This window comes from Variovorax atrisoli 110B, assembly GCF_000382045.1.
Classification (GTDB): domain Bacteria; phylum Pseudomonadota; class Gammaproteobacteria; order Burkholderiales; family Burkholderiaceae_C; genus Variovorax; species Variovorax atrisoli.
In genome coordinates, this window is the sequence record NZ_KB907459.1 from 113,252 (window position 1) to 170,045 (window position 56,794).

The window sequence follows — 56,794 nt, forward strand, 5'->3', positions numbered from 1 at the left end:
GGTACGCGGCGCCTGCAGTTCCTGGCGCGTGGCTGCGCGGTAGAGCACGTCCATCACGCCGCCGTGCGCCACCAGCACCACAAGTTCGCCCGGATGGCGCGCCGCCAGTTCGGCCGCCACGCCCGTGACGCGGTCGCGGAAGGTCAGGAGGCTCTCGCCGCCCTCGGGTTCGAACTCGGGGTCGCGCTCGCGCCAGCGCCTGGCTTCCACCGGCAGCGTAGCCTCGATCTCGGCGAAGCTCATGCCCTCGAACTTGCCGAAGGCGCGCTCGCGCAGGCGCGGCTCGGGCTGCACGGCCAGGCCGTGGGGCTCGGCGATGGCCTGCGCGGTCTGCCAGGCGCGCGAGAGGTCGCTGGCATAGACGACGCCGATGGGCTCGTCGGCCAGCGCCGCGCCCGCGCGCTGCGCCTGCCAGACGCCGGTGGCGTTGAGCCCGATGTCGAGCTGGCCCTGGATGCGGGTGTCGACGTTCCAGGCGGTCTCGCCGTGGCGAACTGCGATCAGGCGGGTGGGTTCTTCCATCCGGGGAATTCTAGAAGCCGCTATTTCCTGGCCTGCTGGGCCGTCGGCAGTTCGATGTTGACCCGGCGTTCGCCCTGCGGCGGGTTCGGGAAGCCCTGCAGCGCCGCCTGGAACATCACCGGCAGGATCGCAGCGCTGGAGGTGTAGGGGCCGTCGTTGCGGGCGCGGGTCTCGTAGACCACCCGATTGGTGCCGGCCTCGCGCAGCACGATGCTCACCTCGCGCTCGTACCAGGGATTGGCAGGCGGCGCGAACGCCGGGCCGCCATACCAGCCGCCGCCGTACCAGCGCCGGCCGTAGTAGCCATAGCCTCCCCAACCGTAGCCCCAGGGGCCGTTGTAGAGCCATGGATCGGCCCAGGGCGAGAGGCCGGCCGTCACGCGCGCGCCGATCTGTGCGGTGTACTGGGCCTTGGCGTCGTCGCGGCGCAGGCCGACCTGATCGAGCGCCGCGCCGGCCATGGCTTCGAGCGATTCCTGCCGCGCGCCGTCGGCCTGCTGCGAGGGCAGGCGGTCGAAGCGGTAGGTGGCGCCTGGCGCGATGGCGCCGGGGGAGGCGAAGCTCTTCACGTCGCTGTCGACCACCCAGGAGGTGGCGCAGCCCGTCAGGCTTGCGGCGAGAAGAAGAGCCGAGAACGCAGATTTCATGAGGGTCTCCGGGCACCGGGTGCCCCAAATTCCCCTGGGTTGCCCGTTCAGCCCTGGACGATGCGCAGGGCGGCAGGTGCCTGGGAGAGCAGATCGAAGGAAGGCGGATCGAAGGCCTTGTCGCCCTCGTCGTCCGCCACGCCGGTCGCCTTCAGACCCTTGAAGTCGTGCTGCGTTCCGTCGAGCAGGTGCGAAGGCACCACGTTCTGCAGCGCGGTGAACATGTTCTCCACGCGGCCAGGGTACTTCTTGTCCCACTCGCGCAGCATTTCGCCCACCTGCTTGCGCTGCAGGTTCTCCTGGCTGCCGCACAGCGTGCACGGAATGATCGGGAATTCGCGGTGCTGGGCCCAGCGGATGGTGTCCTTCTCGGACACGTAGGCCAGCGGGCGGATCACGACGTGCCTGCCGTCGTCGCTCACCAGCTTGGGCGGCATGCTCTTGAGCTTGCCGGCGAAGAACATGTTGAGGAAGAAGGTCTGCAGCATGTCGTCGCGGTGGTGGCCCAGCGCGACCTTGGTGGCGCCCAGCTCGTCGGCCACGCGGTAGAGGATGCCCCGGCGCAGCCGGCTGCACAGGCCGCAGGTGGTCTTGCCCTCGGGGATCACGCGCTTGACGATGCTGTAGGTGTCCTGGTTCTCGATGTGGAAGTCCACGCCCAGCTCACTCAGGTACCTGGGCAGCACCTCCTCGGGAAAGCCGGGCTGCTTCTGGTCGAGGTTGACCGCGACGATGTCGAAGTGGATGGGCGCGCGCGCCTTCAGCTTGAGCAGGATGTCGAGCAGCGCGTAGCTGTCCTTGCCGCCCGAGACGCACACCATGACCTTGTCGCCCTCCTCGATCATGTTGTAGTCGACGATCGCCTGCCCGACCTGGCGGCACAGGCGCTTCTCGAGCTTGTGCGTCTCGCGCTCGATCTTCATGGAATTGGCGGGAGAGGAGGCGGTGGCGTCGGCGGTGGCGGGCGCCTCGTCGATCCAGACGGCGTTCATGGGCAGGCTGCTTCGGGGAGTCGGGGGAAGGGGGTGATTGTCCCCGATCCCCACTTCATCTGCCATGTCACCCGTCATCTCGCCTGTCATCCGGCCCATTTCCCGGGGCTCCCGCCGCGGGGATCGGGCTTTCCGGAAAGGCCTGCCGCATCGCCTCCACGAAGAGCCGCAGCCTCGCCGGATAGAAGCGCGCATACGGATACACGATGTACACCGGCGCCGGCACACCGCGCCACCGGGGCGCCAGGTGCACCAGCCGGCCCGCCTCCAGCTCCTCGGTCAGCATCCAGGCCGACGACACCCCGACGCCCGCGCCCAGCACGGCCGCGCTGCGCAGGGCGTAGAGGCTGTCGGTGATCATGCGAGGGCGTATCGGCACCCGGTACACCTCGCCCGTGCCCTCGTGCGTGAACACCACCTCGGTCCGGTAGAAATTGCGCGCCGCCAGCCAGGGCAGGGCTTCGAGCTCGCCGGGATGCGCCGGCACCGGCGTGCCGGCCCCGAAGAGCGACGGCGCCCCGACCGCGATGCGAGGAACGTCGAAGAGGCGGATCGCCACGGCATTGGGGTCCGTCACCTCGCCCACGCGGATCGCGCAGTCGACGCCCTCGGCGATGAAATCGGGCGTGTCGTCGTGCGGGCTGTCGTGCAGCAGCCATTCGACCGCCACCTGCGGATGGCGCTTCAGATAGGAGGCCAGCGGCCCGACCAGCAGCTGCTGCCCGAAGGCATGCGGCACCACCACGCGCAGCCGCCCCTCGGGCTGGTCGCCCACGCCGCGCAGCTCGGCCTCGAAGGCGCCCCAGCTCAGGATCAGCTCCTTGGCGCGGTCGAAGCAGCGCTCGCCGTCTTCCGTGAGCTTCATCGCATGGGTGGATCGCTGCAGCAGCCGCACGCCCAGCGAGCGTTCGAGCGCCTGCAGGCGGCGGCTCACGGTGGGCTGAGTGGTGCCCATCTGGGCCGCGGCGGCCGACAGGCTGCCGGCCTCGACGATGCGCACGAAGGTCTGCATCAGCTCGATGCGGTCGGCCGGAGGCGGGGGAGGCAGAAGCGTGGCCATGCGTCGAGCGTATATCAATTGTTCGGCCCGCAGGGCTACCTTCAGAGGGGGATGGCCCGCAAACTCCAGCCCTTGCTTCTCGAAACCAAGGGTTTACACCATGTCTTCCATTCAAAAAGCGCATGAAAAGCTGCCGGGATCGCTGATCCTGCTGCTGGCTGCCAGCGCCGGCTTCGGCGTCGCGGCGCTCTACTACAGCCAGCCCATGCTGGGCGTGCTCGGCCCCGACATCGGCGCCTCCGCCCGCTCCGTGGGCTTCGTGCCCACGCTCACGCAACTGGGCTATGCGCTGGGCATCCTGCTGCTCGCGCCGCTGGGCGACCGCTTCGACCGGCGCCGCATCATCCTCGCCAAGGCCTCGGTGCTGGTGCTCGCACTGCTGGGCGCGGCCTTCTCGCCCTCGGTCGCGCCGCTGCTGGCGGCGAGCCTCGTCATCGGGCTCTCTGCCACGCTGGCCCAGGACGTGGTGCCGGCCGCCGCCACACTGGCCCCCGAGGCGCATCGCGGCCGCATCGTCGGCACCGTGATGACCGGGCTGCTGCTGGGCATCCTGCTGTCACGCGTGCTCGCCGGCTTCGTGGCCGAGCACTTCGGCTGGCGCACGATGTTCGTCGTCGCGGCCGTGAGCATCGCGTTCATCGGCGCCGCCGCGGCGCGCGGCCTTCCGCGCCTGCGCCCGACCACGCACCTGGGCTACGGCGCGCTGCTGGGTTCGCTGGCCGGCCTGTGGAAGCGCCATGGCGCGCTGCGCCGCGCGACCTTCGCGCAGGCCCTGCTGTCGGTGGGCTTCAGCGCCTTCTGGTCGACGCTGGCCGTGATGCTGCATGGCGCGCCGTTCCACCTGGGCAGTGCGGCGGCCGGTGCCTTCGGCCTGGCCGGTGCTGCGGGCGCGCTGGCCGCGCCCATCGCCGGGCGCCTTGCCGACCGCCGCGGTCCCGAGCTGGTGATCCGCATGGGCGCCGTGCTGGTCGCCGTGTCGTTCGCCGCGATGCTGTTCGCACCGCTGCTGGCGACGCCCGCCGCGCGGCTGGGGCTGATCGTGGTCGCCGCCATCGGCTTCGACTTCGGGCTGCAGGCCGCGCTGATCGCGCACCAGACGGTGGTCTACGGCATCGACCCCGGTGCACGCAGCCGGCTCAACGCGGTGTTCTTCACGGGTGTGTTCGTCGGCATGGCCACGGGCTCGGCGCTGGGTGCTCTGGTGCTGGCGCAGTGGGGATGGCCGGGCGTGGCGGCGATGGCCTCGGTGTCGGCGCTCGGGGCGCTGGCAGTGCGCATGTGGCCTGCCGCCTCGAAGAAGAAGGCAGCCGTTGCCTGCGGCTCGGCCGCCTGAAATGCAGGACGTCCGGCTAGCTCACCACTGGCCGGCTTCCATGCGGATCGCCACCTCGCAGTCGTCGAAGATCTCGAGCTTGGCGATCTTCACGCGCACGCCCAGCACGCCGGGCAGCTGCAGCAGCCGCTGCGCCAGCTTGCCGATCAGGCTCTCCAGCAGGTTGACGTGCTCGGCGGTGCACTCGTCGATGATGATGCGGCGCACCTTGCGGTAGTCGAGCACGTGGAAGATGTCGTCGTCCTGCGGCAGCAGCGGCTGGGGGCCGAGATTGAGTTCGGCGTCGACCAGGATCGGCTGGGGCGCCGTCTTCTCCTGCTCGAGGATGCCCAGGTTGGCGTCGAAGCGCAGGCCCTGGAGTGTGAGTGTCTGGTGGCCGTGCGAGGGAGTGGACATGGTGGGTGGGCTCACATGAGCGAGAAATCGCGCTCGAATTTCATCAGGTGCTGGCCGCCGTCCACCAGCAGCGTGGTGCCGGTGATGGAGCGGTTCTCCAGCGCGAACTTCACCGTGGCGGCCACGTCCCCGGGCGTGGAGGAGCGGCCCAGCGGCGAGAGCTTGTGCAGTTGCGCGAACTTGTCGTCGTCGAGCATGTGGCTCGCCAGCGTGAGGCCGGGCGCCACGCCCACCACGCGCACCCTTGGCGCGAGGGCCAGCGCCAGCAGCGGCGTCGCCGCTTCGAGGGCCGCCTTCGACAGCGTGTAGCTCAGGAAGTCGGGGTTCGGGTTCCAGAGCTTCTGGTCGAGCAGGTGCACGACGGCGCCGTGGGCATCGCGCGCGTCCAGGTGCTCGTGCAGCGCATTCGCCAGCAGGATGGCCGCGCCGGTGTTGCTGCGCGCATGGCGCTCCATGAGCGCATAGCCGAAGGTGGAAGCCTCGTCGTGCTCGAAGAGGGCGGCGCTGTGCACCACGGCATCGACGCTGCGAAAGCGCGCCACCACGCGGGGCAGCAGGGCGCGGGTGGCCTGCTCGTCGTCGAGGTCGGCTGCGAACAGGGCCGAGTCGCCCGAGAGCGCGGCGCAGTCGGCGACCGTCTGCTCGGCTTCGGCGCGCGAGCTCCGGTAGTGCACCGCCACCTGCCATCCGCCCGCGGCGAGCGCGAGCGCGATCTCGCGGCCGAGCCGGCGGCCCGCGCCCGTGACGAGTACCGTGCGGGGGGAGTTGGATGCTGGGGAGGCGGGGCTCATGCGGGGAGAGGGAGAATGGCGCTGTGACGACAAAGACGACCCCCAGCAGTTTACCTACCGCCCTCGACCACCTCATCGCGCGTTCCATCGAACGCGCGGGCGGCTGGATCGGCTTCGACCGCTTCATGGCCCTCGCGCTCTATGCGCCCGGCCTCGGCTACTACGCCAACACCCTGGCCAAGTTCGGCCACATGCCCTCTTCAGGCAGCGACTTCGTGACCGCGCCCGAACTCACGCCCATGTTCGGCCAGGCCCTGGCCGCGCAGGTGGCCGAGGCGCTGGAAAAGACAGGCACCGACACCGTGTGGGAATTCGGCGCCGGCTCCGGTGCGCTGGCCGTGCAGTTGCTGCATGCGCTCGACGGCATGGGACGTGGCGACGTGCGCTATCGCATCGTCGACCTGTCGGGCACCTTGCGCGAGCGGCAGCAGCAGGCGCTCGCCGCACATGCGGGCCGCGTCGAATGGCTCGACGAGCTGCCCGAGGCTATGGAAGGCGTGGTCGTCGGCAACGAAGTGCTCGATGCGATGCCGGTGCAACTGCTGGCCCGGGTCGGCGGGCAGTGGTTCGAGCGCGGGGTGGTGCGCAACGCCGCCGACGATGGCTGGGCCTGGGCCGACCGCGAGACCGAACTTCGGCCGCCGGTCGATGTGCCTGGAGAGCATGACTACCTCACCGAGATCCACCCGCAGGCCAGGGCCTTCGTCGCGACCCTGGCCGATCGCTTGAAGAAGGGAGCTGCGTTCTTCATCGACTACGGCTTTCCCGAGGCCGAGTACTACCACCCGCAGAGGCACATGGGGACCGTGATGTGCCATCGGGGGCACAAGGCCGATGGGGACCCGCTGTCGGACGTCGGGTTGAAGGACATCACGGCGCACGTCGACTTCACCGGGATTGCGCTGGCTGGGCAGGATGCGGGGCTTGCCGTGCTGGGCTATACGAGCCAGGCGCGGTTTCTGCTGAACTGCGGGTTGCTTTCCCTGATGGAGCAGGGCTCTGTTGCCGAGCGGGGGATGGCGGCTCGGCTCATTCATGAGCATGAGATGGGGGAGTTGTTCAAGGTGGTGGGGTTTGCTGTGGGGGGGGATTGGGAGGCGATGGGGTTTGGTGAGGGGGATCGGAGTCATACGCTCTGATCTCTCTTTGGCTTTTTGGTCGGTGGCGGGGTGGTTGTTTCCCGGGGCCGGGACTCGCCCCGGCGGGCGACCTACTTTCTTTTGCTTCGCCAAAAGAAAGTAGGCAAAGAAAAGGCGACCCCGCTGTCTGCGACCCTTCGCTTCGCTGCGGGCAACCTGCGGTGCTCGCGTTTCGCGGGGTCTCGCCCAAACTCGCTTCGCTCAGACAAGGGCGAGCCCTGATCCGCGAAACGCTGCGCTCCTCGGCGCAGCCAGAGGGGAGGGGGAACCCTCGGGCCTTTGCTGCGCTCGGCCTGGCTCCCTCTCCCTCTCCCGCTTGCGGGAGAGGGCTGGGGTGAGGGCTGCAGCGCCTATGTGCCGTGCTTTCTCGTTCTTTCAGATCATCGGCGTGACCGCACCATCCATCGCCACGATCGCGCCGGTCACATAGCTCGCCTTCGGCGATGCGAGGAACAGCACGGTGTTCGCCACTTCTTCCGGCGTCGCGATGCGGCCCAGCGGCAGTCTGGACTTGGCACGCTCCAGTGCTTCGTCGGTGCCGATGCCCTGCAGCTTCGCGTCGGCCTTCATGCCTTCCTGCAGGCGCTCGGTGAGGGTGAGGCCGGGGTTCACGGCGTTCACGCGCACGCCCTTGGCGGCGTAGGCGGCGGCCATGCCGGCGCTCACGAGCATGAGGGCTGCGTTGGCTGCGCCGCCGGCCATGTGGACGGGGCTGGCGACTTTGCCGCCCTGGCCGATGACGTTGACGATGGCGCCGCGGCCGCGACGGCCCATCCGCTTGACCACCGGGTCGATCATGTGGATGTAGGTGAAGTACTTGGCGTCCATGGCGTCGTGCCACGACGCGGCGGTGAGGTCGTCGGGCGGGGTGCGGCGGGCGGCGCCTGCGGAATTGACGAGGACGTCGACGGGACCGAATGCCTTTTCGGCGGCGTCGAGGGCGGCAACGGCGCCGGCGGGGTCCTTGAGGTCGGCGGCGTGGATGGAGACGCGGCCTTCGGCCTGCGCGAACGATTCGAGCAGGGTCTTGCGGCCCTGTTCCAGGTTGGCGAGGTCGCGCGAGACGAGGCTCACGCGCGCGCCTTCGCGCAGGAAGCCGAGAGCGCAGGCCAGGCCGATGCCCTTGCTGCCGCCGGTGACGAGTACGTGCTGGTCCTGGAGTTGGAGGTCCATGAATCGGGTCCTTGTTGGAGATTGCAGGATGGGTGCGGCGATTCAATCACCACCGCGAAACCCCTGCACGCGCCCGGACGGATGGACCGCGGGCTCTCAGCGCTTGTTCTTCGTGGTCTCGGGTTCGAGGGCCGCCGGCGTGGTGTCGATGGCTTCGCGCAGGTGGCCGTCGTTGTCGTGGTGCACCAGCAGCTGGCGCGTGCGCTGCCAGGACGACAGGCGCGAGGGCGGCACCTCGATGTAGGTGGCCAGGGCGGAGAGGGAGGATTTCTCCTTCACCGGCGCCGGCTCGCGGCGGTGCTGCCGGCGGCGCCAGGGTGCGATCACCAGCATCGACAGCAGGATGCCGCAGATCACCAGCCCGTAGAGGCTCAGCAGGTGCATCACCTCGGGCTGGGAGCGCGCGCCCAGCACGTAGGGCCACGCGTACCAGATGGCGCAGAACCAGATCGCGACGGTGACGGCGGGGCGCAGCAGGCGCAGCCACAGGTACATGGCCAGCGCACGCTGCGGCGAGCGGCTGCTGCCGAAGGCGTGCAGCGGAATGCGCGCGGCGTCGATGATGGGCTCCTCCACCGCCGGTTGCCCCCACGAGCGGCGGCGGCTCGGGGGCGCCGTGTCGTTGTGCATGTCGGGCGGGTAGCTGGAGGGGAACACGGACTCATGGGACATCGGAAACTCCTCTATCGGGACTTGTCCACACCGCTCGTTTGCCCCGGCGGCGTATCAGGGCTTTGGGAAAGGCGATCACGGTGGTGGCCATCGTGATGGTCCAGAAGGCGATCGGATACCAGATCGTTCCGGCGAAGTAGCGCATCAGGTCCCGGTCGTAGCGACGGTCGATCCACAGGCTCAGCAGCATCTGCAGGATGCAGGTCATGGCCAGCAGCGTGCCCTGCCAGTGCGGCAGCAGGGCCGAGTGCCACGACGAGTCGGAAGGCAGGAAGGGCCGCACCAGGCTGACGACGAGCACCAGCGCCATCGCATAGGCCCAGAAGACGCTGGTCATGTACTCGATGTAGATGGGCCACATGCGCCAGTGGCGCGGCCGCAGGATGTGCGAGCTGCAGCGCAGCATGGTCTGGATGCCGCCGATGGCCCAGCGCAGGCGCTGCTTCCAGAGGCCGCGCAAGGTCTCGGGCATCAGGATCCAGCACAGCGCGCGCGGCTCGAAGCGCAGCTTCCAGCCGGCGATCTGCAGCTTCCAGCTCATGTCGATGTCCTCGGTGAGCACGTCGGGGCTCCAGAAGCCCACGTCGATCACCGCGCGGCGGCGGAACATGGCGATCACGCCCGACACCGTGAAGAGCGTTCCCACCAGCTGCTGCGAGCGCTTGATGAGGCCGATGATCGAGGAGAACTCGCCCACCTGCATGCGCCCGAGCAGCGTCGTGCGCGTGCGGATGCGCGGGTTGCCGGTGACCGCGCCGATGCGCTCCGAAGCCAGCATGGGCAGCAGCATCCAGGCGATGGCGTCCTCGTCGATCAGTGCGTCGCCGTCGATGCCCAGGATGTACTCGCCGCGCGCGAGCTGGCAGGCAGTGTTCAGGCCCACGGCCTTGCCCTGGTTGCTGGCGTTGTGGATCACGCGCAGGCGGCCGTATTCCTTCGTCATCTCGTCCAGCAGCTCGCCGGTGCCGTCGGTGCTGCCGTCGTTCACCGCGATGACTTCGCAGTAGGGGTAGCGCGTTCGCATCAGCTGCTCGATCACCTCGCGCAGGTGCGGCGCCTCGTTGAAGCAGGGCACCACCACCGTGACCAGCGGGCGGGAGGGCAGCAGGTCGAGCGGATTGACGTCCACGTCGCGCTTGCGCTCGAACACCATCGCATGCGAGAGGCCGCCGGCCATCCAGACGTAGGCCATGAAGAACGGGTAGTAGAAGACGAAGCCGAACAGCAGCGAGGGCAGCGTCTGCGCGAGGAACTGCGTCGTGGGGCTCATGGCGCACGTCCTCCCTGCGCCGCGGGCGACGGGCCTTCGGGCTGGGCCGGCGTGCGCAGCGCACGCGGCAGCAGTGTGCGCACCGAGATCGCGCGGCGCACGGTGTCAAGCCCCGGCTGGTCGTTGAGGAAGTCGTCGGGGTAGTAGCCGAGGTGGCGCACACCGGCGCGCTGCAGCAGCGTCCACTGGCGCGCGAGTTCGGCGTCGGGCACGGGCTTGCCGGTGCGCCAGTCGCGCGCCTGCAGCTCGAACACCGTGCCGTCGAGGCCGCGCGGCGTATCGGCGGCGCGCCTGGCCAGCCGCGCGAGCCAGCCTTCCGCGTCGGCCTCGCGCTCCATGCGCGGCATGGCCATCAGCGCGACGTAGTCGTAGGCCGCGAGCGAGGCCTCGTAGTTCTGCGCGAACCACTGCTCGGCCTGCGGCTCGAGCACCGGCCGGGCGTAGAGGTTGCGCGCGGTCTCCAGCGCGGGCCGCCACGCGCCGGTGCGTGCGGCAAGCTCCTGCGTGAACTCGATCAGGTGGCGCGTCTTGGCCGCGGTCCAGCGCGCCGCCAGTTCGGGGTTCGCCCGGATCGCGGCGATGTCGGCCGGCAGGCCCCACTTCGCGTAGGTTTCCAGCGCGGCAGGGCTCGCGTCCTCGTCGTCGGACAGCATCGCGTCGTCGTGGAACAGCAGGCCCTCGAAGAAGGCGTGGCGGCCCAGGTCCTCGTAGATGTCGCCGACCAGCGCCCGCACCGCGGGGTCGAAAGGCGTGAGGCGGTGGTAGCGGTCGGCGTGCACCGCACCGTCCTGCGCCGTCACAGTGTGCGTGGCGAGCGGGTTCGACGCCGGCAGCCTGAAGGCCGTGACCGGCATCCACGCGTAGACCTTCACGCCGGCGCGGCTGTGCAGTTGCCAGGCCGCGCGGCCGAACAGGTCGGCGCGCACCGGCAGGTGGCGGTTGGGAAAGTACAGCGCGTCGGCCACGCCGTCGCCGTCGGGGTCGGCGTACGCCTGCAGGAACACCGCGCGCGGATGCACCGCGGCCACGCGGTCGATCAACATCGAGAGGTTGCGCTCCTGCTGGGCCGGATCGGGGTCGTACACGTAGTCGAGGTCCACGTGCATCACCCGGTTGACCGGCCGCACCTCGCCGCCCACGGGGCTGCGCAGCATGCGGTCGAAGGCGGGCGCCTCGTTGTCGTAGGCGGCCAGCGCGCGGCGGATGCGCGCGAGCGGCACCTCGGGCGCGTTGGGCCCGTCGTCGAGCGTGAAGGTGATGGGCATGCCCGCGCGCTTCGAGGCCTCGACCGCGGCGCTGTTGTAGGCGCCGTAGGGCCACACCATCGAGCGCACCTTCGCGCCGGTGCGCCGCTCGATGATCTCGCGGCTGCGGCGCAGGTCGGCCTCGACGCGCCGCACATAGGTGTCGTCGTCCTCGTAGCGGCCGGTCTTCGGGTCGTAGCGGTGCGTGGCCGCGGCCGGCAGCAGGTTGCCCTGCGGGTTGGCGAGGATGCCGGTGTGCAACGCGTCGCTGTGGCTCGCGAACTCGACCAGGCCCGAGCGCGCCATCTCGGCCGCCTCGCTCCACGAGAGGAAGTTCTCGCGCGGCGCGGGCCTGTCGCCCCAGTGCACCTGCCGGCCCTCGGGCACCTCGAGCCAGCTCGTGACCAGCGCCATCAGCGCCGGGTAGTTGTAGCGCTTGAGCAGCGGGAAGACCTTGGTGTAGGCGCTGCGGTAGCCGTCGTCGAAGGTCAGCAGCACCGGCTTAGGCGGCAGCGGCTTGCCGCCCGCGCGAGCGTCGACGATCTGCTGCAGGCTCACCGGGTGGTAGCCGTTGTACTGCAGCCAGGCGAGGGTGTCGGCGAAGGTGCGCTCGTCCACCGCGGTCTCGTCGGGCGATGCCTCGAAGCTCTGGCGCACGTTGGCGCGCACGTCGTGGAACGCGATCACGCGAAAGCTCAGGCCGTCGTCCGGGTCTGCGGGCGGCAGCGGCTGCGCGGGCACCGGCAGCGCGCAGGCCGCGAGCAGCGCCAGCAGCAGCCACGGCAAGGTCGAGCGCCAGAAGGCGAGGGGATGGGGCTTGGTTTTTCTTCTCATCACGGCAGCGGGGTCGAGAGGTTCAGGAAGACGCCGCGCTGTCGCTCGCGCACGCCGTCGTAGGGATGGCCGGAGAAGACCAGGCCGTAGCGCAGCTTGAGCTTCGGGCCGAGGTTCCAGCGGTGCTCGTAGCGCAGGCTCCACATCGGGCCGCTTCCGAAGCCGGCCTGCCGGTAGCTGCCGCCGCCGAGCTCCAGCACCTGGAAGAACTGCCGGTCGTCGCGCTTCCAGTTGAGCCACTGCGCGCGCACGCTGAACTGCACGCTGGAGTCGCTCGACGGGTTGAAGTAGGGCGCATCGACCGCGCGGCCGCGGCTCGCGTCGGCGCCAAGGCGCGTCTCGAGCTGGAAGGCCGGCGTGCTGATCCAGCGCTCGCGCCAGCCGATGTCGATGCCTTCGCGCCGGTTGCCGTCGCTGAAATCGAGCTGCTGCCACTTGAGATCGAAGCGGCGCGATTCGTCGACCACGTAGCCCGCGCCCGCGCCGAACTCGTGTGCGCCGATGCCCGCCGCGCGCGCCTTCCACGGCAGCTCCCGGCTGTCGCCGTCGTAGGTGGCCGACAGCCGCCATGCGTCGCCCGCGCGGTAGTCGAGCCGGCCGGCCACGCTGTTGCGGTACGGCCCGCTGTTCGCGTGCTGGACGATGCCTTCGGCGAGCCAGCGGCCCTGCTCCCAGCTCAGGCCGAGGCCGCCGCGCGCCCAGTTCGCGTTGCCGATGTCGGTGCTGCCGCGCCCCAGCGTCTGCTCGTAGAACACGCGCCAGCGGTCGTCGATGAGGCCCGAGCTGAGCCGGCTGTCGATGCGCCATTCGTGGTTGGCGATGGCCGCGCCGCCCGAGGAGGCCTCGGCGTCGACGTCGAGTCTCGGGCCCACGAGTGCGCGGCGCTTGCGTTCCATCTCGCGCACCTGCACCGAGTCGGGCACGTCGGCGGCGAGCGATTCGGCGCGGCGGCGGGCCTCGGCGAACTCGGACGCGTCGAGCAGCGCCTCGACATGGCCCACGCGCGCATCGGTGTCGTAGGGCGAATCGGCCGCGAGTGCCTCGTAGCGCGCCAGCGAGGCCTCGGGGTGCTCGCGCAGCCGCTCGGTGAGGGCCGCGCCGTGCGCGAAGCCGGCATTCATCGGCGCCTCCCGCGTCAGCACCGAGAAGCTGCGCTGCGCGAGCGCGGGACGGTCGGTATAGAGCTGCACCATGCCCCGCAGGCCGCTGACGTCGGTGTACTCGCCGTTCGGGCGGCCGGGCTCGGGCGCGAGCCGCAGCTGCGCGGGCGTGGCGGCCTCGATGCGCTGCAGCAGCGCATCGGCGTCCGCGAAGCGGCCCACGTCGAGGTAGGCGTAGACCAGCCCCAGGTAAGCCTGGTCGGGCATCGGCAGCTCGGCGCCGCGCCAGGCGATGGCCGCCTCGTAGACCGGCACGGCCTCGATGGAGCGCCGCTCCTGCGCCAGCGCGCGGCCCGCGGCCACCAGCGCGTAGGCGGGGATGTCCGTGTCGGTGGCGCGCATCGCGTCGTAGAGCGCGATGGCCTCGGCCGGGCGGCCGCGTTCGACCAGCGCCAGCAGGCGGTCGGACTGCAGCTTCACGCGCAGGTTGCGCCATGCGTCGGCGTCCGCCGAGTCCGCCTGGAGCGCCTCGGCATCGACCCGCGCCAGCGCGGCTTCCTGCTCGGCCAGCACGCGGTCGAGCGCCACGACGCGCTCGGTGCCCAGGCGCTGGTCGCGCGCCTGTATCGCCCAGCGCAGCCGCTGCGCAAGCGCCTCCTGCTGCAGGGTGGACAGCGCCAGCGGCGAGAAGCTGCCGGGGCTGGCGCGCTGCGCGGCCTCCGCGCTCTCGAAGGCGCTCGATGCGGCGCCGCTGTCGGCGAGGAGGAAGTCGGCCTCGCGGCGCAGGTCGGGACGGCCGGGTCGAAGAGCCCCGGCCTCGGCGTAGGCGCCCAGGGCCTGCAGCGTGTCCTTGCGGGCACGCGCGAGCGCGCCGCGCAGTTCGAGCAGCGCCACGCGGTCATCGATCCGCGTGGGAGCGGGCTGCGACAGCGTGTCGTAGAGCGCCTGTGCGCCGGCGAGGTCGCCGCTCTCGATGCGCCACCAGGCCTCGTGCACGCGGGGCTCGCGCGCTTCTGGCTGCCGCGCGCGCCAGACGGCGATCGTCTCGCCCTGCAGGCGGGTGTCGTGCGTGCGCCGGGCGGCCACCGCCAGCGGGCCCAGCGCATAGGTCTGCAGCGTCGAGGGCGCGAACTCGCGGCCGAGCGCGACGGCCTCCGCGTACTGGCCGTCCGCCGAAGCGATCGCGATGGCGTCGGAGGCCACGCGCCAGCGCGCATCGCCGTCGATCGGCGAGGCCAGCCATGCCTTGAGCTGGCGCAGCGCGTCGGCACCGGTGATGCGGCCTTCGCGGCGCTCGACGATCAGCGCGTCGTGTCGGCGCGCGTCGTAGGCCGCGTCATTCGGCGAACGCGCGCTGTCGATGGCCGCGGGCTGTACGGGCGACGGCTGCGCGAGCGCGACCGGTGCGCCGAACGCCAGGGTGCATGCCAGGGGCAGTGAGGGAAGTTTTTGCGCGGTCCGCGCCAATCGAAGAAACATCGGACCGGCCGGCGCCGAAGCGCGCGCAGCCATGACCGTGCCTCCAGTCTTTTTCTGGATGAACACCTTGCTCCCTTGGAAAACCGAAAAGAGACCCCGGGCGACCCATCGCGACGCCGCAAGGACCGGGGGTGCCTACGTGACAGGCCGGCAACCCCGATTCGGAGAATCAAATCTTCGTTGACTTTAGTGATGATTGTTAACTAACGCAAACAATGAACTGAACTTTTGCGGTTCTAGGTGTGAATAGGTTCGCGTTTTGGCCGCCTGCGTCGATCGCTGTTGTCGGACGGGTGCCCGACCCGCCGATGACCGTGCGGTTCCGGCCCGGCCTAAGATCGCGTGATGAACGCTTCCCAGGCCCCTTCGACGCCATCGCTGCCATCGCCCGCGCTGCCGCGCTTCTGGTCGCAGCTCACCACGCGCGACTTCGCATCGCTCGACGCGAGCACCACCGTCGCGGTGCTGCCGCTGGGTGCGACCGAGCAGCACGGGCCGCACCTGCCGCTGGGCGTGGACACGGTGCTGGCCGACGGCATCGTGGCCGCGTCGCTGCCGCTGCTGCCGGCCGCGCTGCCTGTGCTCTTCCTGCCGACGCAGCAGATCGGCCTGAGCCCCGAGCACGCGCGCTTCGCGGGCACGCTCACGCTTTCGGCCGAGACGCTGATCCGCGTGTGGAAGGAAATCGGCGCAGGCGTGGCGCGCGCGGGCGTGAAGAAGCTGGTGCTCTTCAATGCGCATGGCGGCCACGTGGGGGCGATGGACATCGTGGCGCGCGAGCTGCGCGCCGAGCACGGGCTCATCGTCTACAGCGTGAGCTGGTTCAACCTGCCGCTGGGCGACGCTGGTGCGCAGTTCAGCGCGCACGAGCACCGCTTCGGCGTGCATGCGGGCGAGATCGAGACGTCGATGATGCTGGCGCTCTCGCCGCAGCTGGTGCGCATGGGCGAGGCGCGCGATTTCGACTCCACCTCGCGCCAGCGCGCGGCCGACTACGCGATCCTCGGCAACGGCAGGAGCGCCAAGCTCGGCTGGGCCATCGAGGACTACAACGCCCACGGCGCCGCGGGCAACGCGGCCGCCGCCACCGCGGCGCATGGGCAGGCGGTGGTCGACGAGGCCGCGCGGCAGCTCTCGCTGCTGCTGGAAGAGGTGTCGCGGCTGCCGCTGGAAACGGCCAACACCGGGCCTCTGCCCTGAACTCCCGAGCTTCCTGAATTCCGGTCAGGCGGCGGCCAGCACGCCGGCGAACATGTCCGAGTCGACATTGCCGCCGCTCAGGCATACGCCCACCGTCCTGCCGCGCCAGCGCTCCTGCTGCTGGAGCGCCGCGGCCAGCGCGGCCGCGCCGGCCCCTTCGGCCACGTTGTGCGTGTCGCTGAAAAGGATGCGCATGGACTGCGCGATCTCGTCGTCGGTGACGGTGACCACGTCGTCGGCCTCTCGCAACATCACCTCCACCGATTCGGGCACCGGCGTGCGGCAGGCCATGCCGTCGGCCAGCCGCGTGGTCACGGGCGATTCGACCGGCTTGCCCGCGCGGAAGGAGTCGCGATAGGCCGTCGCATGCGCCGACACCACGCCGATGAGCTTCGTCGATACGCCGCAATGCGCGCGCGCCGCCGCTGCGGCCGCGAAGCCCGAGCCCAGGCCGATGGGCACGAAAAGCACGTCGGGCGGCGTGGCCGAGAGCGCTTCGAAGAACTCGACATACGCCGTCGAGACCCCGCGCACCAGCTCGCGGTGGAACGAGGGCACGCGGTGCAGGCCGTCGCGTTCGGCGAGCGCGGCCGCATGTTCCGACGCGGCCTGGAAGTCGTCGCCGTGCTCGACCAGTGTGACGCCCAGTGCACGCATCGCGGCGTTCTTCTCGGTCGAGTTGCCGTGCGGCACGACGATGGTCGCGCCCAGCCCGTGGCGGCGCGCCGCGAAGCCGACCGACTGGCCGTGGTTGCCGCGCGTGGCGCTGATCGCGTGGCGCACCGTCGGCTGCTCGCGCGCCAGCGTCTCGAAGTAGGTCAGGCCGCCGCGGATCTTGAAGGCGCCGGCCGGCGTGTGGTTCTCGTGCTTGGCCCACACGGTGGCGCCCAGGCGCTGCGACAGGAGCGGCCAGGCGTACTGCGGCGTGGGCGGCATGGCCGCGCGCACGGTGCGCTGCGCCGATTCGATCTCTTCGCGGGTGAATCTCATGGGGTGTCTCTCTTCCTGTCTTCCTACTTGCGCTCGGTCAGCGCCACCCGCACGGCCAGCGCGGCGAGCACGCTGCCCATCACGTAGCGCTGCGCGCGCAGCCAGCCGGCGCTTTGGGACAGCACGGCCGTGATGCCTGCGGCGCCGACGATCATCACCGTGTTGACCAGCGCGCTGGCGGTCATCTGCGCGATGCCCAGCTGCATGCTCTGCAGCAGCACCGAGCCGCGCTCGGGGTGGATGAACTGCGGGAAGAACGAGAGATAGAACATCGCCACCTTCGGGTTCAGCAGGTTCGTGAGAAAGCCCATGCGGAACAGCTTGCCCGGCGGGTCGGCCGGCAGCGCGCGCGCCTCGAAGGGCGCGGTGCCGCCGGGCTTCACCGCCTGCCATGCGAGCCACAGCAGGTAGGCCGCGCCGGCGATGCGGATCGCGTCGAACGCCAGCGGCACCGCCAGCAGCAGCGCGGTGAGCCCGAGCGCCGCCGCGAACAGGTGCACCAGGAAGGCCAGCAGCACGCCGCCCAGCGATATGAGCCCCGCGCGCCGGCCCTGCACCAGCGTGCGCGAGACGCAATAGATCATGTTCGGCCCGGGCGTGAGCGCCAGAAGCAGCGAGGCGAATGCGAAGAGGGCGATCTCGGTGAAGCTCAGCATGTCAGAGTCCTTGTGATTCGAGGGTCACGCTGCCGCGCGGCGTGTCGAGCACGGCAACCAGGTTGGGCGGGCCGGCATCGACCTCGAGGCCCGTCATGCCGATGGCCGACAGCGCGGCGGCCAGCGCCGGCGCGCGCGGGTGCGTGGCGCGCAGCGAGCGCAGCACGACGCCCGACGCGGGCATGGCATCGGTGGGATGCACCGCACCCCACTGGATCAGCGTGGGCAGCGCGCCGTAGAAGAGCCGCTGGCCGTCGTCGCGCACGGTGATCTGCCATTCGAGCCGGCCGGCGGGCGTGTCGCGCGAGGCTTCGAGCAGCTGGCCACGGTCGATGTGCGCGTGCTCTTCATGCGCCAGCGCGCGCATCGCCGCATGCGCATCGGGCACGCGCGCGACGACGTGGATCAGCCGCGGGCCATGCCGCACGAGGCCGGCCTGCAGCGCGGCATCGTCCATGTCGAACCAGCGGCGCGTCTTGGGCCGCGACGGCTTCCTGCCCGGCTCGATCGCGATGATCTCGGCGTAGGCCGCCGGATAGGCGTCGCCGGAGACGTTGAACAGCCGGTTGTGCGTGCCCATGAGCGGATGCGAGCCGCCCGGTGCCGGCGTGATGCCGAGCGTGGCCTCGCACCACGCCACGCCCTCGGCGAGCGAGGCGGCGGCGATCACCAGGTGGTCGAGCTGCGCGTGCATGGCGGGCTGTGCGTTCAGAGCGAGACGCTGCCGTCCACGCAGGTCACGGCGTCGCCGCCGACCCAGATGCGGCCTTCCGCGTCGCGCTCGATGTGGACGCGGCCCGCGCGGCCCAGGCACTGGCCCTGCGCCGCGAGGTAGCGCTCGGGCATGTGGCCGTCGGCGATCAGCCATTCGGCGAGGCTCGCGTTGAGGCTGCCGGTGACCGGGTCTTCCTGCACGCCGATGGGCTCGGCGAAGGCGCGCACCTCAAGGTCGATGCGTGCGCCGTCCGCGTTGGGAACCGCGGGCCGGTTGCCGAAGGCGCGTGCCTCGCGGTTGGAGCGGCCGATGAGCAGCGAGGTGTCGTGCGCCGCAGGCACGCCCGCCACGCCGGCCTTCACGCCCAGTTCCTTCAGCGCGCGATGGTCGGGCTGCAGCGCCAGCACCGCGTCGGCGTCGTTGACCAGCAGGCCGAACCAGACGGGGCCGTTGTCCAGCACCTGCGCCGCGATGACCTGCTGCGCCTTCAGGCCCAGCGCGCCCGCCACCTTGGCCAGCAGCGCGGGGCTGGGCGCGCTGCGCTTGAGCGGCGGCGCTGCGAAGGCCAGGCGGCTGCCGTCGCGGCGCAGCGGCACCAGGCCCGCGCCGCACTGCTGCACGACCATGCCCGCCGCCCTGGGCTTGCCGCCGGCTTCCAGCCACGCATGGCAGCTGCCGATGGTCGGGTGGCCGGCAAAGGGCAGCTCGCCGCCGGGCGTGAAGATGCGCACGCGGTAGTCGGCCGTCGGATCGGTGGGCGGCAGCAGGAAGGTCGTTTCGGACAGGTTGGTCCACTGCGCGAAGCGCTGCATGGCGGCGTCGTCGAGGTCCTGGCCGTCGATCACCACCGCGAGCGGGTTGCCGTAATAGGCGGTGGCGGTGAAGACGTCGACTTGCTTGAAGGGGCGGGATTTCATTCGAGGCTCAGGAGGGTCGGATCAATGGACGATGTCAGTCGGGGAACACCGTGGAACCGGCTTTGCCGGGCCACAGGTGTTGCCCCCTGCAAGGGGGTTGGCGCAGTCGCACGAAGTGCGCGGAGACTGGGGGTCATTCCAGGCTCAGATCGAGCACGCCGCGCGTGCCCGGTCGGGAAAGCAGTTCGGAGTACCAGCGCTCCACGTTCGGCCAGCTCGGCCGGCGGTATTCGGCGGCGGGCAGGCCGAACCAGCGGTGCGCTTCGCAGCCCACCGGGATGTCGGCCATGGTGAAGCGCTGGCCGGCCATGTAGGGCTGGCGCGCGAGGTGCGCGTCGAGCATCGCGAACAGCGCTTCGCTGTCGCGCACCGAGGCATCGATGAGCGCGGGCTGGCGCTCCGAGGGCGGCGTGCGCACCCACTGGACGAAGGCGTCGCGGCTCGCGCGGTTGAGCGTGGTCTGCTGCCAGTCCATCCAGCGCTCGGCGTCGAAGCGCGCGGGCAGCTCGGCCGGATAGAGGTTGCCGTGCGAATGCTTCGCGCAGAGGTAGCGCACGATCACGTTCGACTCCCACAGCGTGACGCGCTCGGCGCCCTCGCCGTCGTCGATGGCGGGCACCATGGCGTTCGGATTGATCGCGAGGTATTCCGGCGTCTGCACCACGCCGAACCTGCCGCCGGCCTCGGTGCGCTGGAAGTCGAGCCCGAGCTCCTGCGCGCACCACACCACCTTGCGGACGTTGATCGAGCTGATGCGGCCCCAGATGTTGAGCATGTTTGGTCTCTTTCTTTCTCTTCTCGATTCTTCGGTTGTTCAGTCCCGCATGACGCGCGCCGTGCCCGACACGCGGATCGAGCTGCCCGGCGCGGGCGAAATGTTGGCGTGCAGGCGCGACAGCATGCCCATGTCCTCGCCCTGCACCACGTCGATGGCGCCGCCGTGCGGCCAGCCGATGTCGCGCAGGTAGCCGGCCAGCGCGGCCGTGGCGGCGCCGGTGGCGGGGTCTTCGTACACGCCGCCGGACGCGAAGGGGTTGCGCGTGTGCAGCCGCTGCGCGGTCTCGGCGAAGACCAGCACGATGGTCGTGAGCCCGGCGCGAGCCATCAGCGCGCGGCCGGCCTCCAGCTCGTAGTGCATCGCCGACAGCGCCGCGCGGCTTGCTAGGGCCAGCACCAGATGGTCGGCACCCGCATGGGCGACGGCCGGCGGGATGCGCGGATCGAGGTCCTGCGGCGAATAGCCGAACAGGGCGAGCGCCTCGGACAGCAACCCGGGCGACGCAGCGGCGCTGCGCGTGGGTGGCGACTGCAGCGCAGCCTCGACCACGCTGCCGTTGCGCCGGCCTTCCACGGTGATCCGTGCCTGGTTGAGCACCAGCGGGAACACGCCGTCGCCTTGCCGCATCGCCAGCGTGGCGCCCAGCGCGATCGTCGCGTGGCCGCAGAAGGGCACTTCGGATTGCGGCGCGAAGTAGCGCACGCGCCAGCCGCCGCCGTCGGCCGGAGCGGCGAACGCGGTTTCAGAAAAGCCGACTTCCGCCGCAATGTGCTGCATTTGTGCAGCAGGCGGCAGCGCATCGGCGATGACGACGCCGGCTGGGTTGCCGCCCGTCTCTCCATCGGAGAAGGCTGCGATCTTCAGGACATTCATGAGAAGGCCTCTTCAGCGGGGCGAGGGGCGGTCGAGGAACAGCAGGCGCACGGCCAGCCCCAGCATCACGGCCGCGAGCAGGCCGCTCTGGAAGCGCGCCGCGCCGGGGCGACTGTGCAGCCAGCGTCCGATTTGGCCGCTGCACGCGCCCAGCAGCGTGTTGAAGGCCAGCGCCGCCATCGACAGCACCACGCCCAGCTGCACCAGCTGCAGCGGCACGCTGCCGCGCGAGGGGTCGACGAACTGCGGCAGGAACACCATGAAGAACAGCAGCGCCTTCGGATTGACGAGGTTGTTCAGCAGCGCCATTCGCACGATGCGGCCGAAGCCGGCGGGCTGCGCCTGCGCCCCCATGCGAAGGCCGCCGCTGCGCAGCGCCTGCACCGCGAGCCACACCAGGTACAGCGCGCCCGCATAGCGCAGCACGTCGAACGACGGCGGCCAGGCGGCCACCAGCGCGGTGACGCCGGTGGCGGCGAAGAGCGTGTGCACCAGGTCGGCCGCCGAGATGCCGATGGCCGCCGCGAAACCGCCGCGCGGACCATGGGCCACGCCGTGCGAGAGCACGAAAGCCATGTTCGGGCCCGGCGACAGGAACAGCGCCAGTACCGCGAGCAGGAAGAGCGAGAGCGTCGCGAGACCGATCACGGGTGGCTCCTGGGTCGTGGTATCAGGCCTGCGCCACGGCCGGCGTCTTCTCGCCGAGCAGCGCCAGTTCCTCGCGCAGCGTCTGCGCGAGCGCGGCGATGGCGGTGTCGATCTCGTCGACGCTGGCCGTCACGAACGACAGGCGCAGCGTGCGCGGATCGCCTTCGCCGGCGTAGAAGGGCGCGCCGGGCACGAAGGCCACGTTGCGCTCCACCGCCTTGGGCAGCAGCTTCACGGTGTCCACGCCCTCGGGCAGGCGGGCCCACAGGAACATGCCGCCCTTGGGCGCGTTGAACTTCACGTCCAGCCCCTTCATCTCGCGGGTGAGCGCGGCCATCATCGCGTCGCGCTGGCGCTTGTAGAGGGCGCGGATGGTGGGCACGTGGGTGTCGAGGAACTTGTCCTTCATCACCGCCGAGACCATGCGCTGCGTGAAGATCGGCGTGTGCAGGTCGACGGCCTGCTTGGCCTGCAGCAGCTTCGGGTAGATCGACTTGGGCGCCACCAGGAAGCCCAGGCGCAGCCCGGGGGCCAGCACCTTCGAGAACGAGCCCAGGTAGATCACGCCCTCGGGGTTGCGCGCGGCCAGCGGCAGCGGGGGAGCTTCGTCGAACCAGAGTTCGCCATAGGGGTTGTCCTCCACGATGGGCAGGCCCGCGGCGGCAGCGGCGGCCGAGACGGCGGCGCGGCGCTCTTCCGTCATGGTGCGGCCGGTGGGGTTCTGGAAGTTGGGCAGCAGGTAGATGAAGCGCGCGTCCTTCGCCTTCTGCACGAGGTCGTCGACGATCACGCCGTCGTCGTCGCTGGCCACGCCCACCGGGTGCGGCTCCATCGGGCCGAAGGCCTGCAGCGCGCCGAGGTAGGTGGGCGTCTCCACCAGCACCTTGCTGCCCGGATCGATCAGCACCTTGGCCACGAGGTCGAGGCCCTGCTGCGAGCCGGTGGTGATGAGCACCTGCGAGGCGTCGACGTCCCACGGCAACATGTCGGCCACCGCCTGGCGCAGCGGCGCGTAGCCTTCGCTGGCCGCGTACTGCAGCGCGGCCTGGCCGTCGTTGTGCAGCACCTCGGCACAGGCGTCGGCGAAAGCCTGGATCGGGAAGGTCTTGGGCGAGGGCAGGCCGCCGGCCAGGCTGATGATGCCGGGGCGCTCTGTGACCTTGAGGATTTCACGCAGCACCGAGGGATTCATCTTGGCGGCGCGGGCGGCGAGTTTCCAGTTCATGGCTTTCTTCTTTCAGGCGGTGAGGTGAGATTCGGATGTTCGGGGGCGCGCACGGCGCGGGTCAATCACGGTACACGACATGGGCTCGCTTGTCGTGCCGGCCCCGGGCGGGTGCCGGCGCGGGCTGCGACAGCTGCTTGCCGATGACCACCGTGGCCACCACGGCCGCGGCGAAGGCCAGCGTGACCACGTCCAGCGGCTCGCCCAGGATCGGGATCGAGGCCAGGATCGACAGGAAGGGCTGCAGCAGCTGCGTCTGGCTCACGCGCAGCGCGCCACCCAGGGCCAGGCCGCGGTACCAGGCGAAGAAGCCGATCCACATCGAGAACATGCCGACGTAGACGAAGCCCAGCCAGGAGGTGGTGGCGATCGGCTGCGTGGGCCACAGCGCGAGCGTGGCCGGCAGCGTGACGGGCAGCGCCATCACGCACACCCAGCAGATCACGCGCTCGGCGCCCAGCGAGGGCGTGACCTGCGCGCCGTAGATGTAGCCCAGCGAGGCGGCGACGACCGCGCCCACCAGCAGGAGGTCGGCCCATTCGAAGCCGAAGCCATGTCCGCCCTGGCTCGCGCGCAGCACCGAGAACACCACCACCAGCAGGCTGCCCGCGATGGCGCAGAGCCAGAAACCCAGCCGCGCGCGCTGGTGCAGCACCCAGGCCGCGACGGCGGCCGTGACCAGCGGCAGCAGGGCGGTCACCACCGCCGCATGGCTGGCCGTGACCACGCGCAGTGCGTAGGCCAGCAGCAGCGGGTAGCCGATGACGTTGCCCAGCACCGCCATGCCCAGCGGCTTCCACTGGTGCAGAGCTGGGCGCGGCGAGCGCGTGACCAGCAGGAAAACGGCCGACAGCACGCCCGCCAGCGCGGCGCGGCCGAGCGTCACGAACCACGGCGACAGCTGCGGCGCGTCCTGCGAGCCGGTGGCCAGGCGCGTCATCGGCAGCGTGATGGCGAACATCGCCACCCCCACCACGCCCAGCCACATGCCGAGAGTTTCGTCCTTGATGTTCTTCATGTCGGCGACCTCCCCGAGAAAGGTGCCGCTGAAACCGGGCGGTGCGCCGTCGGGGAATACCGCGGAACCGGCTCGGCCGGGCCGCTGGTATTGCCCCCTGCAAGAGGGGTGGCGAAGCGACACGAAGTGCGCGAAGCCTGGGGGTGAGCCGATCTCATACGCCCGCCATCCACCAGGCGGTGAGCACGAGCACGAGTCCCATTGCGCGGTTGAACCACAGCAGCCGCGAGCCCTTGGCCAGCCAGTCGCGCAGCATGGCGCCGACCAGCGCATAGGCGAAGTTGCTGACGAAGGCATAGGCCAGCATCACCGGCGCCACGATCGCGAAGCGGTGCAGCGCGTCGGGCTGCCCGGCGATCCAGCCCGCCACCAGCGTGAGCGCCAGCAGCCAGGCCTTGATGTTCACAAACTGCAGCATCACGCCCTGCCCGAAGCCCACCGACAGGCTCTTGCCGTCGGCCTTGCCGAGCGTCGCGCTGCCGCTGAGCTTGTACGCCAGCCACAGCAGATAGCCGATGCCCAGCGCCTTGATGGCCAGCCGCAGCGAAGGCACCGCCACCACCAACGCGCCGATGCCGGCTGCGCACAGCGCCAGCAGCAGCGTCCAGCCCACCGGCACCGCGACCACGAAGCGCATGGCGCGCGGCAGGCCGCCGTTGGCCGCCAGGGCGGTGGAGAGCGTGGTGTTGGGGCCGGGCGAGAAGCTCATCGCCGTGGCCAGCACCAGCAGCGCGGTGAATTCTTGCCAGTTCATGACACACACTCTAAACTTGAGACCATTACAGTTCCAGTACAGATGATCGAACAATCGGGCAATCTGTATTGGTCACTCCTTCGACACAGAAGCCAGGAAATCCGGCAGATCCCGGACGACGAATGCTCACACGCACCTCCACACAGTCGCTGACCGGGCAGCTCGCCGATCGCCTGGCCGAGCGCATCCGCACCCGGCTGCTGCCGCCCGGCGCGCGCCTGCCCTCGGTGCGCGAGTGCGCGCGGCAGCAGGGCGTGAGCCCCTACACCGTGGTCGCGGCCTACGACCAGCTGCTGGCGCAGGGCCTCGTCGAAGCCCGGCGCCAGCGCGGCTTCTACGTTCGCGACTCCGCTCCTGCGCAGGACGCCCGCTCGGCGAACGGCGCCGACGGCGCGATGGGCGTGCCCGCAGCGATCGCGGTGCAGATGATGGCCTCGCGCGTGCCGGCCGACGCCAGCTCGCTGATCCGCAGCATGTTCCACCGCCCGAGCGACAAGCCGCAGCCGGGCATGGGCGTGTTCCCGCCCGACTGGATGGCGTCGACCTTCATGCCCACGGCAGTGCGGCGCATGACCAATACAGCCGCGCTGCAGGAACTGTCGCTGCAGTACGGCGAGCCGGCCGGCGACATGAGCCTGCGGCGCAGCCTCTCGCAGAAGCTGGTGGGCATCAACGTGCCGGCCTCGCCCGACCAGATCGTGACCACCGTGGGCGCCACCCACGCGCTGGACATCGTGAGCCGCACGCTGCTGCGTCCGGGCGATCCGGTGATGGTCGAGGAGCCCGGCTGGGCGCTGGAGTTCGCGCGGCTGGAGGCGCTGGGCATGCGCATCCTGCCGGTGCCGCGCCGCGCCGACGGGCCCGACCTGGAAGTGATGGCGCAGTACTGCAAGCTGCACAGCCCCAAGCTCTTCGTCAGCGTGAGCGTGCTGCACAACCCCACCGGCTACAGCCTCACGCCGGGCAGCGCGCACCGGGTGCTCAAGCTGGCCAACGAGCACGGCTTCCACATCGTCGAGGACGACACCTACAGCCACCTCGCACCCGAGCACGCCACGCGGCTGAGCGCGCTCGACGGGCTGCAGCGCACCATCTACGTCAGCGGCTTCGCGAAGATCCTCGCGCCCAACTGGCGCATCGGCTTCCTGGCCGCGCCGCCCGACCTGAAGGAGCAGCTGCTCGAGACCAAGCTGCTGGCCACCCTGACCTCGCCCACGCTGTTCGAGCGGGCCTTGTCGTGGTGCATCGACCAGGGGCAGCTGCGCCGGCACTCCGAGCGCGTACGCATCCGGCTCGACGGTGCGCGGGGGCGGGCGGTGAAGCTGGCGATGGCGCACGGCTGCACCTTCGCCTCGGAGCCGGCGGGGCTCTTCGGCTGGGTCGACACCGGCGTGGACACCGACGCGCTCACGCAGCGCATGCTCGACCAGGGCTACCTGCTGGCGCCCGGATCGCTCTTCCATGCGCGCCGGCCGCCGAGCACCATGATGCGGATCAACTTCGCCACCTCGCAGGACGCGGCCTTCTGGAAGGTCTTCAGCAAGGTCCGAAGCGAAGTCTGATCTGGCTCGCCACCAGGCGTCGCGCACTTCGCGCCGCGCGCGCCTTTCCTTGCCGGGGGCCACTCCGACGGCTCGGCAAAGCCGGTTTCGTGGTGTCCCGCGGAGGGGCTTTTGCGTTGGACGGCACGTTGGGAAAAGGCGGCGCGGAAAGGTCAAACGCCGGAGGCTTGGAGTAAGCTGGCAGCACAAGAAAACCCATACCCAGCACCCCAGGAGACCTCCTCGCATGAGCAACGCCAGCAAGCCCTTCGACTTCAGCCAGTTCGTTCCCGGATTCGACTTCCTGAAGAACCTCGCCGGTGGCGCTGCCTCGGGCAACGGTTCGGTGCCGGGCATCCCGAGCCTCGCGAGCTGGGTCGCGCCCACGCTGAGCGTGGAGGAGGTCGACAAGCGCATCCAGGAACTCAAGACGGTGCAGTACTGGCTCGAGCAGAACGGCCATGCGCTGAAGGCCACCATCCAGGCGCTCGAAGTGCAGAAGATGACGCTTTCGACGCTGCGCGGCATGAACGTGCGCATGGAGGACATCGCCAGCGCGTTCACCCGGCAGGCGACCGCCGCCGCAGCAGCCGTGGCGCCCGCGGCCGCGGCCTCCAGGGCTGCGCCGGAGCCCGAACCCCAGGAGCCCGAAGAAGTCGAGAACGAAGAAGCGCCCGAGGAGGAGGCTCAAGAAGCCGCTCCTCCGCCCAGGAAGCCCGCCCGCAAGCCCGCCGCCTCCAAGGCCAAAGCCACGGCGGGCGAGAGCGCAGGCGTGGTCGACCCGATGCAGTGGTGGGGCTCGCTCACCGAGCAGTTCCAGCAGATCGCCAGCACGGCGCTGCAGGACGCGGCCCAGTTGAAGATGCCGTCCATGGCGCAACCGCTGGCTGATGCAGTCGGCTCGGTCATGGGCAAGCCGGCGGCGGCCCGCAAGCCGGCCGCCGCGAAGAAGTCTGCGAAGACGACGGCTCCGGCCGCCAAGAAGAAGACATCCGCCGCCGCGCGCAAGCGAACCTCCGCGCGACGCTGACGTCATACACACATCCATTTTTCAAGAACGGGTTGGCACGCATCATGAAGCTTTTTCCCTCCGGTCATGCCACCCATCCGCAATGGCGAATGGCCGCGGGCCTCGTGCTCGCGCAGCTGCGGGCGCAGATGGCGCTGCCCGACTACGCCTCCGCGCCCACGCTGGGGCTGCTCTACATCACCGACCACTACGCCGGCGACGCGCAGGACATCCTCGACCACCTGAGCGCCGAGCTGCCCGAGGTGACCGACTGGTCGGGCACCGTCGGCGTCGGCGTGTCGGCCAACAACGCCGAGTACTTCGACGAACCCGGCATGACCCTGATGCTGTGCGCGCTGCCGAGCGACCAGTACCGCGTGTTTTCTGGCGTCGCGCCCCTGGGCAATTCGGAAATGAGCGGTTTCGAAGCGCACACGGCGCTGGTGCACGCCGACCCCGCCACGCCCGACCTCGCCGAACTCATCGGCGAGATGGCCGGGCGCACCGACACCGGCTACCTGTTCGGCGGACTTTCGTCGGGACGCGGCGGCGCGCTGCAGTTCGCCGTCGGCGGCAACGGCAACATCCGTGGCCATGGCGCCGCGGGCGGCGTGTTCTCGGGCGGGCTCTCGGGCGTGGTCTTCGGCGAAGGCGTGCGGCTGGTGTCGCGCGTCACCCAGGGCTGCCAGCCGCTGCGCTCGGGCGCTGTGCGCGAACGCGAGATCACCGAGGCCGACGGCAACCTGCTGCTCAAGCTCGACGGCGAGCCTGCGCTCGACGTGCTGCTGGCCGACCTGCAGGTGTCGCTGGAACGCCCGCAGGAGGCCATCGAAGCGGTGCGCAACACCCTGGTCGGCCTGGCCGACGCCGGCAGCGACGGCATCCGCCGCACCGGCGACCTGGGCGCCGACGTGCTCGTGCGCCACATCATCGGACTCGACCCCACGCGGCGCGGCATCGCCATCGCCGATACCGCGGAAGCCGGCATGCGCCTGACCTTCTGCCGCCGCAACGCCCAGGCCGCGCGCGCCGACCTGATGCGCATCTGCGCGGAAATCCGCGAGGAACTGGAGCCCGAGGAACAGACGCTGGCCACCGCACGCGCCGTGGCGGCCGGCGAGGCCGAAGCCGCGCCGCATCCCGCGCGGCGCATCGCCGGGGCCGTGTACGTGAGCTGCTCCGGCCGCGGCGGCCCGCACTTCGGCGCGCCCGGCGCCGAACTGCAGATCGTGCGCCACGCGCTGGGCGACGTGCCGCTGGTGGGCTTCTTCGCCGCGGGGGAGATCGCGCGGCACCATCTGTATGGGTATACCGGGGTGTTGACGGTGTTTACCGCGCCCGACTGATGGAGATGGCGCCGGGCCCGGTCACCCTATCTTGTGGGCCTTCCCTCGACGAAGCTTTTCGCGGTGCGGAGCCGATACGGTTGAGCGTAAATTCCGGCGCTTAACGAAGGGGTAATTGTTATTTGATGTAATCAAACTGTCATGATGACCGTTCGCGAAATGCTGCGCGCGCGTTGATATACAAAAAAGAGTGCTTTGGTGTTAATTCAGAGGGATTTTGTTTCGTTGGAGCCCGAAGCTGAATTGCCCCAGCGATGAGTTATTTGTCTTTTGACGAAATCATCTTTCTCGATGATTTCTTTCGATCGGAAGAGATCGGGCTTCAGTCTCATCCGTCCAACAGGCGTTTTCTTCGAGGGCTGTTCGAGTTTGCTGGCCAATCCTTGGGCATTGCCATGCGCGAGGAATACCCTGTCTCGAGCGGAGGACGAATTCCCGTCGGGCTCATGATGGATTCGCTGGGCCTTCCTCGAACGGTGGAGGGATGGGCGAGCGCCGCGATCGCGGACCTGCAGCCTGCGTTCCGAGGGTGTGAAATCGGCGTGCTCGGTGAGCGCAGCCTGGTTATCGGATGGGGAATGCCTCCTTCCCTGCTGAATTACATCGCTTCCCGAGGTGCATCATTCATCGACGTGGAAGTTCATCCCCTGCGGTTTTCCCGGCATCTCCATCTGGGGATGCGAACCAACAACCGGCGAATTGCCCGCATTCTTTCGAAGGTCCGGATCCCGGACGAGGCATTTCAAAGCGCAGCTATCGGAATGAAGGCGATGTTCTCGCGACGGGGCGACGGCGCATTGCTTTGCCGCGATGCAAAGGTAGGTGTTTTTCTCGGTCAGACTGAAGTCGATCTCGCCTTGGTCTGCGATGGTCGGCTGATCAGTCCCACAGATGTCATGGACAGGGTCGCGGAGCTGGCTGCCTCAGTAGACCTCCTGGCAATCAAGCCTCATCCATATCAGCAAAACACGACATTCTTAGACGACCTGCTTGAACGCGTACCCAATGCAATCAAGATCGAGTCGAACATCTACGCGATGCTGTGCGCGGGCAATATCGAGTTCTTCAGTGCAATTTCCTCGGGTGCTCTGACTGAGGCCGAGTATTTCGGTCACAGGAAAGAGGCACTCATCACTCCGGACAGGAACAACGTCGAACGCCTTCCGGATGGATGCACCGAATGGATTCCCGTTGGCAGTGAAGTCGCGTCCCTGCCCGTGATGAAGGATGTCGTCTGTCGGGCTCGAGTCCCGCTCTTTTTGAGGCCCAGGAAGCGCTATTCCGCTGTCATATCGTCTGCGAACGCGGAGATGGTGGACCGGGCATTCGGGTTCCGCTGGGGGCTTCAGCTCGATGCTGCGGGGTTGCGTTCAAGTTCGAAGGTGCCGTTGGGCGGCGACGTCCATTTCGGAAGCGGAAGCCCCCATTCGGCAGGACTGGCGGCTGGCTGGCATGAGCCCGAGCCTTGGGGCGTATGGAGCGCCGACGGTGCTGCATCCTTTCTCCTCATGCTCGACACCACCGGGTTGCCGGCAGCCGGCAGGGTGCAAGTCGCTGTGACGGGGACGCTCTACCAGCCAAGCGGTAGCGCGCCGGTCGAGCTCGATTTGCGGATCAACGGCTGTACCTGTCAGTTCGCCAGGACGGGTGACCTGTTGAGATTTTTCTGTGACCTGGATGTCCAGAAACTGCGCGGCAGGCCGCTTCTGGACGCCGAGATTCTCGTGAGTGGCGCTCATCGGCCTTGCGATGTGACCGAAAGTGCCGACGCTCGCCGCCTAGGCTTCGGTCTTCATTTACTGAGAGTCGACGTAGTGTCGGTGGGCGATGGCAGTCGCGAAGCGGCGAGTGTCGAGCCTCAGGATGCGCTCGTCGAGTGAAGGCGGCTCGTCTTCGAGTCACCTTGAGCGGCAATGCCCGTGAACGCGAAATCCACCTCCGGCGCCAGCCCGCTCACGATCCGCGCGATCGACTTGCCCGAGCCGCAAGCGTGCGTCCACCCCAGGGTGCCGTGGCCGGTATTGAGGAACAGGTTCGGCAGCTTCGTCTTGCCGATCAGCGGGACGTTGCTCGGCGTGGCCGGGCGCAGGCCGGTCCAGAACTGGGCCTGGGTGGTGTCGCCGGCGCCGGGGAAGAGCTCCTCGACGCGGCGCACGATGGCTTCGCAGCGCACGCGGTTCAGGTCGCGGTCGTAGCCGTTGAGCTCGGCCGTGCCGGCGATGCGCAGGCGGTCGCCCGATGCGGAGGTGTAGCGCGAGAACACGAGCTTGAATTCGTCATCGGTCAGCGAGACCTGGTGGGCCTTGGAGGCGTCCTTGACGGGCAGGGTCACCGAATAGCCCTTGGCCGGGTAGATCGGCAGCCGGATGCCCAGCGGCGCTGCGTACAGCGGGCTCAGCGAGCCCATCGCCAGCACGAAGGCGTCGCCGCGGATTCGCTGGAAGCGGCCTTCGCTGTCGGTGGCCTCGACGTGGTCGATGCTGCCGCCGGCCTCGCGCAACGCTGTCACGGTGTGGCTCATCAGGAACCTCACGCCCGCGGCGGCGGCCAGCGTGACGAGTTCGCGCGCGAAGCGGTTGGCGTCGCCGGACTCGTCCTCGGCCGTATAGGTAGCGCCGGCCAGCTTGGGGCGGATGTGGGCGAGGGCGGGCTCGATCTTCACGGCCTCGTCGGCCGAGATGACCCGGCGCTCGCAGCCCAGGGCACGCATCTGCTCCGCGGGCTCGAGGGCGCCGTCGAACTCCTTCTGCGTCGTGTAGAAGTGGAGGATGCCTTGGGTGCGCTGGTCGTAGCTGAGGCCGGTGTCGCGGCGCAACTGTTGCAACATCGAGCGGCTGTATGTGCCGAGACGAACGATCTGCTCGATGTTGTGGCGGGTGCGCGCCGGCGTGCATTCGCGCAGGAACTGCAGGCCCCAGAGCCACTGGCGCATGTCGGCACGCATGCGGAAGAGCAGCGGGGCGTCTTCCTTGCCCAGCCATTGCAGCACCTTGAGCGGCGCGCTGGGGTTGGCCCAGGGCTCGGCATGGCTGACGGATATCTGCCCGCCGTTGGCGAAGCTGGTTTCGGCGGCCGGGGTGGCCTGCCGGTCGATCACGGTCACTTCGTGGCCGAGTTGCTGGAGGTAGTAAGCCGAAGTCACGCCGAGCAGGCCGGCGCCAAGGACGATCACGCGCATTTCAAATACCTTTGAGGTTGCAGCGCTTGAACGGCGGGCATTGATTGCTATCGGATGAATAGCAAAAGCAACCGGACGACCGCAGTCCAAGTTGCCGCTCCCCCTGTCCTCGGTACCTGAGAGATTCACCCGCTGCGCCCGCAGAGGGTTTGCTCCTTCGGTGCGCCACATGGCGTGGCGTCTCTCCAGACGGCGTTTCAGTTGGTGCAGTACAGGCCCTTGCGAGGCCGACCTGAGCGTTTATGGGAGTTTGCGCCTTCGGTAGGACCACCGGGGTGGCCCGCTCTCCTGCAGTGGGGCGATTGTAGGCGGAGCCTGCACAGGCGCCAACCTCTGAATTCTCGCCTTTGGGCCAATGGGATAATCGTCCGTTGATTTGCCGCAGGGCGATCGTTCCACATCACTGCAGGGGACTTCATGATCCTGGTTACCGGCGGCGCTGGCTTCATTGGCGCCAATTTCGTACTCGACTGGATCGCGAACAGCGACGAGCCCGTCGTCAATCTCGACAAGCTGACCTACGCTGGCAACCTCGAGACCCTCGCATCCCTCAAGGGCAACCCCAGGCACATCTTCGTGCAGGGCGACATCGGCGACAGCCCCCTGGTCGACCGCCTGCTGGCCGAGCACAAGCCCCGCGCCGTGGTGAACTTCGCCGCCGAGTCGCACGTCGACCGCTCGATCCACGGCCCCGAGGACTTCGTGCAGACCAACGTGCTCGGCACCTTCCGACTGCTCGAATCGGTGCGCGGGTTCTGGAGCGCGCTGCCGGCCGAGCAGAAGTCGGCCTTCCGCTTCCTGCACGTCTCGACCGACGAGGTCTACGGTTCGCTCTCCAAGACCGACCCGGCCTTCACCGAAGAGAACAAGTACGAGCCCAATAGCCCCTACTCGGCCAGCAAGGCCGCCAGCGACCACCTCGTGCGCGCCTGGCACCACACCTACGGCCTGCCGGTGCTGACCACCAACTGCTCGAACAACTACGGCCCGTTCCACTTCCCCGAGAAGCTGATCCCCCTGATGATCGTCAACGCGCTGGCAGGCAAGAACCTGCCCGTGTACGGCGACGGCATGCAGGTGCGCGACTGGCTCTACGTGAAGGACCACTGCAGCGCCATCCGCCGCGTGCTCGAAGCCGGCAAGCTCGGCGAGACCTACAACGTGGGCGGCTGGAACGAGAAGCCCAACATCGAGATCGTCAACACCGTGTGCGCCCTGCTCGACGAATTGCGCCCCCGCGCAGACGGCAAGCCGTACAAGGAACAGATCACCTACGTCACCGACCGCCCCGGCCACGACCGCCGCTACGCCATCGACGCGCGCAAGCTCGAGCGCGAACTCGGCTGGAAGCCCGCCGAAACCTTCGACACCGGCATCCGCAAGACCGTCGAGTGGTACCTCGCGAACAGCGAATGGGTGCGCAACGTGCAAAGCGGCGCGTACCGCGAGTGGGTCGAGAAGCAGTACGACACGAAGGCCCCGGCATGAAATTGCTGCTGCTGGGCAAAGGCGGACAGGTCGGCTGGGAACTGCAGCGCAGCCTGGCGCCGCTCGGTGAACTGGTCGCGCTCGACTTCGACAGCACCGATTTCCACGCGGACTTCAGCCGGCCCGAGGAACTCGCCGACACGGTGCTCAACGTGCGCCCCGACGTGATCGTCAATGCAGCGGCGCACACCGCCGTCGACAAGGCCGAGAGCGAACCCGAATTCGCGCGCAAGCTCAACGCCACGTCGCCCGGCGTCGTGGCCGAGGCGGCGCAGAAGATCGGCGCGCTGATGGTCCATTATTCGACCGACTACGTCTTCGACGGCAGCGGCACCACGCCGTGGAAGGAAGACGATGCGACCGGCCCGCTCAGCGTCTACGGCAGCACCAAGCTCGAAGGCGAGCAACTGGTGGCCCGGCACTGCGCCAGGCACCTGATCTTCCGCACCAGCTGGGTGTATGCCGCGCGCGGCGGCAACTTCGCCAAGACCATGCTGCGGCTGGCCAAGGAGCGCGACAAGCTGACCGTCATCGACGACCAGTTCGGTGCCCCCACAGGCGCGGAGCTACTGGCCGACGTGACGGCGCACGCCATCAGGGCGACGCTGCAGGATCCCTCCAGGGTCGGCCTCTATCACGCGATCGCCGGCGGCGAGACGACGTGGTACGGCTACGCGCGCTTCGTGCTCGAAATGGCGCAGCAGGCAGGCGTCGAACTCAAGGCCGGGCCCGATGCCGTCGAGGCCGTGCCGACCAGCGCGTTCCCGACGCCCGCGAAGCGCCCGCACAACTCGCGCCTCGACACCAGCAAGCTGCAGACCACCTTCGGCCTGCGCCTGCCCCCATGGCAGGAAGGCGTCGCGCGCATGCTGCGCGAGATCCTTTGAAGAATCCCACGAAAAGAAAGAGCATGACCAAGACGACGCAACGCAAGGGCATCATCCTGGCCGGCGGTTCGGGCACGCGCCTGCATCCGGCCACGCTGGCGATGAGCAAACAGCTCCTGCCCGTATACGACAAGCCGATGATCTATTACCCGCTCAGCACCCTCATGCTGGGCGGCATGCGCGACATCCTGATCATCAGCACGCCGCAGGACACGCCGCGGTTCCAGCAGTTGCTCGGCGACGGCAGCCAGTGGGGCATCAACCTGCAGTACGCGGTGCAGCCGAGCCCGGACGGGCTGGCGCAAGCCTTCATCATCGGCGACAAGTTCGTCGGCAATTCACCGAGCGCACTGGTGCTCGGCGACAACATCTATTACGGGCACGACTTCGTGAACCTGCTGGCCGATGCGGACGCTAAAGCCTCCGGTGCCACGGTGTTCGCATATCACGTGCACGACCCGGAGCGCTATGGCGTCGTGGCGTTCGACGGCAAGGGCAAGGCCAGCAGCATCGAAGAGAAGCCGCTCAAGCCGAAGAGCAGCTATGCGGTCACCGGTCTGTACTTCTATGACAACCAGGTGGTGGACATCGCCAAGGCGGTGAAGCCGAGTGCGCGCGGCGAGCTCGAGATCACCGCCGTCAATCAGGCGTACCTGGACCGCGATCAGCTCAATGTGCAGATCATGCAGCGGGGCTATGCCTGGCTCGATACGGGCACGCACGACAGCCTGCTGGAAGCGGGGCAGTTCATCGCGACGCTGGAGCATCGGCAGGGGTTGAAGATTGCGTGTCCGGAAGAGATTGCGTGGCGCAATGGGTTCATCACGGGCGAGCAGCTCGAGAGGCTTGCGGCACCTTTAGCAAAGAGCGGATACGGCAAGTACCTGAAGCATCTGCTTGGCGAAGGGGTCCGCTCGTGAAAGTGACGCCAACTGCGATTCCCGATGTGCTCGTGATTGAACCCAAGGTCTTTGGCGATGCGCGCGGCTTCTTCTTCGAGAGTTTCAACCAGAAGGCCTTCGATGAGGCGGTTGGCCAGCACGTCGACTTCGTGCAAGACAACCATTCGCGGTCGGCGAAGGGTGTGCTGCGAGGACTCCATTACCAGATCCAGCACCCGCAGGGCAAGCTTGTGCGTGTCGTGCGAGGGGCGGTGTTCGATGTCGCCGTCGACATCCGCGAGTCGTCTGCGACCTTCGGGCGTTGGGTGGGCGTGGAGTTGACCGACGAAAACCACAAGCAGCTCTGGGTGCCTGCCGGCTTTGCCCATGCATTCCTGGTGTTGAGCGACACGGCCGAGTTTCTATACAAGACCACTGACTATTACGCGCCAGCGCACGAGCGCTGTATCGCTTGGAACGATCCGACCTTGCATATTGCCTGGCCTGACACGTCTCCTCAACTTTCCGCCAAGGATGCCGCCGGCGTTTTGCTGGACGAGGCCGATCTTTTCCCATGACCGCGTTCGAGCAAACGATGAGCCTGGGAGATGCACGATCAGGCCGTGCCACAGCGCGTCGCCGGGTCATTGCGGTCGACCTCGACGGAACGCTGATTCGATCGGACCTGTTGGTCGAGAGCATTTTCCTGATGCTGCGCTACCGGCCGCTGTTGTTCTTGAAGGCGCTGTTCTGGCTGCTGAAGGGGAAAGCCTATTTCAAACGGCGGGTTGCCGATGTGGCGACGCCGGTCATTGACACGCTTCCCTACAACAAGCCCCTGGTGGCTTGGCTTGAGAGCCAGAAGACCCTGGGCGACGTGCACCTAGTGCTAGCGACGGCTTCCGACGTGCGGCTTGCGCGTCAGGTGGCTGACCACCTGGGCATCTTCGACGAGGTGCTCGGCACCGAGGCGAAGAACCTTGCTTCCGCGCACAAGCGGGACGCCCTGGTTTCCCGCTATGGCGAGCAACGCTTCGAATACATCGGCAACTCGACTGCCGACTTGGACGTCTGGCGTTCCGCGAGCGTCGCCCATGTCGTGAACCCCGAGTTCAACGTGTTGGGGCGTGCACGTCGCCTCGGGCGGCTGGGGGAGGTGTTCGATGATCGAGTGGGATACCTGCGTGTGTTGCGCAAGGCGCTGCGGCTGCACCAGTGGGCCAAGAACCTTCTAGTGTTCGTGCCCTTGCTGGCAACGCACAAGTTGAGCCACTGGCAACTGCTGGGTGATTGCGCGCTCGCGTTCCTGTGCTTCGGTGCTTGTGCCTCCAGCGTATACCTGCTGAACGACCTGCTCGACCTCAAGGACGACCGCAGGCACCGCACGAAGTGCAATCGGCCCCTTGCGGCCGGGACATTCCCGGTCTTCCACGCCATGGTTTGGATGCCCGCGCTGCTGGTGTTCGCGTTCGGTGCGTCGCTGCTGTGGCTGCCAGCGAGATTTGCGGCGGTTCTCGGGGTGTACTACCTCTTGACGCTGGCGTATTCGCTCTGGATCAAGCGGGTGGTCATGCTCGACGTGGTTACGCTGGCGATGCTCTACACGGTGCGCGTCGTCGCTGGCGCGGCCGCGATCGTCGCGCCGTTGACGTTCTGGATCCTGGCATTCTGCATCTTTATGTTTCTGAGCCTTGCCTTCGTCAAGCGGTACACCGAGCTTTATGAGGCCAGGGAGCAAGGTCGGGAAGACGCTGCGCCGGGGCGAGGCTATGAGGTCCAGGATTTCGAGCTTCTGGCGTCCTTGGGTGGTTCCTCGGGATATCTGTCGGTGCTCGTGCTCGCCCTGTACATCAACGACGTGGCCTCGCTGCACCTGTATGAGCACCCGAAGCTGCTGTGGATCGCGTGCCCGCTACTTCTGTTCTGGTTGAGCCGGGTCTGGCTGATCGCACACCGGGGGCGCATGAATGACGATCCGATCGTCTTCGCGCTGCGCGACCGTGTCAGCCGCTGGATCGGCATTGCGTTCGCCGCCACTTTCGTCGCTGCCGCGTTTTGAACTCGTCCGCACGCCTGTCGTGGGGGCGGTATCCCCCCCACCCGCAAACGGCGCACGCCGTTCATTGGCCGTCCGAGGTCGAAGGCGCTGCCGCATCCGCGCTGGCGCAAGGCAGCGGCGGCACGCTCGCGTTCGGCATGGGGCGCAGCTATGGCGACTCATGTATGGCGGAGTCCGACCATGTCGTGGCGACCGCGGGCATGGACCGGGTGATCGCCGCGGACTGGGAAACCGGTGTGGTCGCTGCGCAAGCCGGCCTTACGCTGGGAGCGCTCATCGATATCGCGCTGCCTCGGGGCTGGTTCCTGCCAGTCACGCCGGGAACAAAGTTCGTCACGCTCGGCGGCGCCGTGGCCAACGACGTGCACGGCAAGAATCATCATGTGACGGGCACATTCGGTTGCCACGTCAGGCGGCTGGCGCTGTTCAGGACGCAGGATGGGGTGGTCGGCTGCTCGCCGCAGGACAACGCCGAGTTGTTTCGTGCGAGCATCGGCGGGCTGGGCCTGACCGGCATCGTGCTGTCGGTCGAGATCCAGTTGCGTCGCGTGCCCTCTGCCTACATGGCGCAACGCTCGATCAAATTTGGAGGACTGGACGAGTTCTTCGACTTGTCCGAGCAGTTCGATGCACAGCACGAATATGCCGTGGCCTGGGTTGACTGCCTCGCCACCGGTCGGCAGGCGGGGCGAGGACACTACATCGTGGGCAACCACGCACAGGAGGGCGGGTTGCAGGTCGCTCCCGCGAGACCGAAGAGCATGCCGGTCGATCCTCCCGTGTCGCTAGTCAATGCGGCGAGCCTGCGAATCTTCAATACGCTGTACTACCACCGACAACAATCCCCGCAAGTTCAGTCGACGGTTGGCTACGACCCATTCTTCTACCCGCTTGACAAACTGCTGCACTGGAACCGGATGTATGGGCGGGACGGGTTCCAGCAATATCAGTGCGTCGTGCCGTTTGCCAGCTCGCGTGATGTGATTCATGCGGTGCTTGCGGAAATTGCACGCAGCGGTAGCGGGTCCTTCCTTGCCGTACTCAAGCGCTGCGGCGATATCTCATCACCCGGACTTCTGTCCTTCCCTCTGCCAGGCGTGTCGCTGGCACTCGACTTCGCGCAGCGCGACGAGGCCAACGTACGGTTGTTCGCCAAGCTGGACGCACTGATCCATGAGGCGAGAGGACGCTTATACCCAGCGAAGGACGCGCATATGAGCGCGGCGCATTTCCAGCGAGCCTACCCCGCGTGGCCCCAAGTGGAAGCACTGCGCGACCCCAATCTGAAATCGCGGTTCTGGAACCGTGTCACCTCCTGAGACCTATTCCATGTCAACAAAAAAGAAAATCCTTATCGTCGGTGCGACCTCCGGTATCGCGGAGGCCGTGGCGCGGGAATATGCCGGCGCAGGCTGCACCTTTGCGCTGGTCGCCCGTTCGCAGGAGAAGCTCGAGGTCGTCGCAAGCGACTTGAGGGCCCGCGGCGCCGCGGGGGTGTCCACCTATGTGTGGAACGCGACCGAGCCGAAGAGGTTCCCTGATGTCGTTGAGCGCGCGTGGCGCGATCTTGGCGAAGTCGACGTGACGTTGATTGCCCACGGGACGCTGCCCGATCAGGCGCGTGCGGCGGCAGACCTTGACTACGCGATCGAGCAGTTCCGCACCAACGGCGAAAGCGCGATCGTTTGCATGCTCGCCCTTGCGCCCCGGTTCGAGGCGCAGGGGGGGGGCACGCTTGCGGTGATCGGTTCCGTGGCCGGCGATCGTGGCCGGCCGAGCAACTTTCTCTATGGCGCCGCCAAGAGCAGCGTGGAGGCTTTTGCTTCTGGCATGCGGGGAAGGCTTTTCAAGCGCGGCGTCAACTTGTTGCTGATTAAGCCGGGCTTCGTTGCCACGCCCATGACGGCCGGCCTTGACCTCCCGAAGAAGCTGACCGCGACGCCGCAGCGCGTGGCGAGGACGATCGTCGATGCGGTGAGCGCGAGGAAGTCCGTCATCTATGTACCGTGGTTCTGGCAAGTCATCATGACAATCATCAAGATGATTCCGACATTCGTCTTTAAGAAGCTGGGGCTGTAAGGGGTGAGGAGCAACTCGATGAGCGAACCGGTTCGAGGAAATCCTGCGAACGATGTCGAATGGCGGTCTTGGTGGATCGTTTTTCTTGCCGTCTTCGCCATGGTCTTGGCAACCGCCGCCGGCTTCGTCTTCGGACCCTACCGGCTGGAGGTTGGCGACTTCGCGGCCAACGCGCTGAATATCATTCGCGCCAAGAGCTTCCATGAGATCTACGGGAACTACTCGAGGTGGCTGTTCAACCATCCGGGCCCGTTCTTTTTCTACGTGTACGCTCTCGGCGAGATAATTCTGGTCGACCTCTTGCATGTCGTTCCCTCGCCGCATCAGGCGCATGTGTTCTTCGGCATCCTGCTTCAGAGCGGATTCATCGCAAGTTCTGTCGCCATCTCATTGTTTTTGGTGCGCGACAAGAGGATTCTTGTCGCGTGGATTCTGGTAGCGTGCTTGGGCGCGGGAATCGGCTACATCGCGGTATCGAGCATCTGGGCGCCACATGTGCTGTTCGGCCCTTACCTGCTGCTCCTGATTTCCTCGACGGCGCTGAGCTTGGGTTGGTTTCGCTTCCTTCCCGTGTGCGTCTTCTGTGTTTGCGTCCTGTGCCATGGGCACATTGCGCAACCAGTGTTGACGTTTCCCGTTTTTCTGGCTGCCATCCTGGGTTTTGCGTGGGTCGCGAAATCGCGGCAGGTGCTCGATCCAGCCTGGACTTCCCGCAGCAAGCGCGTGCGGGGTCTTGCGATCTCATTCGTGATCGTGAGCGTTTTCCTGATTCCTCTCATTATCGACCTGACCCGTTGCCCGGATTGCAATGCGGTGCGCGTCCTGACCTACATGAAGTCGAATCATGATCAGACGCCTAGATTTAACCAGGCGATGAACTACGTTGCGTCCTATTTCGTCTTCGACAGAAAGCCGGAGTGGCTGGACACAGCTCGGGACGTGAAGCTGGGCAGCCTCAAAGTTCTTTTCGAACTTCTTGTAGTGGCTGCTGCCTTGCTCCTTCCGACGAAGTGGCTGCTGAACCTGAAGACATCGAGGGTCGAACTGCAGCGCCTCGCGCTGTTCTGCGTCCTGGCCCTGGTGTTCTCCACGCTTTGGGCGCTTCGAATCACGGGGCCGCTCTATGAATTCAACTCCTTCTTCGTGTACTCGATCGTGGGCCTGCTCGGGTTGCTGGTCGTTTACTGCCTGATCGCCCGGCTACCTCGCCCGGTGTTACTGGTTTTTTCGCTGCTTTGGATGGCGTGCGCTTTTTTCATCGTGCCGCGGTACAACGCGAACTTCGAGGTTTTCAGCAAGCACTCGACAATCTTGGGCGGCAGCGAGCCGGTGCATTTTGAGAAGCCTGGGAACCGGGTCGTCATCAACCAGATCGACGGGCAGGATTGGGGTATCAATACCGGTCTGGCTGTGCGCTTGACCCGATCGAAGGTTCCCTACTTCGTGCCCAGAGACTGGACCTATGTCTTCGGCTGGGAAACCGGCTATACCGAAGAGCTTTTGAAAAACAAGGACGGCGGGATGGAGATCTGGAACGCCAAGGTCAACCATCTTCCCTCCGAATTCACGGAGAGAGACTATTGCCGGATCCGCAGCGATTCACCGATCCTGGACACCCATGGCGAGATCGAAAAATTCAATCCGCTGAAAGCGAGATGCGCAATCGTCGCCACGCCGTCCGCGCGTCCCGGCAAACCAGACGAGTGGGAGTGGTTGTCCGCCAACGTGCTCGCGTTGCAATTCAGGTCTAGGAGTGCATCGAAGCCGGTCGACCTAAGCTTCGAGGTCTTCCCCTATCTGGGTAACGGAAAGATCAAATCGCAGCACATGAATGTGCTCATCAATGGCGAAGATATTGCCAGCGAGGATGTTTTAGGTCCTGGAATCGTTCATGTGACTGTCGCCCCAGCGCTCTGGAACAGGTCTGCTACCACGACGGTATTGTTGAAGGTTGATGGAAAGCAGTCCCCCAAGGAGCTGGGGCTTTCCAGCGACGAGCGGCGCCTCTCCATTGGATTGCTCGGTGTTGGCGTTCGCTACGCGCAATAGCATGTGCCTCATTTTGTTTGTTAGGGTTTCGTTATGAAAATAGTTCTTCCTGGAGGGGCAGGCCTCGTCGGGCAAAACCTGGTTGCTCGGCTGAATCGCGAGAAGTTCACCCAGATCGTGGTGCTGGACAAGCACCGTCCCAACCTTGAGGTGCTGGCGCGTGCGCATCCCGAAGTGATTGCGCAATATGCCGATGTCTCCAAGCCCGGCGACTGGCTTGCCCATTTCGAAGGTGCAGATGTGGTGGTCATGCTGCAGGCGCAGATTGGTGGCATCGACTACCAAGAGTTCATCGACAACAACGTGACTTCCACGGTGCTCATTCTCGAAGCCATCAAGAAGAACCAGGTGCCGCAATTGGTCCACATCAGCTCGTCGGTGGTGGAGTCCGTGGCCGACGACTTCTATACCCGCAGTAAGAAGGACCAGGAGCGTCTGGTGCTGGACAGCGGCATCGAATGTCCGGTGCTACGGCCAACCCTGATGTTCGGGTGGTTCGACCGGAAGCATCTCGGATGGCTGTCGCGCTTTATGGCGAAGATGCCTGTGTTTCCTGTGCCGGGGAACGGCAAGTTCATGCGTCAGCCGCTATACGTCGGCGACTTCTGCAACGTGATCATCAGTTGCATCGAGAACAACATCCGCACCGGAATCTTCAACATCACCGGGCATCAGCAGGTCGACTACATCGACATCATTCGCGAGATCAAGCGCGCCACCAAGGCGAAGGCCCGGATCGTCAAGATTCCCTATGGCCTGTTCTACGGCTTGCTGTGGACCTGGGCGTTATTCGATCGCAATCCCCCGTTTACCACGCAACAACTCCAAGCCCTGGTGGCGCGCGACGAGTTCGAGGTGATCGACTGGCCCGGCATCTTCGGTGTGCGCAGCACGCCGTTCAACGAGGCTGTGCAAGAGACCTTCAATCACCCGGTCTATAGCAAGATTGCACTGGAGTTCTGACGTGATGGAATCGGACCTTGTTGCCTCGGGCTCATCGCGTGGTCAGCGCATCGCCGTTCTGGGCGCGGGCCCCATGGGGCTGGCGGTTGCCTACCAACTCGCCCTCGACGGCCATCGACCCGTCGTGTTCGAAGCCGATGACCGCGTGGGCGGGATGACTGCGGCCTTCGATTTCGGCGGCCTGCAGATTGAGCGGTACTACCATTTCCATTGCACCTCTGACACCGCCTTTTTCAAGGTGCTCGAGGAACTCGGCCTATCTCCGAAAATGCAATGGGTGGCCACGAAGATGGGCTATTGGTACCAGAACCGTCTTCAGCCGTGGGGAAATCCCATGGCCTTGCTGACGTTCAAGGGCCTGGGGCCGGTCGCCAAGTTCCGCTACGGCCTGCACGCTTTTCTTTCGACCAGGCGAAACGACTGGAAGCCGCTCGACCACGTCGAAGCTACCGGCTGGATCAGGCGATGGGTCGGAGCTGAAGCCTACGAGGTGCTGTGGAAGCGGCTGTTCGACTACAAGTTTTACGAGTACACCTCCAACCTGTCAGCCGCGTGGATATGGAGCCGCATTCGCCGCATCGGGCGTTCCCGGTACAGCCTGTTCAAAGAAAAGCTTGGCTATCTGGAGGGCGGATCGCAAACGTTGTTGGACGCGATGAAGGCTGCCATCGAGGCGAAGGGTGGCGAGGTCCGTCTCGCGTCGCCGGTCTCGAAGGTGGTGATCGAAGACGGCACCGTGAAGGGGGTGCAAACGTCTGCGGGGACGGAGGCCTTCAACAAGGTCGTCAGCACCGTTCCCTTGCCCTACGTGCCGCGCCTGATGCCGGAACTGCCGGCGCAAACGCTGCAAGCCTTTGCCGCGTTGAAGAACATTGCCGTGGTTTGCGTCATCGCCAAGCTGCGCAAGCCTCTGACGGAGAATTTCTGGCTCAACATCAACGATCCCGAGATGGACATTCCGGGGCTGGTGGAATATAGCAATTTGCGGCCACTGAACCCTCACGTCCTGTATGTGCCGTTCTACATGCCAGGCGAGCATCCGAAGTTCCAGGACGCGGACGAAGTTTTCATGGCCAAGGTTCGCCGGTACTGCATGAAGATCAATCCGGCGCTGACGGAAGACGACTTTGTCGACATGCGCGCTAGCCGCTACCGCTACGCGCAGCCGATCTGCGATCCAGGCTATTTGGACCGTCTTCCGCCCGCCGCCTTGCCGGTACAGGGGTTGTGGGTGGCCGATACCTCGTACTACTATCCCGAAGACCGAGGCATCTCGGAAAGCATCGGCTTCGGACGCGAACTGGCAAAGTCGGCCGCGGCCGCGCAAACGTGATGAACAGCGTGTTGCTGACGCCGCAGTTCCTTCGGTTCCTCATGGCCGGCGGCATTGCCGCCGCCGCCAACTACGGCTCGCGCTTCCTGTTCAGCCTATGGCTGGGCTACAGCACGGCCATTGTCCTGGCTTATCTGGTGGGGATGGTGGTCGCGTTCGTGCTGATGCGCCAGCATGTGTTCGACGCGAAGAAGAGCGCGCTCGGCCCGCAGGTCGTGAAGTTCGTTGGTGTAAATGTCCTCGCCGTGCTGCAAACGCTGGCGATCAGCCTCTTGCTCGCCCGCTGGATGTTTCCTAGGCTGGGCATTGTCGAGCATGCCGAGTCCGTGGCGCATCTGGTGGGGGTGCTTGTGCCGGTCGTCACGAGCTACTTCGGCCACCGGATGCTGACCTTCAAATAGCCTTGTTGGAGCCGGCCGCCTGCAGCATTCGCTGCAGCGTTTCCTCCAGCGGCGGACTCAGCAGCGTTACGCCGTGGGCTGCAAAAAGTGCCTGTAGCTTTGTCGCACTGCCGCAGAGCCGATGCACTTCATTGGCCCGGACGAACGCGGGGTTCACCTCGATGCGCGGCGTATACCCCGTCAGGCGCGCGAAGGTGTCGATGACAAAACGCAGCGCGTAGGGCCGGCCGGAGCAGATGTTGTAGGTTTCGCCGGGCTCGCCATGCGAAAGCAGCAGCAGGTATGCGTCGCAGACCATCCGGACGTCGTTGAACTCGCGCTCCACGTCCAGGTTGCCCAGCGCGATGGAAGGCTCGCGGGCCGCGAAGTGCATCGCAAGCTTGGGAATCAGGAAATGGTCGTCCTGGCCGGGCCCCGTGTAGTTGAACGGGCGCGTGATCACGAGATTCAGGCGGTCTGCATACGTTCGAGCCATGTACTCCATGGCGAGCTTGCTCATGCCATAGTGATTGACGGGTGCAGGTGCATGCGTCTCGCCGATGGGTGACTCGGCCGTATTGCCGTAAATGTTGGCGCTGCTGGCCAGCAGCACGCGACGCGGGCGAACCGGCAACTGCACCAGCGCGTTGAGCAGGTTGGTCGTGCCGATCACATTGACGGCATAGAACGCTTCGTCGTGGGCATGGCCTACGAAACTGATCGCGGCGAGATGCACGACCGCATCCGGCGCGGTGCTCAGCACCTCGCCGCGCAGAGCGTCCGCGTTCGTCAGATTGGCTTGCAGCGCGACGACGGTGTGGCCCGCCGCAGTCGCATGCTCGGCGAACAGGCGACCGGTGAACCCTTCCGCCCCAGTCAGCAGGATCTTCAAAACGAGAAGCCTTGGGCGTTGCGTCGCAGATCTGCCTCGACCATCATCTGGCACAGTTGTTCCAGCGTGGTGGTCGGCGCCCAGCCCAGCTTGGCCTTGGCCTTGGCGGGGTCACCGATAAGCAGCTCGACTTCCGCCGGCCGGTAGAACTTGGGATTCACCCGCATCACGGTTGTGCCGGAGGCAGTGTCGATCGCGATCTCGGATTCCGCAGTGCCCTTGAACTCGACGTTGATGCCCGCGCCCTTAAATGCGAGCGTGACGAAGTCGCGCACGGTCTCAGTACGGTTAGTGGCAAGCACAAAGGTGTCGGGCTCGTCGGCCTGCAGCATGCGCCACATGCCTTCTACATATTCCTTGGCAAAGCCCCAGTCGCGCTTGGCATCGAGGTTGCCGAGTTCAAGCACGTCGAGCTTGCCGAGCTTGATCTTGGCAACGCTGTCGGTGATCTTGCGTGTGACGAACTCGCGGCCGCGCAGAGGGCTCTCGTGATTGAATAGGATGCCGCTGGCGCCGAAGATATCGTAGCTCTCGCGATAGTTGATCGTCATCCAGTGCGCGTAGAGCTTTGCCACACCGTAGGGGCTGCGCGGATAGAACGGCGTGCTCTCGATCTGTGGAATGGCCTGCACCTTGCCGAACATCTCGGAGGTCGATGCTTGGTAAAAGCGGATCTTGGGATTGACTAGACGAATCGCTTCCAGCAGGTGCAGTGCGCCGACGCCGGTGATCTGCGCGGTCGCCGCCGGCTGATTGAAGCTCACGCCGACGAAGCTCTGCGCGGCGAGGTTGTAGACTTCACTGGGATCCGCTTCCTTGATCAACGCGATTGAACTGCCCAGATCCGTCAGGTCGTATTCCACGAGGTGAAGATCGGGGTTGTTCTGGATGCCCAGCTCTTCAATGCGCCAGAAATTGACGGAACTCGTCCGGCGATAGGTTCCATAGACCACGTAGCCCTTGGCCAGCAGCAGCTCCGCCAAGTAAGCACCGTCTTGGCCTGTAATGCCTGTTACAACAGCGCGCTTTTTCATCGGAATCTTCCTTTTCTCACTGAATGACGGGTGGCGCATGCGCGGCACACCCCGGGTTGAAATTAATCGGGCCGTGACGGAGCGGTCCCGGGGCAGGAGGGGCCAAAAAGGGCCGCTTTGAACTGCTCTGTACTCTGTTGCCAGGTCAGGAACGGCATTGTCTCCGACCGGGGATGTTCCCCTTGCTTGAACAGATCAAGCCAGCGCATGACGGCGGCCGCGATGTCTCCTCCATTGGTGCCGTCGAAGTAGAACGCATGGTTTGCCGCGACTTCCCTGAAGACAGGTAGATCTCTCGCGAGAATCGGGAGCTTGTGCATTGCGGCTTCGATCAGCGGTAACCCGAAGCCTTCGCCCTCGGAAGCCAAAATCAGGCAGGCGCTGTCGTTATAGAGGCGTTCCAGGTATTCGTCGCTGACGCCTTCGAGCCAGAACAGCCGCCGGCCTTTTTGCGCATGCCGCTGCAGCCGTTCGACAATCTCTTCGACCATCCACCCCTTCTTGCCCACGATCACGAGATTGACGTCGATGCCGTTGTGCCAGAGTTGCTCGAACGCGTCGAGCGTTTGCGCATGCCCTTTGCGCGGCTCGACCGTGCCGACCATCAGGAAGGCCGGCGCCGCCGCTATCTGGGCCAGTGTCGACTTGGCTGCCAGTGGTAGGCCGGTTGTCGGCAACGAGTTGGCAATGTCTGCGCCGAGATGGAAAGATCTGACCTTCAAGCCTGCCGCGATGCGTTCGGGCGCGTGCTCGAGAGCCCATGCCGTGAACTCGTCCGCGACGGCATTGGAGATCGCAAGAACACCATCGTTTTGAGCAACAACCTTCAGCCAGCGCTCGTGCACCGATTTGGCGTCGTGGAAGAAGCGGTGGCTCAGCAAGATGGGTAACAGGTCGTATACGACGAATTCGACCCGCACACCCTGTTGCCTCAGCGCTTTGTAGAAGTCGGCCTGCTCCGGAACGATGTGCGGTTGGAGGTCCAAGCCCACAAAAACGTCGCCGGCCCGCGCATCGATAGGCGCGTCGTCGAGGGCCTGGGTCTGGCAGCCGAGAAAACGCAGCGAGAACTTCCTTGCGTAGTTGTATCCCGCTTCGCCCTTCAGGGCATAGACCGGCTCGATCCGATAACCTTCAGGCGGGCTCTCGAATAGCGAGCGCAGCAGCGACCGCACCAGCCGTTGGATGCCGCTTTGCCAGTCGCGTTGCACGAGCTCCGACACGTCAACGAAGAGCTGGCGTTTCGCGGCCGGTAGTGGCAAGGCGCGCGCGATGCCTTTCGCGGCTTCAACTAGGCTTTCGTCGGACAGCGAAATGTCCTCTGCTATGGATCGAATCAATCCAGGCCGCGCATACTGCGCGAGCGATGCAGACAACTCGATCGCCTGGGCGTACTGTCGAGCACAATCGGCCGGGGCGTGGGTTGTACGGATCAGTTCCTTGCCCTTTTCGCCGAATGCACGCGCGGTGGCTGGCGATTGGCGCAGGTCTTCCAATGCCTGTATGAGCGAGTCGTCGCTGAAGTCCTCGGGCAGCATCACGACAGCATCAGACGGAAGGTACGCCATCGATCCGTTGGCATTGACCACCGTGGCGACGCCCCGGCCCAATGCATCCAGCACCGCGGCCGAGGTTTCTCCGCGCGACAGGGTCCGCAACTGCACTGCGACATCCGTCGCGCTCAGGTAGCGCTGGAATGTCTCGGAGTCAACCCAGCCGGTGATGCTCACCTGGGCGGTCCGATCGCAACCGTCAACGATCTGTTCGAGTTGCACGCCGTAGGGGCCCTTGTCGTTCTCTCCGACGAACACGAGACGGCATCGGGGATCGGTGGCCAGCGATGACCGCAACCAGGCCTCCAGCAGGCGGTGATTCAGCTTGGTCGGCCCCAGCAGGCCGAACGCGCAAACGAGGAACTGATCGTCGTCCAGGCCCAGTTCTTCGCGTGCGCGAAGCCTCGCCTCGTCGATCGATTCAGGCATCGCGCGCAGCAGGGGGATCACGGTCCAGCTTTCTATGCTCTTGCTGCCGAACCATTGCCGCCCGAGTTCCAGCGAGTAGGCCGAATGAACGATGACTCCCGAGGCGAGCCGCAGTACGCCGAAATTGCAGGGGTACTTGAAGATCACGTCTCCCGTGTCCGCTGCCTTTGCACGCTCAGCGACGGCCCCGTAGCCGTGGGAGTCGTAAAGTGCTCGGGTCCAGGCAAACGCTTCACCTCCGACGTTCTCTCGGTGTGCTTGGATGCCGCTCAGATAAAAATCATGCAGAACGACAGTCCCGGGAATCTCCTCCAGCAGCGAGAACATGTGCTGGTGAAACTCGGAATTCCCGAAGTGGTAAAGCACACGGTCGAAGGCGTGGGCATTGTTGCGGAACCATTCGACGCTCCGCAGCGGAAACGACTCGTTAAGTTCGCGCTTGTCGATGGCCTTGAGATTGGTCACCAATTCGATGTCATAGAACTTCGCGAGTTCGGGCAACAGTTCGGCGCTGTAGTTCGCGATACCGCTGCGTTCGGGCGGCAGAGGTGACACGTACGCCAAACGGGGGCGCGCCGCATCGGCTCGCGTGTGCACGGAGCCGGCCTTGGCGGCGTGCGTCGATTCGTGCAGTTGTTCGAAGGCCTGCAAGGCGCGCCGCGCCGATTCGTCCCACGAGAACTTCTTGCTTTGCAGGGCGCCGTGCTCGATCAATTCGTGCCGGAACGCGTCGTTGCCCAGCACCTGGGACATCTTGGCAGCGATGGCCTTGTCGTCTCTGGGGTCGAACATCGCGTCGTCCCGCCCGATGACTTCGGGCAGACTGGAGGTATTGGCACCGATTACGGGTGCACCGCACAACATCGCCTCCAGCGCCGGCAGGCCGAACCCTTCGTGCCATGACGGGAAAACGAACAGCGTGCACAGGTTGTAGAGATCGACCAGGTCTTCTTCCGGCACAAACCCCGTGAACGCAACGTCGCCTTCGGCCAACCCTTGCTCGCGAGCCAATGCTATCAATGCCTTGCGGTCCTCGGGACGTGCTGAGCACACCACGGCAAGCTGGTGCCGGGCGCGCATTTCCGCGGGAAGCAGCGCAAAGCCCCTGATCAGGCCATCAATGTTCTTGCGATGATCGATGCCGCCGGTGTACATCACGAAGGGTTTGTCAAGGCGGTATCGAGCACGCAACGCCTGTATACGCTCGGGCGTGACGTTGAGCTTGCGGAAGTGGTCGCCTGCGGCGGTGGACACGTTGACGCAGCGTGCCGCATCCAGACCTAGGTGGGACAGGCCTTCCTGTCTCGACGACTCCGAGATGGCGAGCCACAGGCTAGCCCTGCGCATGGCCTCCACCTTGCCCATATACCAGTCGCGCACGACCGGGTTGTCGAGGTAAGGCTGGGGATTGATCAGCGGGATAAGGTCATAGAGCGTGACGGCCGTGGGCGTGCGTGTGAAGCGGCCCACGCTCGTGACGGTAGCGTCACCAAGGCCTTCGAACAGGCTCGATACGTGCACCGCGTCCGGCTTCAAGCTGGCCAAGAATGCTTCCTGGAGCTTCTCGTCGGCGAGCACTTCGCCTGGCGTTCTGGCGCCAGCGCCCGACTGCGCTGCCGGGTACCAGACCTTGATGTTTGCCGGATCGATGAGGCCGTGGAAGGCAGTCCTGATATCGTCCGCTGATTCCGGGAAGCGTCCATTCAGCGCCAGCAGAATCTCGTGCTTTCCCGCCTGGCGGGCCATCGACTGCGCCAAGGACAGGGAGTAGCGTCCGATGCCGCGGTTTCTATTGCCGGTGGATTGCGCACCTTGAAGGTCAATGACGATGCGCATCAGGCGTGCCTCGATCGCTGCTGTCTTTGACGCAGTTGTCTATACACCAGGGCGGTGTCGGGTGACACGGGCAGTGGTCTGTCCGGCTCGCTCTGCGGCGCGGAAATGGGGGGCGGTGCCAGCATGGCCTGCAGGCGACGCCTCAGCGGCGGGACGCATCTCAAGGTGAGTGTGGCCGCGCGCTTGAGCTGAGGGTGTCGGCCGATTGTGATCGCGACGACGCGAAGGGCCGTCTTGATGCGGCGCTTGACGCCGCTGGTAATGCGGCCTTCCATCGCTGCTGAAGCCAGCCGGCGCAGAGGCGTCGCTGCCGCTTGGAGCGCTCGTGCTTCGGCGTCTCGGGCCCGCTCGCTGGCGAAGCTGGCGCGCGCTTCGGCGATGCCGGCCTGCGCTTCTGCCTGGACGGTGCGCATTGCAGCGTCGTGAGCCCGTTTCCTTGCATCTTCGAGGGCTGTACGTGCGTCGCGGAGTTCGGCGCGGGCCTTCAGTTCGAATTTCGCTCGGTCCGCGCGCTCGGCTTCGAGTTGCGCCGCGCACGCGCGCAGTTCTTCCCTGTGACGCGCGATGAGACCGTTACACCACGTTCCAGAGAATCCGCTGAGTTCGGCGTTGTCGAACACGTTAGGCGGAATACTGAGTGCAGGCAGCAGATTGGCATGCTCCTCTGCCACGTAGAAGCGATTGAGGCCGTCGAAGTAGGCGAAACGGTAGCCGGCCTCAACCAGGATGCGTTCGGCACTTTCATAGCGCAACTCGGTCGACATAGGCACGGTAGCCTCGACGACGATGATCCAAGGACGAAGTATGTTGCTGTCCCAACCGCGAAGAACCTCTTCCTCCAGGCCTTCCACGTCGATTTTCATCCAATGCACGGTGCGACCGGCTAGCGATTCAAGCGCGGTCTTCATGGGCAGCATCGGCGTTGGTACTGTCATGTACGCAAAACCATGGTCGGCCTGATGGACGTCTGCGTAGGCTTTCACGCCCGTACTAAGGCCCGTATCCTTGATCACGTGAAGGTCAAGAATGCCTGCTTTGTCGGAAAGCGCGAGCTGCAGGACGACCTCATCAGGCCTGTCCTGCCTGAGAAGTTCTGCATAGTACGGAACAGGCTCGACGTGTACTCCGCGCCACCCTTGCTCGTAGAACGCCTTGCTGACGGAATCCACCACTGGATGCTGGGCTCCGATGTCGACGTAGAAACCGGCAGACACGTGCTTGAGAGCTCGCCAGAGCATCACGTCCTCGAAATTCTGCGCGTATGAAGTGAAAGCCTTGGGGCTGTTCTGTTGAGTCATTTACGACCTGCGGCCGAGCCGACGGTTCTCCCAGTGAAATGCACGCTTTCGCGTATCCCTGCTATTTTACGAGGCGAAATCACTGGATCCTTGGCATGATGGCCGCACTCGAATAAGACCCCGATGATGAAGTTACGTTTGTTAGCGAAAGTGCCTTGCTCTTATGCGAAGGCTTGATCTACTGCGCAGAGCGGCGCGGAAGGTTCCGAAAGCCGCCTATTGGCTGATGACGCCATGGCGCATGCCAGAGCGAGTGCGGTTCCTGCGGGAGCGCGCGGCCCGCGAAGCTAGTGCACAGTCGCTGAAGTTGTTGCTTGACGATGAGCGGTTGCGCCAAGAGGCAGCACGGCAGGCTGGCAGCGCGGCATCGGTTGCCATACTTGATCTTTGTGACCCTGACGATGTCCTCGAGGCTGCAGGTTTGCCTCAGGAGCGAGTTTTCTGGCCTTCAACTGAAGCCCGCTCGGTCTTGGACCGGTCGAGCGCGGCGCGCTTTTGGATCGACACTCTGCGCCGGCGCAAGGATCTGCGTGACCGTTTTCCCGGCGCATTTTCCCCCCCGGTCGACCCAGGCCTTGCAGAATGGCTGTACAGCCCGCAAGGGCAGAAAGATCTGGCGTTGACGCCGGAAGGCGCGGCGCAACTGGTTGCACTCCTTTCCAGCGACTTTGCCGAGCGGGCGAGGCAGTTCTTCTTGGCAAGCGAAGAGGTTCGCGCGGTCATGCCTCATGGTCTGCTGCCGTCGGGACGGCGCGGTCTTTTCCGGTGGTTTATGCGGCACGGACTGGAGGCTGGCGACTTGGCGCTCGAGGAAGTCTGGTGGCTGTTCATGCAAGCACAGGAGAACCCGCAAGGCGAGTTGGTACGTGCCTTCCTGTTCACTGCGCAATGGCAGCAGGACTTTCCCGATGCACTCACGGTCTTCGGCTGGTCCCGGTTCTCGGACTGGGTCGCAACTGCCTATGGCGTCGATCGAATTCCGACGGGGTTGGTGGCGACCGTCCATTTCGAGCGACCTGCGCTGCAAGTGCGGACCGGCTATATGGCGCACACGGCATGGCGGCTTGCGCATCCCGATGCACTCTCCAATGTCTCGGCCGCACGGGCATTGCTCGAGTGGCTTGCCTCCAGCGAGCAAGTGCCGTTGGCGCCGGAGGCTCGCCCGTGGTGTGCCGCGCTCGACGTCGACGCGCTGGCTCCGGAATTGCTCGACGATGGTGTCAACCTCATCGGCCATTTCTGCTACCCCTCGGGGTTGCGGGTTTCCGTGGAGGCCATGACCGAGGCGCTGGGGCTGGCGGGCATCCGCACCTCGTTGCGGGATGTCCGTACGGACGCGCGGGACGATCCACGCCACGTGTGCTTCGACGGCCTAGAGTCCGGCGACATCACGATCATCCACGTACAGCCCGAGCCCTTCTTCGAAAGGGCCTACGCCAGGGCGGACTTGGCGCAGCGCATGCCGAGGACCTATCGCATCGCCTATTGGTACTGGGAGTTCGACTCGATACCGCAAGCCTGGTGTGCCTACGCCAACCAAGTGGACGAGGTGTGGACGGCCACAGAGTTCATCGCGAAGGGTCTGCGCGAGCGTTTGTCCGTGCCAGTACGAACGCTATTTCCAGGGGTCGCGCTGGCGCCTTTCAAGGCGCGCGACCGCGCGTACTTTAATCTCGACGAAAGCAGGTTTACTTTCCTGTTCACCTTCCACATGGTGAGCGTTATGGAGCGTAAGAATCCGCTCGGGCTCATTCGTGCGTTCAAAATGGCGTTCCAGGGAGGTGAGCCCGTGACGCTGGTGTTGAAGACATCGTTCGGAGATCGTTACCCCGTGCAGTTTCAGGAACTGCGTGAAGCGGCAGGCGGTTCATCAGCGATCAGGATAATCGACGAGATACTCAGTTCCGACGAGGTGCTGTCGCTGATGAACGCCTGTGACTCATACGTCTCGCTTCATCGCAGCGAAGGACTCGGTCTGACCATGGCCGAAGCGATGTTGATGGGCAAGCCTGTGATTGCTACGGCTTTCTCGGGAAACATGGACTTCATGAACGACGAGAATAGCCTTCTGGTGCCCTACCAGCGGGTGAGAGTCGGCCGGCCGATCCCGCCGTACGACGCCGACATGGAATGGGCCGAACCCTCGGTCGAACATGCGGCAGTACTAATGCGCCGCCTGTACGACAACCCGCAATTGGCGCGCGAAGTCGGCGCTCGCGGTAGGCTCAGCGCCGAAGTCAATCTGTCGCTTGACGCAGCGGGTCGCCGCATGGCCGAACGGCTGGATGAAATCACGGCACTGCGGCGAGGGGCATCGCGCGCGTAGCGCCAACGGCTGCTGGCTATTGTTCGATTATTCGCCCGTGCTCGAGATGGATCACACGATTGCACTCCTTCGCGATCAGCTCGGGCGAGTGTGAGGCGAGTACCAGGATGCCGGACTTCGCCACGACGTCCTTCATTCGCCTTTCTGCCTTTTCGGTGAAGGCGGCATCGCCCACAGACAGCCACTCGTCCATTAACAGGATGTCGGCCTCAACGCTGGTCGAGATCGAAAATGCCAAGCGCATCATCATGCCGGTCGAATAGGTGCGAACAGGCATGTTGACGTATTCGCCCAGACCGCTGAATTCGCAGATCTCGGGCGTGAGGCGATCGATGTCCTTCTTGCTCATGCCCATCACGAGGCCGCGGAGCATGATGTTTTCCACACCTGTAGCGTCCATCTCGATGCCCAGCGAAGGATCGATCAGGCTGGCAACCGTGCCCTGACGCGTGAATTCACCCGACGACGGCTCGTAGACCCCGGCGAGCGTGCGCAGAAGCGTCGACTTGCCCGCCCCGTTGTGGCCGACCAGGCCGAGCCGATCCCCGCTCTTGAGTTCGAGGTTGATGCCGCTGAGCGCCTGCACCACGGTAACACCGGTCTCCTTGCCGAAGCGGCCGCCAGTCACCGAGGCTGCAAGAGTCTTCTTGAGCGAGTTCGCACCGGCCCCGTAGATCGGGAAGTTGACGGCGACGTTCTTGAGGGAAATGAAAGCCATGGATCAGAGCCAGTAGACGACGCGGCGACGGTACTTCGAGAAAATCAGGATGGCCAGGGTCAGGCAGACCGCCGTCCAGAACAGAATGCCGATCCAGCTGTGGATGTGCGCGGTGCCGCCCATCAGGGGCGTGCGAAGCAGATCGAGCATCTGCGCGAAGGGATTCCACAGCACGTACTTGGCGCGACCGGGGAGGTTCTCGGGCAGCCAGAAAACGGGCGTGAGGAACATCAGCATCTGCATCACGCTGGTGATGATCTGGGTGACGTCGCGGTAGCGCGTACAGATCAACCCCAGCAGCAGGCCAAGCGCATGAGCATTGATGATCAGGATGGCAAAGGCCGGCAACACGAGCAGCACCGACCATGACAGCGAGACGCCAGCCCAGATGGCCACCGGGATGTAGAGCACGATCTGGTGAGCGAACTGGATCAGGTTGCGCGCAAGGCTGCGCCAGACGAAGAGGCTGATCGGGAAGTAGCCCTGCTTCAGATAGTTGGACGAGCCGATGAAGGCATTGCAGGCGTCCGTCACGATGCTGGAGAAGAAGCCCCAGAAGATGATGCCCAGCGCCAGGTGCGGGAAGAACCGGGAAAGCTCGGTGCCGAACAGGGAGCTGTAGAGCGGACCCATGCCGGCGATCATCACGCCCATGCTCAGCGTGAGCCACATCGGCCCGAGCATGGATCGACGGTAGCGCAGGACGATGTCGAACCAGGCGAGGGTCCACCAGATGTCTGTGCGGCGGGTGCCCTGCCACCAGTCGGACAGGGCGCTTCGATGAAGATTGGAGTGGACTTGACTCATGTACGGCCGTAGGTGTCTGCGAGGCGGACGATGTCGTCCTCGCCCAGGTACCCGCCGCATTGGACTTCGATGAGCACCAGTTCCTCATCGCCGATGTTGGTCAGGCGATGTTTTTCCTTCAGGGGAATGTAGCGATACTGGCCGGGAAGGGTCTCGTACTCGGTTTCTCCGATCTGAACGATGCCTCGGCCCTGCACCACTACCCAATGCTCCGCGCGCTGATGGTGATACTGCAGCGACAGTGCCTCGCCAGGCCGCACCGTGATGCGCTTGACCTTGTAGCCTTCTTCCTCCTTGAGAGAAGCATAGGTTCCCCACGGGCGATGGACCACCGGCGGAAGATGCACTGTCTCATGCTTGCGGGCCTTGAGCACGTCGACGACCTTCTTGACCTTCTGCGCGCTGTCCTTGTGCAGCACCAGCAGCGCATCGGGCGTGTCGACGACCACGAGGTCATGAACACCCACGGTCGCCACGACCTTGGGACCATAGCTTTCGACTTGTACGTGCGTACCCGTCGTATCGAGGGCGACGACGTCATCAGGGAGCGTGTTGCCGCTGGCGTCGGGAGTCAGCGCGTTGGACACGGCGGGCCAGGAACCCACGTCACTCCAGCCGAACTTGGCCGGAACGACATGGACGTTGGATGCGTGCTCCAGCACGGCATAGTCGATGCTGATATCGGGCTGCAGGCCGAATGCGTGCAGATCGAAGTCGACCGCATTGCTGGAGCTCTTCGAGGTTTCCAGTGCATGTTTTGCAGCACGGATCACATCGGGTGCGTGTTTCTCGAGCGCCGCGATGATGGTGTCTGCCGTGAATGCGAACATGCCGCTGTTCCAGTAGTAGCGGCCGGTGGCCAGATACTCTTGAGCGGTCTCCAGATCGGGCTTTTCGACGAAACGCTTGACCGCCTGGCTCTCGCGCGAAACGCGTTCCACCTCGATATAGCCGAAGCCCGTATCGGGGCTCGCCGGGCTCACACCGAAAACGACGAGATTCCCTTCCTGGGCAAGGCGGAAAGCTTCTGTGGCGCTGGCTACAAAAGCTTCGACATCCGGGACAAGATGGTCGGCAGACAACACAAGCATCACGGTGTCGCCGCTGAATTGCCGTATGCATTGCAGTGCTGCCAACGCGATGGCTGGACCGGTATTGCGCCCTTTGGGCTCGAGAAGAAAGGTCGTGGCCGGTGGGTCGCTCATCTGCCCAAGCACGTCCTTCGTTAGAAATAGGTGATCCTTGTTGGTCACGACCATCAGGTCGCCGGTGCCGCACGCTTGACCCCGTTCGACGGCTTGCTGAAGCAGCGTCGAGTTGCCGAGTTTCATGAACGGTTTGGGAAAGGCTTGACGCGAAGCAGGCCAGAGCCTGGAACCGGCGCCTCCCGAAAGCACCACAGAGAGTAGCCTCATCGTTTTCCTTTAGCTTTTTAACCGGCCAATTTTAAGGTAGCCCTCTCGCAGCCTGGCGGAGTGGACGAAACGCCGGCTTTCGACCCCGATATTACGGATGGTTGCGCAGATAATTCTCCCGCCAGGTCTGCGACGCTAGGTTCCGGTGTCGCCCGGCTGAAATCACGCTATTCCTCAAGGCTCCGCCTGCCGCGGGTGCCCAATCTCTCTATGAAATCTGTCTATCGATTCTTCCTCGGCCTGGCCGGACTCTGGCAAGGCCCCGGAATGATGGGGCGCGTGCAGCGGGCATGGCGAATGTTCAGGAAGTCGGGCTGGCCAGGCATTCGCTGGGAGCTGGGTCGGCGTTTCGGGGGCTACAACGACTATACGAAGTGGGTGCAGCGCTACGACACCTTGACGCCCGAGTTGCGCGGGAAGATCGGGCAGCGCGTGGCAGCGATGAAGGACCGGCCACTGATCTCGGTCGTGATGCCCACCTACAACCCCAACCCGGCCTGGCTGCGCGAAGCGATCGAGTCGGTACGCGGACAGATCTACCCCAACTGGGAGCTCTGCATCGCAGACGACGCGTCCCCCTCGGCAGAGGTGCGCGAGATCCTCAAGTCGTACAGCGAGAGCGACCCGCGCATCAAGGTGGTGTTCCGCCCGAAGAACGGCCATATCTCGGCGGCTTCCAACAGCGCTCTCGAACTGGTCTCCGGCCCCTGGGTCGCGCTCATGGACCACGACGACCTGCTGCCGGCCCATGCGCTTTTCTGGGTGGCCGACTGCATCGCTGCTCACCCCGACGTCAAGCTGATCTACTCGGACGAGGACAAGGTCGACGAGGGCGGCCACCGCTTCGGGCCCTATTTCAAGTCCGAC

General features: G+C 66.0%; 49 protein-coding genes and 2 riboswitches (2 of these 51 cut by a window edge). Of the genes, 20 read left to right on the forward strand and 29 right to left on the reverse strand.

The genetic code is table 11. From position 1 onward, the window contains the following. The 4 genes from G369_RS0125135 to G369_RS0125150 form a co-directional block, all read right to left on the reverse strand. Positions 1-522, reverse strand: the 5' portion of a protein-coding gene (locus G369_RS0125135) for a histidine phosphatase family protein (RefSeq protein WP_019656813.1). It extends 120 nt beyond the left edge of the window; the window shows 522 of its 642 coding nt (coding positions 1-522); it begins with the start codon at positions 520-522; its stop codon lies beyond the left edge, outside the window. A gap of 20 nt (positions 523-542) precedes the next feature. Continuing rightward, complete coding sequence (locus G369_RS0125140; protein ID WP_019656814.1) at positions 543-1,169, reverse strand: DUF4136 domain-containing protein; 627 nt, start codon at positions 1,167-1,169, stop codon at positions 543-545. 47 nt (positions 1,170-1,216) lie between these two features. Then, positions 1,217-2,161 carry a tRNA 2-thiocytidine(32) synthetase TtcA gene (ttcA, locus tag G369_RS0125145; RefSeq protein ID WP_019656815.1) on the reverse strand — a complete coding sequence of 315 codons (945 nt, stop codon included), beginning with the start codon at positions 2,159-2,161 and terminating at the stop codon, positions 1,217-1,219. 67 nt (positions 2,162-2,228) lie between these two features. Beyond that, complete coding sequence (locus G369_RS0125150; protein WP_019656816.1) at positions 2,229-3,221, reverse strand: LysR family transcriptional regulator; 993 nt, start codon at positions 3,219-3,221, stop codon at positions 2,229-2,231. Between the two features lie 100 nt (positions 3,222-3,321). Between G369_RS0125150 and G369_RS0125155 the strand changes: the two genes are divergently transcribed. Further along, complete coding sequence (locus G369_RS0125155) at positions 3,322-4,554, forward strand: MFS transporter (RefSeq protein ID WP_019656817.1); 1,233 nt, start codon at positions 3,322-3,324, stop codon at positions 4,552-4,554. A gap of 21 nt (positions 4,555-4,575) precedes the next feature. On the opposite strand, the gene G369_RS0125160 is transcribed toward G369_RS0125155, so the two are convergent. Both G369_RS0125160 and G369_RS0125165 read right to left on the reverse strand, forming a co-directional pair. Continuing rightward, entirely contained in the window at positions 4,576-4,950 is a 375-nt protein-coding gene (locus G369_RS0125160; RefSeq protein WP_019656818.1) for a dihydroneopterin aldolase, read from the reverse strand. Positions 4,951-4,961: 11 nt separating this feature from the next. Next, positions 4,962-5,741, reverse strand: coding sequence for an SDR family oxidoreductase (locus tag G369_RS0125165; RefSeq protein WP_019656819.1), 780 nt, complete (start codon positions 5,739-5,741; stop codon positions 4,962-4,964). Between the two features lie 23 nt (positions 5,742-5,764). Between G369_RS0125165 and G369_RS0125170 the strand changes: the two genes are divergently transcribed. Continuing rightward, the gene (locus G369_RS0125170) at positions 5,765-6,880 is read left to right on the forward strand and encodes a class I SAM-dependent methyltransferase (RefSeq protein ID WP_019656820.1); all 1,116 of its coding nucleotides are present in this window, start codon (positions 5,765-5,767) and stop codon (positions 6,878-6,880) included. Positions 6,881-7,255: 375 nt separating this feature from the next. On the opposite strand, the gene G369_RS0125175 is transcribed toward G369_RS0125170, so the two are convergent. The 5 genes from G369_RS0125175 to pgaA all read right to left on the reverse strand — a co-directional run bounded on the left by G369_RS0125175 (position 7,256) and on the right by pgaA (position 14,685). Continuing rightward, positions 7,256-8,053 carry an SDR family oxidoreductase gene (locus G369_RS0125175; protein ID WP_019656821.1) on the reverse strand — a complete coding sequence of 266 codons (798 nt, stop codon included), beginning with the start codon at positions 8,051-8,053 and terminating at the stop codon, positions 7,256-7,258. Positions 8,054-8,149: 96 nt separating this feature from the next. Continuing rightward, complete coding sequence (gene pgaD / locus G369_RS0125180; RefSeq protein WP_132752115.1) at positions 8,150-8,725, reverse strand: poly-beta-1,6-N-acetyl-D-glucosamine biosynthesis protein PgaD; 576 nt, start codon at positions 8,723-8,725, stop codon at positions 8,150-8,152. Beyond that, positions 8,715-9,995, reverse strand: coding sequence for a poly-beta-1,6-N-acetyl-D-glucosamine synthase (gene pgaC, locus G369_RS0125185; protein ID WP_019656823.1), 1,281 nt, complete (start codon positions 9,993-9,995; stop codon positions 8,715-8,717). The genes pgaD and pgaC overlap by 11 nt, the downstream gene beginning before the upstream one ends. Continuing rightward, positions 9,992-12,073 carry a poly-beta-1,6-N-acetyl-D-glucosamine N-deacetylase PgaB gene (pgaB, locus tag G369_RS0125190; RefSeq protein WP_020723252.1) on the reverse strand — a complete coding sequence of 694 codons (2,082 nt, stop codon included), beginning with the start codon at positions 12,071-12,073 and terminating at the stop codon, positions 9,992-9,994. The genes pgaC and pgaB overlap by 4 nt, the downstream gene beginning before the upstream one ends. Continuing rightward, positions 12,073-14,685, reverse strand: a complete 2,613-nt coding sequence (pgaA, locus tag G369_RS0125195; RefSeq protein ID WP_026346609.1) for a poly-beta-1,6 N-acetyl-D-glucosamine export porin PgaA — start codon at positions 14,683-14,685, stop codon at positions 12,073-12,075. The genes pgaB and pgaA overlap by 1 nt, the downstream gene beginning before the upstream one ends. 312 nt (positions 14,686-14,997) lie before the next feature. Between pgaA and G369_RS0125200 the strand changes: the two genes are divergently transcribed. After that, positions 14,998-15,852 (forward strand): creatininase family protein, encoded by an 855-nt coding sequence (locus tag G369_RS0125200; protein ID WP_019656825.1) that lies wholly within the window; start codon positions 14,998-15,000, stop codon positions 15,850-15,852. Between the two features lie 24 nt (positions 15,853-15,876). Here the strand turns inward: G369_RS0125200 and G369_RS0125205 are convergent, their stop codons facing one another. The 10 genes from G369_RS0125205 to G369_RS0125250 form a co-directional block, all read right to left on the reverse strand. Further along, positions 15,877-16,842, reverse strand: a complete 966-nt coding sequence (locus tag G369_RS0125205) for a threonine dehydratase (protein ID WP_019656826.1) — start codon at positions 16,840-16,842, stop codon at positions 15,877-15,879. Between the two features lie 23 nt (positions 16,843-16,865). Beyond that, positions 16,866-17,498, reverse strand: coding sequence for a LysE family translocator (locus tag G369_RS0125210; protein WP_019656827.1), 633 nt, complete (start codon positions 17,496-17,498; stop codon positions 16,866-16,868). A gap of 1 nt (position 17,499) precedes the next feature. Beyond that, positions 17,500-18,192 carry a VOC family protein gene (locus G369_RS0125215; RefSeq protein ID WP_019656828.1) on the reverse strand — a complete coding sequence of 231 codons (693 nt, stop codon included), beginning with the start codon at positions 18,190-18,192 and terminating at the stop codon, positions 17,500-17,502. 14 nt (positions 18,193-18,206) lie between these two features. Continuing rightward, complete coding sequence (locus G369_RS0125220) at positions 18,207-19,130, reverse strand: PhzF family phenazine biosynthesis protein (RefSeq protein ID WP_019656829.1); 924 nt, start codon at positions 19,128-19,130, stop codon at positions 18,207-18,209. 133 nt (positions 19,131-19,263) lie between these two features. Next, positions 19,264-19,905, reverse strand: a complete 642-nt coding sequence (locus G369_RS0125225) for a glutathione S-transferase family protein (RefSeq protein ID WP_019656830.1) — start codon at positions 19,903-19,905, stop codon at positions 19,264-19,266. A gap of 39 nt (positions 19,906-19,944) precedes the next feature. Beyond that, positions 19,945-20,781 carry a PhzF family phenazine biosynthesis protein gene (locus G369_RS0125230; protein WP_019656831.1) on the reverse strand — a complete coding sequence of 279 codons (837 nt, stop codon included), beginning with the start codon at positions 20,779-20,781 and terminating at the stop codon, positions 19,945-19,947. Positions 20,782-20,793: 12 nt separating this feature from the next. Then, positions 20,794-21,429 (reverse strand): LysE family translocator, encoded by a 636-nt coding sequence (locus G369_RS0125235; RefSeq protein ID WP_019656832.1) that lies wholly within the window; start codon positions 21,427-21,429, stop codon positions 20,794-20,796. A gap of 22 nt (positions 21,430-21,451) precedes the next feature. Continuing rightward, entirely contained in the window at positions 21,452-22,654 is a 1,203-nt protein-coding gene (locus G369_RS0125240; protein ID WP_019656833.1) for an aminotransferase-like domain-containing protein, read from the reverse strand. Positions 22,655-22,715: 61 nt separating this feature from the next. After that, on the reverse strand, positions 22,716-23,672 hold the full coding sequence (locus G369_RS0125245; protein ID WP_019656834.1) for a DMT family transporter: 957 nt from the start codon (positions 23,670-23,672) through the stop codon (positions 22,716-22,718). 154 nt (positions 23,673-23,826) lie between these two features. Next, complete coding sequence (locus G369_RS0125250; RefSeq protein WP_019656835.1) at positions 23,827-24,426, reverse strand: LysE family translocator; 600 nt, start codon at positions 24,424-24,426, stop codon at positions 23,827-23,829. A gap of 122 nt (positions 24,427-24,548) precedes the next feature. Here G369_RS0125250 and G369_RS0125255 point away from each other — a divergent pair, with 122 nt between their 5' ends. The 4 genes from G369_RS0125255 (at position 24,549) to G369_RS36300 (ending at position 30,202) form a co-directional block, all read left to right on the forward strand. Then, complete coding sequence (locus G369_RS0125255; RefSeq protein WP_019656836.1) at positions 24,549-25,988, forward strand: aminotransferase-like domain-containing protein; 1,440 nt, start codon at positions 24,549-24,551, stop codon at positions 25,986-25,988. 226 nt (positions 25,989-26,214) lie between these two features. Further along, on the forward strand, positions 26,215-26,997 hold the full coding sequence (locus G369_RS0125260; protein WP_019656837.1) for a PhaM family polyhydroxyalkanoate granule multifunctional regulatory protein: 783 nt from the start codon (positions 26,215-26,217) through the stop codon (positions 26,995-26,997). 44 nt (positions 26,998-27,041) lie between these two features. Beyond that, positions 27,042-28,322: an FIST signal transduction protein gene (locus G369_RS0125265; RefSeq protein ID WP_026346611.1), complete on the forward strand. Its 1,281-nt coding sequence runs from the start codon at positions 27,042-27,044 to the stop codon at positions 28,320-28,322. A gap of 254 nt (positions 28,323-28,576) precedes the next feature. Beyond that, entirely contained in the window at positions 28,577-30,202 is a 1,626-nt protein-coding gene (locus G369_RS36300) for a hypothetical protein (protein ID WP_019656839.1), read from the forward strand. Here the strand turns inward: G369_RS36300 and G369_RS0125275 are convergent. After that, positions 30,181-31,500: a D-amino acid dehydrogenase gene (locus G369_RS0125275; RefSeq protein ID WP_019656840.1), complete on the reverse strand. Its 1,320-nt coding sequence runs from the start codon at positions 31,498-31,500 to the stop codon at positions 30,181-30,183. The two genes, G369_RS36300 and G369_RS0125275, sit on opposite strands and share 22 nt — an antisense overlap. A 93-nt stretch (positions 31,501-31,593) precedes the next feature. Beyond that, positions 31,594-31,699: riboswitch (glycine riboswitch) on the reverse strand. Positions 31,700-31,702: 3 nt separating this feature from the next. Next, positions 31,703-31,801, reverse strand: a riboswitch (glycine riboswitch). A 116-nt stretch (positions 31,802-31,917) separates the two neighbouring features. Here G369_RS0125275 and rfbB point away from each other — a divergent pair. Genes rfbB through G369_RS0125330 form a run of 11 tightly spaced genes read left to right on the forward strand, consistent with a single transcriptional unit; the run spans position 31,918 to position 43,640 of the window. Beyond that, a complete protein-coding gene (rfbB, locus tag G369_RS0125280) occupies positions 31,918-32,988 on the forward strand; it encodes a dTDP-glucose 4,6-dehydratase (RefSeq protein WP_019656841.1) in 1,071 nt (356 codons plus the stop codon). Next, the gene (gene rfbD, locus G369_RS0125285; protein ID WP_019656842.1) at positions 32,985-33,875 is read left to right on the forward strand and encodes a dTDP-4-dehydrorhamnose reductase; all 891 of its coding nucleotides are present in this window, start codon (positions 32,985-32,987) and stop codon (positions 33,873-33,875) included. The genes rfbB and rfbD overlap by 4 nt, the downstream gene beginning before the upstream one ends. A gap of 23 nt (positions 33,876-33,898) precedes the next feature. Further along, positions 33,899-34,795 carry a glucose-1-phosphate thymidylyltransferase RfbA gene (gene rfbA / locus G369_RS0125290; RefSeq protein ID WP_019656843.1) on the forward strand — a complete coding sequence of 299 codons (897 nt, stop codon included), beginning with the start codon at positions 33,899-33,901 and terminating at the stop codon, positions 34,793-34,795. After that, positions 34,792-35,334 (forward strand): dTDP-4-dehydrorhamnose 3,5-epimerase, encoded by a 543-nt coding sequence (gene rfbC, locus G369_RS0125295; RefSeq protein WP_019656844.1) that lies wholly within the window; start codon positions 34,792-34,794, stop codon positions 35,332-35,334. The genes rfbA and rfbC overlap by 4 nt, the downstream gene beginning before the upstream one ends. Further along, positions 35,331-36,815, forward strand: coding sequence for a UbiA family prenyltransferase (locus G369_RS0125300; protein WP_019656845.1), 1,485 nt, complete (start codon positions 35,331-35,333; stop codon positions 36,813-36,815). Before rfbC ends, G369_RS0125300 begins: the two co-directional genes overlap by 4 nt. Next, entirely contained in the window at positions 36,812-38,134 is a 1,323-nt protein-coding gene (locus G369_RS0125305) for an FAD-binding oxidoreductase (RefSeq protein ID WP_026346613.1), read from the forward strand. Before G369_RS0125300 ends, G369_RS0125305 begins: the two co-directional genes overlap by 4 nt. 10 nt (positions 38,135-38,144) lie before the next feature. Further along, a complete protein-coding gene (locus G369_RS0125310) occupies positions 38,145-38,894 on the forward strand; it encodes an SDR family oxidoreductase (protein ID WP_019656847.1) in 750 nt (249 codons plus the stop codon). Between the two features lie 18 nt (positions 38,895-38,912). Beyond that, positions 38,913-40,943 (forward strand): hypothetical protein, encoded by a 2,031-nt coding sequence (locus G369_RS0125315; protein ID WP_157773778.1) that lies wholly within the window; start codon positions 38,913-38,915, stop codon positions 40,941-40,943. Positions 40,944-40,976: 33 nt separating this feature from the next. Then, positions 40,977-41,906 (forward strand): NAD-dependent epimerase/dehydratase family protein, encoded by a 930-nt coding sequence (locus tag G369_RS0125320; protein ID WP_026346614.1) that lies wholly within the window; start codon positions 40,977-40,979, stop codon positions 41,904-41,906. A 4-nt stretch (positions 41,907-41,910) separates the two neighbouring features. Then, positions 41,911-43,239 carry an NAD(P)/FAD-dependent oxidoreductase gene (locus G369_RS0125325; protein WP_020723254.1) on the forward strand — a complete coding sequence of 443 codons (1,329 nt, stop codon included), beginning with the start codon at positions 41,911-41,913 and terminating at the stop codon, positions 43,237-43,239. Then, a complete protein-coding gene (locus G369_RS0125330; protein WP_019656851.1) occupies positions 43,239-43,640 on the forward strand; it encodes a GtrA family protein in 402 nt (133 codons plus the stop codon). The genes G369_RS0125325 and G369_RS0125330 overlap by 1 nt, the downstream gene beginning before the upstream one ends. Here the strand turns inward: G369_RS0125330 and G369_RS0125335 are convergent. From G369_RS0125335 to G369_RS0125350, 4 genes are all read right to left on the reverse strand, one after another. After that, positions 43,633-44,511 (reverse strand): NAD-dependent epimerase/dehydratase family protein, encoded by an 879-nt coding sequence (locus tag G369_RS0125335; protein WP_019656852.1) that lies wholly within the window; start codon positions 44,509-44,511, stop codon positions 43,633-43,635. The genes G369_RS0125330 and G369_RS0125335 overlap by 8 nt on opposite strands. After that, positions 44,508-45,545: a GDP-mannose 4,6-dehydratase gene (gmd, locus tag G369_RS0125340; protein ID WP_019656853.1), complete on the reverse strand. Its 1,038-nt coding sequence runs from the start codon at positions 45,543-45,545 to the stop codon at positions 44,508-44,510. Before gmd ends, G369_RS0125335 begins: the two co-directional genes overlap by 4 nt. Before the next feature lie 62 nt (positions 45,546-45,607). Further along, positions 45,608-49,363, reverse strand: a complete 3,756-nt coding sequence (locus G369_RS0125345) for a glycosyltransferase (protein WP_019656854.1) — start codon at positions 49,361-49,363, stop codon at positions 45,608-45,610. Next, positions 49,363-50,661: an FkbM family methyltransferase gene (locus G369_RS0125350; RefSeq protein WP_020723255.1), complete on the reverse strand. Its 1,299-nt coding sequence runs from the start codon at positions 50,659-50,661 to the stop codon at positions 49,363-49,365. Before G369_RS0125350 ends, G369_RS0125345 begins: the two co-directional genes overlap by 1 nt. Positions 50,662-50,887: 226 nt before the next feature. Here G369_RS0125350 and G369_RS0125355 point away from each other — a divergent pair, with 226 nt between their 5' ends. Further along, positions 50,888-52,987, forward strand: coding sequence for a glycosyltransferase family 4 protein (locus G369_RS0125355; protein ID WP_244164379.1), 2,100 nt, complete (start codon positions 50,888-50,890; stop codon positions 52,985-52,987). A gap of 16 nt (positions 52,988-53,003) precedes the next feature. On the opposite strand, the gene G369_RS0125360 is transcribed toward G369_RS0125355, so the two are convergent. From G369_RS0125360 to G369_RS0125370, 3 genes are read right to left on the reverse strand one after another with little or no spacing between them, the layout of a single operon-like run. Then, positions 53,004-53,705 (reverse strand): ABC transporter ATP-binding protein, encoded by a 702-nt coding sequence (locus tag G369_RS0125360; protein ID WP_019656857.1) that lies wholly within the window; start codon positions 53,703-53,705, stop codon positions 53,004-53,006. 3 nt (positions 53,706-53,708) lie between these two features. Further along, on the reverse strand, positions 53,709-54,512 hold the full coding sequence (locus G369_RS0125365; RefSeq protein WP_019656858.1) for an ABC transporter permease: 804 nt from the start codon (positions 54,510-54,512) through the stop codon (positions 53,709-53,711). Next, complete coding sequence (locus G369_RS0125370; protein WP_019656859.1) at positions 54,509-55,927, reverse strand: mannose-1-phosphate guanylyltransferase/mannose-6-phosphate isomerase; 1,419 nt, start codon at positions 55,925-55,927, stop codon at positions 54,509-54,511. The genes G369_RS0125365 and G369_RS0125370 overlap by 4 nt, the downstream gene beginning before the upstream one ends. 210 nt (positions 55,928-56,137) lie before the next feature. On the opposite strand from G369_RS0125370, the gene G369_RS0125375 reads away from it, so the two are divergent. Beyond that, positions 56,138-56,794 carry the beginning of a glycosyltransferase family 2 protein gene (locus G369_RS0125375; RefSeq protein ID WP_051127640.1) on the forward strand. It continues 1,206 nt past the right edge of the window, so the window shows 657 of its 1,863 coding nt (coding positions 1-657); it begins with the start codon at positions 56,138-56,140; its stop codon lies beyond the right edge, outside the window.

What these genes read in the sequence shown, in the direction of transcription:
- G369_RS0125250 (WP_019656835.1), bottom strand. Translation starts at nt 24,426, where the DNA reads ATGAACTGGCAAGAATTCACCGCGCTGCTGGTGCTGGCCACGGCGATG.
- G369_RS0125370 (WP_019656859.1), bottom strand. Translation starts at nt 55,927, where the DNA reads ATGAGGCTACTCTCTGTGGTGCTTTCGGGAGGCGCCGGTTCCAGGCTC.
- G369_RS0125215 (WP_019656828.1), bottom strand. Translation starts at nt 18,192, where the DNA reads ATGCACGCGCAGCTCGACCACCTGGTGATCGCCGCCGCCTCGCTCGCC.
- G369_RS36300 (WP_019656839.1), top strand. Translation starts at nt 28,577, where the DNA reads ATGAGTTATTTGTCTTTTGACGAAATCATCTTTCTCGATGATTTCTTT.
- G369_RS0125320 (WP_026346614.1), top strand. Translation starts at nt 40,977, where the DNA reads ATGAAAATAGTTCTTCCTGGAGGGGCAGGCCTCGTCGGGCAAAACCTG.
- G369_RS0125165 (WP_019656819.1), bottom strand. Translation starts at nt 5,741, where the DNA reads ATGAGCCCCGCCTCCCCAGCATCCAACTCCCCCCGCACGGTACTCGTC.
- G369_RS0125205 (WP_019656826.1), bottom strand. Translation starts at nt 16,842, where the DNA reads ATGAGATTCACCCGCGAAGAGATCGAATCGGCGCAGCGCACCGTGCGC.
- G369_RS0125365 (WP_019656858.1), bottom strand. Translation starts at nt 54,512, where the DNA reads ATGAGTCAAGTCCACTCCAATCTTCATCGAAGCGCCCTGTCCGACTGG.
- G369_RS0125315 (WP_157773778.1), top strand. Translation starts at nt 38,913, where the DNA reads ATGAGCGAACCGGTTCGAGGAAATCCTGCGAACGATGTCGAATGGCGG.
- G369_RS0125260 (WP_019656837.1), top strand. Translation starts at nt 26,215, where the DNA reads ATGAGCAACGCCAGCAAGCCCTTCGACTTCAGCCAGTTCGTTCCCGGA.
- G369_RS0125200 (WP_019656825.1), top strand. Translation starts at nt 14,998, where the DNA reads ATGAACGCTTCCCAGGCCCCTTCGACGCCATCGCTGCCATCGCCCGCG.
- G369_RS0125225 (WP_019656830.1), bottom strand. Translation starts at nt 19,905, where the DNA reads ATGCTCAACATCTGGGGCCGCATCAGCTCGATCAACGTCCGCAAGGTG.
- G369_RS0125150 (WP_019656816.1), bottom strand. Translation starts at nt 3,221, where the DNA reads ATGGCCACGCTTCTGCCTCCCCCGCCTCCGGCCGACCGCATCGAGCTG.
- G369_RS0125325 (WP_020723254.1), top strand. Translation starts at nt 41,911, where the DNA reads ATGGAATCGGACCTTGTTGCCTCGGGCTCATCGCGTGGTCAGCGCATC.
- G369_RS0125330 (WP_019656851.1), top strand. Translation starts at nt 43,239, where the DNA reads ATGAACAGCGTGTTGCTGACGCCGCAGTTCCTTCGGTTCCTCATGGCC.
- G369_RS0125310 (WP_019656847.1), top strand. Translation starts at nt 38,145, where the DNA reads ATGTCAACAAAAAAGAAAATCCTTATCGTCGGTGCGACCTCCGGTATC.
- G369_RS0125345 (WP_019656854.1), bottom strand. Translation starts at nt 49,363, where the DNA reads ATGCGCATCGTCATTGACCTTCAAGGTGCGCAATCCACCGGCAATAGA.
- rfbB (WP_019656841.1), top strand. Translation starts at nt 31,918, where the DNA reads ATGATCCTGGTTACCGGCGGCGCTGGCTTCATTGGCGCCAATTTCGTA.
- G369_RS0125360 (WP_019656857.1), bottom strand. Translation starts at nt 53,705, where the DNA reads ATGGCTTTCATTTCCCTCAAGAACGTCGCCGTCAACTTCCCGATCTAC.
- G369_RS0125175 (WP_019656821.1), bottom strand. Translation starts at nt 8,053, where the DNA reads ATGGACCTCCAACTCCAGGACCAGCACGTACTCGTCACCGGCGGCAGC.
- G369_RS0125140 (WP_019656814.1), bottom strand. Translation starts at nt 1,169, where the DNA reads ATGAAATCTGCGTTCTCGGCTCTTCTTCTCGCCGCAAGCCTGACGGGC.
- G369_RS0125300 (WP_019656845.1), top strand. Translation starts at nt 35,331, where the DNA reads ATGACCGCGTTCGAGCAAACGATGAGCCTGGGAGATGCACGATCAGGC.
- G369_RS0125245 (WP_019656834.1), bottom strand. Translation starts at nt 23,672, where the DNA reads ATGAAGAACATCAAGGACGAAACTCTCGGCATGTGGCTGGGCGTGGTG.
- G369_RS0125275 (WP_019656840.1), bottom strand. Translation starts at nt 31,500, where the DNA reads ATGCGCGTGATCGTCCTTGGCGCCGGCCTGCTCGGCGTGACTTCGGCT.
- G369_RS0125220 (WP_019656829.1), bottom strand. Translation starts at nt 19,130, where the DNA reads ATGAAATCCCGCCCCTTCAAGCAAGTCGACGTCTTCACCGCCACCGCC.
- G369_RS0125355 (WP_244164379.1), top strand. Translation starts at nt 50,888, where the DNA reads ATGACGCCATGGCGCATGCCAGAGCGAGTGCGGTTCCTGCGGGAGCGC.
- pgaA (WP_026346609.1), bottom strand. Translation starts at nt 14,685, where the DNA reads ATGGCTGCGCGCGCTTCGGCGCCGGCCGGTCCGATGTTTCTTCGATTG.
- G369_RS0125155 (WP_019656817.1), top strand. Translation starts at nt 3,322, where the DNA reads ATGTCTTCCATTCAAAAAGCGCATGAAAAGCTGCCGGGATCGCTGATC.
- ttcA (WP_019656815.1), bottom strand. Translation starts at nt 2,161, where the DNA reads ATGAACGCCGTCTGGATCGACGAGGCGCCCGCCACCGCCGACGCCACC.
- pgaB (WP_020723252.1), bottom strand. Translation starts at nt 12,073, where the DNA reads ATGAGAAGAAAAACCAAGCCCCATCCCCTCGCCTTCTGGCGCTCGACC.
- G369_RS0125350 (WP_020723255.1), bottom strand. Translation starts at nt 50,661, where the DNA reads ATGACTCAACAGAACAGCCCCAAGGCTTTCACTTCATACGCGCAGAAT.
- rfbA (WP_019656843.1), top strand. Translation starts at nt 33,899, where the DNA reads ATGACCAAGACGACGCAACGCAAGGGCATCATCCTGGCCGGCGGTTCG.
- G369_RS0125265 (WP_026346611.1), top strand. Translation starts at nt 27,042, where the DNA reads ATGAAGCTTTTTCCCTCCGGTCATGCCACCCATCCGCAATGGCGAATG.
- G369_RS0125230 (WP_019656831.1), bottom strand. Translation starts at nt 20,781, where the DNA reads ATGAATGTCCTGAAGATCGCAGCCTTCTCCGATGGAGAGACGGGCGGC.
- pgaD (WP_132752115.1), bottom strand. Translation starts at nt 8,725, where the DNA reads ATGTCCCATGAGTCCGTGTTCCCCTCCAGCTACCCGCCCGACATGCAC.
- G369_RS0125210 (WP_019656827.1), bottom strand. Translation starts at nt 17,498, where the DNA reads ATGCTGAGCTTCACCGAGATCGCCCTCTTCGCATTCGCCTCGCTGCTT.
- G369_RS0125160 (WP_019656818.1), bottom strand. Translation starts at nt 4,950, where the DNA reads ATGTCCACTCCCTCGCACGGCCACCAGACACTCACACTCCAGGGCCTG.
- pgaC (WP_019656823.1), bottom strand. Translation starts at nt 9,995, where the DNA reads ATGAGCCCCACGACGCAGTTCCTCGCGCAGACGCTGCCCTCGCTGCTG.
- G369_RS0125255 (WP_019656836.1), top strand. Translation starts at nt 24,549, where the DNA reads ATGCTCACACGCACCTCCACACAGTCGCTGACCGGGCAGCTCGCCGAT.
- rfbD (WP_019656842.1), top strand. Translation starts at nt 32,985, where the DNA reads ATGAAATTGCTGCTGCTGGGCAAAGGCGGACAGGTCGGCTGGGAACTG.
- G369_RS0125240 (WP_019656833.1), bottom strand. Translation starts at nt 22,654, where the DNA reads ATGAACTGGAAACTCGCCGCCCGCGCCGCCAAGATGAATCCCTCGGTG.
- gmd (WP_019656853.1), bottom strand. Translation starts at nt 45,545, where the DNA reads ATGAAAAAGCGCGCTGTTGTAACAGGCATTACAGGCCAAGACGGTGCT.